We start from the raw sequence: 55,811 nt of genomic DNA on the forward strand, positions 1-55,811 counted from the left end.
TGTCACGGAGACCAAGCCCGGTTCCGCGCAGACGCCGCTGCCCGGAATCGCCGCGACCGTCGTCGACGACGAGGCGAACGAGGTGCCCGACGGCGGTGGCGGCTATCTGGTCCTGACCGAGCCGTGGCCGTCGATGCTGCGCACCATCTGGGGCGACGACCAGCGGTTCCTCGACACGTACTGGTCGCGGTTCGAGGGCAAGTACTTCGCCGGTGACGGGGCGAAGAAGGACGACGACGGGGACATCTGGCTCCTCGGGCGCGTCGACGACGTCATGCTCGTGTCGGGCCACAACATCTCCACCACGGAGGTCGAGTCCGCGCTGGTCTCCCACCCCTCCGTCGCCGAGGCGGCCGTCGTCGGCGCGGCCGACGAGACCACCGGACAGGCCATCGTCGCCTTCGTGATCCTGCGCGGGTCGGCGAACGCCGAGGACGAGGGCCTGGTGAACGAGCTGCGCAACCACGTAGGCACCACCCTCGGCCCGATCGCCAAGCCGAAGCGGATCCTGCCGGTGGCCGAGCTGCCGAAGACGCGCTCCGGCAAGATCATGCGTCGGCTGCTGCGGGACGTCGCCGAGAACCGCCAGCTCGGTGATGTCACCACGCTGACCGACTCGACCGTCATGGACCTCATCCAGGCGAAGCTCCCGGCGGCGCCGAGCGAGGACTGAGCACGACCGCGAAGGGCACCCGGCGTCAAGCGCGCCGGGTGCCCTTCGCGTACGTACGGTGGAACTCGACGGATGCACCCCGACGCACCCTTAGGTAAACTAACCAAAAAACAGCCTCACCCTCAGGTGCGCCGGGAAGTCTGGTCGGCATGTGTTCTGTCCTGCCCACCGACCGGAGGTCTTCCTCGTGGCCGCGTCCCGCACCACCGCTCCCGCCCGCAAGGTCTTCGCGCGGCTGTCCCTGCCCGAGCGGAATTTCGTCGCGGACGCGCTGCGCACGGAGACCGTCGGTGGTGTGCTCCTGCTCGTCGCCGCGATCGCCGCGCTGGTCTGGGCAAACATTCCCGCACTGCACGACAGCTACGAGACGGTCGGCCACTTCCACATCGGTCCCGAGGCCCTCGGGCTGAATCTGTCCATCGAGCACTGGGCCGCCGACGGACTCCTGGCGATCTTCTTCTTCGTCGCCGGTATCGAACTCAAGCGTGAGCTGGTCGCCGGCGATCTCCGGGACCCCAAGGCGGCCGTACTGCCGGTCGTCGCCGCGCTGTGCGGGATGGCGGTGCCCGCGCTGGTCTACACGCTCACCAATGTCAGCGGGGGCGGCTCGTCGGCGGGCTGGGCCGTCCCGACCGCCACGGACATCGCCTTCGCGCTGGCCGTGCTCGCCGTCATCGGCACCTCCCTGCCGAGCGCCCTACGCGCCTTCCTGCTCACCCTCGCCGTCGTCGACGACCTCTTCGCGATCCTGATCATCGCGATTTTCTTCACCGACCAGATCGACTTCGCCGCGCTGGGCGGCGCCGCCGTCGGACTGGGCGTGTTCTGGCTGCTGCTGAGGAAGGGCGTACGCGGGTGGTACGTGTACGTTCCGCTCGCCCTCGTCATCTGGGCGCTGATGTACAACAGCGGCGTCCACGCCACCATCGCGGGCGTGGCGATGGGCCTGATGCTGCGCTGCACCCGGCGCGAGGGCGAGGAGCACTCCCCCGGCGAGCACATCGAGCACCTTGTACGCCCCCTGTCGGCGGGCCTGGCCGTGCCGCTGTTCGCACTGTTCAGCGCCGGCGTGGCCGTCTCCGGCGGTGCGCTCGGCGATGTGTTCGTCCAGCCGGAGACGCTGGGCGTGATCCTGGGGCTCGTCGTCGGCAAGACGATCGGGATCTTCGGCGGCACATGGCTGACGGCACGTTTCACCAAGGCTTCGCTCAGCGACGACCTGGAGTGGGCGGACGTGTTCGCCGTGGCGACCCTCGCCGGCATCGGCTTCACCGTCTCGCTGCTCATCGGGGAGCTCGCCTTCGGGGGCGACGCCACACTGACCGACGAGGTCAAGGCGGCCGTGCTGATGGGCTCCCTCATCGCGGCGATTCTGGCGACGGTGCTGCTGAAGATCCGGAACGCCAAGTACCGCGCGATGGTCGAAGCCGAGGAGCGCGACGAGGACGAGAGCGGCATTCCGGACATCTACGAGGAGGACACTCCGGAGTACCACCTGCGGATGGCCGCCATCCACGACCGCAAGGCCGCCGAGCACCGTCGTATCGCCGAGGAGCAGGTCGCCGCACGCCACGCGCTTGCCGAAGTGGCGGGCGGGGCAGGCGAGGAGGAGCAGCGTCGGGCATGATCTGACGGGACGGCACAAAAGACGGAACCGCACCCAGTCAGGCAGAAGACGGAACCGTGACTACGAGGGAGACCCCGCGATGAGCGCACCCGACGGCAGCCCGGTCGGCACCGAACGCAGCATCGGCCAGCTGTTCGCCTCGGCGACGACCGAGATGTCGGCGCTGGTGCACGACGAGATCGCACTGGCGAAAGCGCAGCTCAAGCAGGACGTCAAGCGCGGCGCGACGAGCGGCGGCGCATTCACGGTGGCCGCCGCGGTGCTGGTGTTCTCGCTGCCGATGCTGAACTTCGCCCTCGCGTACGGCATTCGGACCTGGAGCGACTGGAACCTCGCGATCTGCTTCGTGCTGTCCTTCGCGGCGAACGTCCTCGTCGCCCTCATCCTCGCGCTGGTCGGGGTCGTGTTCGCGAAGAAGGCCAAGAAGAGCCAGGGTCCGCAGAAGGTCGCCGCCTCGGTGAAGGAGACGGCGGGCGTCCTTCAGAACGCCAAGCCGCATCCGCGTCCGGCACCGGCGACGGCACCGGAGCTGGAGGACCGGGCGCCCGCCGCCATCGAGGCTGTGGCACGCTCGTCGTCATGACGGATCCCGCCACCCCCTCGGCGCAACCTGCCTCGGTCGTACGACCCGATGGTCCCTGGACGCACAGGGACGTGGCCGCCAATGGTGCGCGCTTCCACATCGCCGAGATGGGCGACGGCCCGCTGGTGCTGCTCCTGCACGGCTTCCCGCAGTACTGGTGGACCTGGCGGCACCAACTCGTCGCCCTCGCCGATGCGGGCTTCCGGGCGGTGGCGATGGACCTCAGGGGCGTCGGCGGCAGCGACCGGACCCCGCGCGGTTACGACCCGGCCAACCTCGCCCTCGACATCACCGGCGTGGTCCGCTCGCTCGGTGAGCCCGACGCCGCGCTGGTCGGACACGACCTCGGCGGATACCTGGCGTGGACGGCGGCCGTGATGCGCCCCAAGCTCGTACGGCGGCTCGCGGTCGCCTCCATGCCACACCCGCGGCGCTGGCGCTCGGCGATGCTCTCGGACGTCAAGCAGACGAGTGCGAGTTCCTACATCTGGGGGTTTCAGCGGCCCTGGGTTCCCGAGCGGCAGCTGACCGCCGACGACGGGGCCCTCGTCGCGCGGCTGGTCCGGGACTGGTCGGGCCCGCGCCTGCCGGACGACGAGGCGGTGGAGACGTACCGCCGCGCGATCTGCATCCCGTCGACCGCGCACTGCTCCATCGAGCCGTACCGCTGGATGGTGCGCTCGCTGGCCCGCCCCGACGGCATCCAGTTCAACCGGCGCATGAAGCGCCCGGTGCGCGTCCCGACGCTGCATCTGCACGGCTCGCTCGACCCCGTGATGCGTACGCGCAGCGCGGCCGGCTCCGGCGAGTACGTCGAAGCACCGTACCGGTGGCGGCTGTTCGACGGGCTCGGGCACTTCCCGCACGAGGAAGACCCGGTCGCTTTTTCCACCGAACTGATCAACTGGCTGAAAGATCCCGAACCCGATCGGTGACCGCGCCGATGCGCCCGGTATCCGGATCTGAACAGGTGTACTACGAACAGCCAATTGCCTGGCGCATAGGCCAATTGGGGGCCCTGGGGGCGGTTATCGACCATGGGGCAGGGGCAGACGTCGGGGTATGGGCTGGACGCACGACTACAGTGACGCAGCACGCAATCGCCGCTCGGCCGGTGGGCTGAGCTCCCACCAGCGAGGTACCGCCCCGCAGATGCCGGGCTCGGACCTCCGGGTGGGCATTCCGCGCATTCTGCGCCGCCGGGCCCGCTGGGTCTCGGTGCGGCTGCGCCACCCGCGCACCTGACACCGGCGGCGCCCAGCAGCCCTTCGGCACCCGGGCCTACAGTGCGCAGCTGTCGCTGTCCACCTGCTGGTTGGCGGTACGCCCCTTGACGATGTCCTCCTGGATCTCGTCCGCGGTGAGCGCGTAACCGGTCTCGGCGTCGTCGAGGGACTTGGCGAACACCACGCCGTACACCTTGCCCTCGGGCGTGAGCAGCGGGCCGCCCGAGTTGCCCTGACGCACCGTCGCGTACAGCGAGTAGACGTCACGGCGCACGGTGCCGCGGTGGTAGATGTCCGGGCCGTTGGCCGGCAGGCGTCCGCGCACCCGCGCGGCACGCACGTCGTACGCCCCGTTCTCCGGGAAGCCCGCGATGATCGCGCTGTCGCCGCTCTCGGCGTCGGTGGCCGTGAACTGCAGTGCGGGCGCGGCCATGTCGGGCACGTCGAGTACGGCGATGTCGCGCTCCCAGTCATAGAGGACGACGGTCGCGTCGTACTTCCTGCCCTCGCCGCCTATCTGGACGGTGGGTTCGTCGACACCGCCGACTACATGCGCGTTGGTCATGACGCGGCGGTCGGCGAAGACGAAGCCGGTGCCCTCCAGCACCTTGCCGCAACTCGTGGCCGTGCCCATGACCTTGACGATGGAGCGCTGGGCGCGGGTGGCCACCGGGCTGCCCGCCAAGGCCGGGTCGGGCGGCTTGACCTCGTTGATCGGTTCGTTCGAGAACGGGCTGAAGACCTGCGGGAAGCCGTTCTGCGCGAGGACCGTGGAGAAGTCCGCGAACCAGGTGTCCGCCTGGTCGGGCAGAGCCTGTGAGACGCCGAGCAGCACCTTGGAGCTGCGGACCTCCTTGCCGAGCGTCGGCAGGGTGGTCCCGGCGAGGGCGGAGCCGATGAGCCAGGCCACCAGCAGCATCGCGACGACGTTGACGAGGGCGCCACCGGTCGCGTCCAGGGCGCGGGCCGGGGACCAGGTGATGTACCGGCGCAGCTTGTTGCCGAGGTGGGTGGTCAGGGCCTGGCCGACGGACGCGCAGACGATGACCACGACGACCGCGACGACGGCGGCGGTCGTACTCACCTCGGCGTTGTCGGTCAACGCGTCCCAGATGACCGGGAGGAGGTACACGGCCACGAGACCGCCGCCGAGGAAGCCGATCACCGACAGGATGCCGACGACGAAGCCCTGGCGGTAGCCCACGATCGCGAACCACACGGCGGCGACCAGCAACAGGATGTCCAGCACATTCACGGAGGCCACCCTGTCATGACCGCCAGTCGAGCGGGACCTGCTTGCTTCTGTCCCAGGGCTGCTCCCAGCCCGAGTAGTGCAGCAGACGGTCGATGATGCCGGCCGTGAAGCCCCAGACCAGGGCCGATTCGACCAGAAATGCCGGACCTCGGTGCCCGCTGGGGTGGACGGTCGTGGCGCGGTTGTCCGGGTCCGTGAGATCCGCCACGGGGACGGTGAAGACGCGGGCCGTCTCGTTCGGATCGACGACGTCGACCGGGCTCGGCTCGCGCCACCAGCCCAGCACGGGCGTCACGACGAAGCCGCTCACCGGGATGTACAGCTTGGGCAGCACACCGAAGAGCTGGACGCCGCCAGGATCGAGACCGGTCTCCTCCTCCGCCTCGCGCAGAGCAGCACGCAGCGGCCCGTCGGCCTGCGGGTCGCCGTCCTCGGGGTCGAGGGCGCCGCCCGGAAAGGAGGGCTGTCCGGCGTGGGAGCGCAGTGAGCTGGCGCGCTCCATCAGCAGCAGCTCGGGCCCGCGCTCGCCCTCGCCGAAGAGGATCAGTACGGCCGACTGGCGCCCCGCGCCGTCCTCCGGCGGCAGGAAGCGGCTCAGCTGCACCGGCTCGACCGTCTCCACCACCCGCACCACCGGGGCCAGCCAGGCCGGCAGCCCTTCGTTGCTGAGCACCACCGGCCCACCCTGTGTATCGCTCGCCCGCGTCATCGCCACCCCCCTCGTCCTGCCCAGTCCAACGCCCGACGGCACCTAGATCGTTCCGACCGACCCGCACACCCGCCCGCCGAACGGCGTCCCGTCCGCCCGGAGGTGGCCGTACGACCACACGCCCGCCGTCGCTCGAACGGTTCCGGGCGGCCCGTACGCATGGGTGCCGAGCGTCGGCCGGTCCGCTCCGAACCTGCGGTACGACCACCCGTCGACCACCGGCCGGACCGTCCCGCCCCCGCCGCCCGACCGCGCACCGCTACCCCGGCAGCGCCTCTGCTCGGCCGCGTCATCCGGCCCCCAGCGGCGGGGCCGGCTTGCCGCCCGCGTCGAGGTAGGACTGCGGGGGCTTGAGGCGCTGGCCGGGGAAGCCGCCCTTCTCGTACTTGAGGAGCTTCTTCGCCTTCTCCGGGTCGGTCTCGCCCTCGCCAAAGGCCGGGCAGAGCGGCGCGATGGGGCAGGCGCCGCACGCGGGCTTGCGGGCGTGGCAGATGCGGCGGCCGTGCCAGATGACGTGGTGCGAGAGGTCCGTCCAGTCGCCCTTGGGGAACAGCGCGGCGATCTCGGACTCGATCTTGTCGGGGTCCGTCTGCTCGGTCCACTGCCAGCGCCGCACCAGCCGCTGGAAGTGCGTGTCCACGGTGATACCGGGACGGCCGAAGGCGTTGCCGAGGACGACGAAGGCCGTCTTGCGGCCGACGCCGGGCAGCTTGACCAGGTCCTCGAGCCGGCCCGGGACCTCGCCGCCGTGGTTCTCCACCAGCGCCTTCGACAGGCCCATGACCGACTTGGTCTTCGCCCGGAAGAAACCGCACGGACGGAGGATCTCCTCGACCTCCTCCGGGTTGGCGGCCGACAGATCCTCCGGGGTCGGGTACTTGCCGAAGAGCGCGGGCGTCGTCTGGTTCACGCGCAGGTCGGTGGTCTGGGCGGACAGCACCGTGGCGACCAGGAGCTGGAACGAGTTGTCGAAGTCCAGTTCGGGGTGGGCGTACGGGTAGATGTCGGCGAGCTCACGGTCGATACGGCGGGCGCGACGGACGAGGGCGGTGCGGGACTCAGCCGTGGGGGGCTTCGGGGTGACGGTCTTGACGGCAGACGCGCCCTTCACCGAGGCGGTGGCCTTCTCGGGGACGATGGCCGGTTTCTTACTGATCGCCCTCTTCGTGCTCGCCCTCGCCGCGCTCGATTTCTTCGCGGGCGCCGTCTTCTTCGCGCTGGCCGTCTTCTTCGCAGGTGCCGTCTTCTTCGCGGGAGCGGCTTTCTTGGCCGGCGTGGCTTTATTGGCGGCGGTCGACTTCTTCGCGGCTGGGGCCTCCTTGATAGGCGCGGCCTTCTTGGCAGGCGCGGCCTTCTGCGCACCCGTCGGCGCCTCGGCGCCGCCCGACCGCTTCCCGCTCGCGCCCTTCTCAGCAGCGTTCGATTTCATCGCCGCTTTCTCGCCACGCGGCACCGTCTCACCCGGCGCCTTTTTCGCCGCTTTTGCCGTTTTCCTTCCACCACCAGGGTCCTGTTCGCCCACAGCGGAATCCCGACGTACAACCACCCGCCCAGCCCCCTTGGCCTGTGCTCTCACCGGCGATTTGGACACCCGGCCAGCCTAAAGCCCGACACTGACATCCGCCCCGGACCCTGAAGATCGGCCCCCAATTGGACCCCTGCCGCTTACCTCGGGACACCTGTGCGGCATCCTTGTGACAGATCACACTGTTTGGACCGTCCGGCAAAATGGGGAACACGGTCCCCTGGTACGTGGGGGAGCGATCCCCTGAGCAGGTCGACAAGGAGAGAACTCGTGGACGACCCTCTGCGGCGCAATCCGCTCTTCGCGGCTCTCGACGACGAGCAGTCCGCGGAACTGCGCGCCTCCATGAGTGAGGTGACCCTCGCGCGTGGCGACTCGCTGTTCCACGAGGGCGACCCGGGCGATCGGCTCTACGTCGTCACCGAGGGCAAGGTCAAGCTTCACCGGACGTCCCCCGACGGCCGCGAGAACATGCTGGCCGTCGTAGGCCCCGGAGAGCTCATCGGCGAGCTGTCCCTCTTCGACCCGGGCCCGCGCACGGCGACCGCCACCGCGCTGACCGAGGTAAAGCTGCTGGGCCTGGGCCACGGTGACCTCCAGCCCTGGCTGAACGCCCGCCCCGAGGTGGCCACCGCGCTGCTGCGCGCCGTCGCGCGCCGTCTGCGCCGCACCAACGACGCGATGTCCGACCTCGTCTTCTCGGACGTCCCCGGCCGCGTGGCCCGCGCGCTCCTGGACCTCTCCCGCCGTTTCGGCGTGCAGTCCGAGGAGGGCATCCACGTCGTGCACGACCTGACGCAGGAAGAGCTGGCCCAGTTGGTCGGCGCATCCCGCGAGACGGTCAACAAGGCGCTGGCCGACTTCGCAGGTCGCGGCTGGCTTCGCCTTGAGGCCCGCGCGGTGATCCTGCTGGACGTGGAGCGGCTGGCCAAGCGCTCGCGCTAGGCACACCGGGTCGGCGCCGCCAGGTGCACCGAGCCGTACGACGCCGGGGCCCCGTCTCTCCGTGAGGCGGGGCCCCGGCGCGTTCGGCTGCCCCCTGACCGGCCACCCCTCGAACATCTGCGCACCAGGAGATAGCCTCCGCCCATGGCAAACGGGCAGTGGTACCCACCGGAGTGGCCGGACCGAATCCGCGCGCTTGCGGAAGGACACCTCACCCCCGCCGCCCCGAAACGCGCGGCCACCGTCATGCTGCTCAGGGACGCTGACACCGGCCCGGCCGTGCACATGCTGCGCCGCCGAGCGTCCATGGCCTTCGCGGGCGGGGCGTACGCCTACCCGGGCGGCGGCGTCGACCCGCGCGACGAGCAGCAGATCCGCTGGGCGGGCCCCACGCGCGCGTGGTGGGCACAGCGCCTCGGCGTCGACGAGGCGGCGGCCCAGGCGATCGTCTGCGCGGCCGTACGGGAGACGTACGAGGAGGCAGGGGTCCTGCTCGCCGGCCCCACCCACGATTCCGTGGTCGGTGACACCACCGCCGAGGCCTGGGAGGCGGACCGTGCCGCCCTGGTGGCCCGGGACCTGTCGTTCGCCGAGTTCCTGGACCGCCGGGGACTGGTGCTGCGTTCGGATCTGCTGGGCGCCTGGACCCGCTGGATCACCCCGGAGTTCGAACCCCGCCGCTACGACACGTGGTTCTTCGTCGCCGCCCTCCCTGAGGGCCAGCGCACCCGCAACGCCTCCACGGAGGCCGACCGCACGGTGTGGATCCGTCCTGCGGAGGCCGCCGCCTCGTACGACAAGGGCGAGCTGCTGATGATGCCGCCCACCATCGCCACGCTGCGCCAGCTGACCCCGTACGACAGCGCCGCTGAGGCTCTCGCCGCCGCTCCCGGCCGCGACCTCACGCCCGTCCTGGCGCAGGCCCGCCTCGAAGACGGCGAGATCGTGCTGTCCTGGCCGGGCCACGACGAGTTCACCAAACACATCCCGACCGGCGGAGCCCCCGCATGACCTTGCCCGCAGTGTCCGCAGCGCCCGCGGTTCCCGACGCTCCCGCCGTGCCGACAGCTCTGGAAGGCCCCTTCGTATGACGGACGCAGCAGCCCTCCCCGGCCAGCCGCGAGGCGGGGTCCTCTCCGGGCCCGCCACCACCCGGGCCGTCAACATCCTCGCGCCCAACCCCTCCGCGATGACGCTGGACGGCACCAACACCTGGCTGCTGTCCGAGCCCGAGTCGGACCTGGCCGTCGTGGTCGACCCGGGCCCGCTGGACGAGGGACACCTGCGCAACGTCGTCGACACGGCCGAGAAGGCCGGCAAGCGCATCGCCCTGACGCTGCTCACCCACGGCCACCCGGACCACGCCGAGGGCGCCGTACGCTTCGCCGAACTGACCGCCACACACGTGCGTGCCCTCGACCCGGCGCTGCGGCTCGGCGACGAGGGGCTCGGCGCCGGGGACGTGGTCGACATCGGCGGCCTGGAGTTGCGGGTCGTCCCGACGCCCGGCCACACAGCCGACTCGCTCTCCTTCCACCTCCCGGCCGACCGGGCCGTCCTGACCGGCGACACGATCCTGGGGCGCGGCACCACGGTCGTGGCGCACCCTGACGGCCGTCTGGGCGACTACCTGGACACCCTGCGGCGGCTCCGGTCCCTCACGGTCGACGACGGAGTGCACACCGTCCTTCCGGGTCACGGCCCCGTGCTCGATGACGCCCAGGGCGCCGTCGAGTTCTACCTCGCCCACCGCGCGCACCGCCTAGCCCAGGTCGAGACCGCGGTCGAGGACGGCTACGGCACCCCCGCCGAGGTCGTCGCCCACGTGTACGCGGATGTGGACCGCTCCCTGTGGCCCGCTGCCGAGTTGTCGGTACGGGCGCAGCTGGACTACCTGGAGGAGCACGGGCTCATCTGACGGGCTCGTCCCGTCGAGCCGAGAGCTGCCTTCCGAGCGTCTTCAGTCGGGCCGGGGGGCTTTGACGCCGTGCACGCGCGCGTACTCCTGCGCAAGCCAAGGGCCGAGATCCTCGACGTACGACCGCAGGACGGCCGCGTCGCCGGTCGGTTCCCACCCGAGCAGGGCCGCGGCCCGCATCTGCTCGGCCCGCGCGGGATAGTACGAGCCGAATGCGTCCGCCATCTCCACCAGATCGCTGGTCCACCCGCCCCAGCGAGGCATGACGAGCGCGAACCCCGTCCGCACCAGTCGCCGCGACATGAACCGGACGAGCGGCCTTCGGGCGTCCTCGCTGTCGTCGGCGCCGGCGATCCGCGTCCGCCACCGCGGCAGCAGCAGGCCGAGATCGCCGTTCGTCTCGCGCGCGAGCAGCGAGTCGGGCCGGTAGCGCGGCAGGTACTCGGCGAGATCGTCCCCCAGAAGGGGCGTACACAGGCAGGCGACGAACCACCCGCCGTCGTACCGCTCCAGGTCGCTCAGCAGCTGCCTGCGGCTGCTGAGCAGCGTCCCCGCCCCGTCGATCTGCGCGAACTCCTTGTCGAGCGCCTCGTCGAGCCCGCGTGCGTCCGTGCGGTCCGCCTCGGTCGGCTCCTCGCGCAGGGCGACCAGCAGATCCAGGTCGCTGCGCCCCACGCGCGCGGTGCCGCGCGGAATCGACCCATAGAGGTAGGCACTGTGCAGCCGCGCCCCGAACACATCCAGCAGGCGGTCGCGCGCGGCAGCGACGACGGGCCGGAACGCATGGGGAACGCGTCCGAGCGCCCCCTCGCGCGCGATGTACCCCTGGGCGTCGAGCCCGCGTCGCAGGACGGTTTCGGCCATGGGCCCACTGTGCCCTGCCGGGAGGGTGGCGGGCAGCTCATTTACGGTGCCGTTCGGCGATGTTCAACCTGTCCGTACGGCCGGCACCCGGCGGCGGGCCGCCACGACAGCCGCACCGCCGAAGGCCTGCGCCAACGCCGTCGCCTACGCCCCGGTCAGCTCCACCTGAACCTCGACCTCGACCGGAGCGTCCAGCGGAAGCACGGCCACGCCGACCGCACTGCGCGCGTGGACGCCCTTGTCGCCCAGCACCTGGGCGAGCAGTTCGCTCGCGCCGTTGAGAACGCCGGGCTGGCCGGTGAAGTCCGGGGCGGAGGCAACGAAGCCCACGACCTTCACCGCGCGCGCGATGCGGTCCAGGTCGCCCGCCACCGACTTCACGGCCGCGAGGGCGTTGAGGGCGCACGTACGGGCGAGGTCCTTGGCCTCCTCGGCGGTGACCTCCGCGCCCACCTTGCCGGTGACCGGGAGTTTGCCCTCCACCATGGGCAGCTGGCCGGCGGTGTAGACGTACACGCCGGACTGGACGGCCGGCTGGTACGCGGCCAGCGGAGGCACGACCTCCGGCAGTGTCAGGCCCAGCTCGGCAAGCTTCTCCTCGACCGCGCTCATGCCTGCCTCTCCCGCTTCAGGTAGGCCACGAGCTGCTCGGGGTTGTTCGGCCCGGGCACGACCTGGACGAGCTCCCAGCCGTCCTCGCCCCAGGTGTCCAGAATCTGCTTCGTGGCGTGGACGAGCAGCGGCACGGTTGCGTATTCCCACTTGGTCATGTGGCCGACTTTATCCGCTGCCCGGCGAGGGTCATGCGGCCGACCGCGGTCACGTTGTCCACAGGCTGTCGCGTAGCTTGCGCACCGACTGGTTAGGCTCGAAGACGTGAGCAGGCTCCAGGTAGTCAGCGGCAAGGGCGGGACCGGCAAGACCACGGTCGCCGCCGCGCTCGCGCTCGCCCTCGCCACGGAGGGGAAGCGGACGCTTCTCGTCGAGGTCGAGGGCAGGCAGGGCATCGCGCAGCTCTTCGAAACAGAGGCGCTGCCCTACGAGGAGCGGAAGATCGCCGTCGCTCCAGGGGGCGGGGAGGTGTATGCCCTCGCCATAGACCCCGAACTGGCCCTTCTGGACTACCTCCAGATGTTCTACAAAATGGGCGGTGCGGGCCGGGCCCTGAAGAAGCTCGGCGCGATCGACTTCGCCACCACCGTCGCGCCGGGGCTGAGGGACGTACTCCTGACCGGCAAGGCGTGTGAGGCCGTGCGGCGCAAGGACAAGGCCGGGCGGTTCATCTACGACTGTGTCGTCATGGACGCGCCTCCCACCGGGCGCATCACCCGCTTCCTCAACGTCAACGACGAGGTGGCAGGGCTCGCCCGGATAGGGCCGATACACAATCAGGCTCAGGCCGTGATGCGGGTGCTGAAGTCGGCGGAGACGGCCGTGCACCTGGTGACGTTGCTGGAGGAGATGCCGGTCCAGGAGACCGCGGACGGGATCGCCGAGCTGCGGGCGGCACGGCTGCCGGTGGGGCGGATCATCGTGAACATGGTGCGGCCGGAGGTGTTGGACGCCACCGATCTGGAACTCGTACGCAGTGTGCCGCGCGCCGCCGTCGCCAAGTCGCTGTCCTCCGCCGGGCTCGGCGGGGCACGGCGCGGCGGGAACGCCGAGCGGCTGGTGGACCCGCTGCTGGGGCAGGCCGACGAGTACGCCGAGCGGTACGCGCTGGAGCAGGAGCAGCGGGCGGTCCTGGACGAGTTGGGGCTGCCGGTGCACGAACTGCCGCTGCTCGCCGAGGGCATGGACTTGGCGGGCCTGTACGAACTCGCGGGCGAGCTGCGGGAACAGGGCCTGTCATGAGTCCGTTCTCCAGACAGGACACGAGTCCGTTCAGCAGGCGGGACACGGGTCCGTTCAGCAGGCGGGAGCATCCCGCCGTACGGCGGGACCGGCACGTCGTATGTCAGGAGCGTCAGCGTCGGAAGCAGGGGATGTCATGAGCCGTCCGGAATCCGCCCAGGCGACCGACGCCGCGCGCACCTCTCACCTGTCCCCCACGCGCGTGCTCGACCTCGACCCGCTGCTCGACGACCCGAAGACCCGCATCGTGGTGTGCTGCGGCTCGGGCGGCGTCGGCAAGACCACGACCGCGGCGGCGCTGGGACTGCGGGCCGCCGAGCGCGGGCGCAAGGTGGTCGTCCTCACCATCGACCCGGCCCGCCGGCTCGCCCAGTCGATGGGCATCGACTCCCTGGACAACACCCCGCGCCGGGTGAAGGGCGTCGAGGGTGAGGGCGAGCTGCACGCGATGATGCTCGACATGAAGCGCACCTTCGACGAGATCGTCGAGGCGCACGCGGACCCCGAGCGGGCGGCCGCGATCCTGGGCAACCCCTTCTACCAGTCGCTCTCGGCGGGCTTCGCGGGCACGCAGGAGTACATGGCGATGGAGAAGCTCGGGCAGCTGCGCGCCCGGGACGAGTGGGACCTCATTGTTGTCGACACGCCGCCGTCCCGCTCGGCGCTGGACTTCCTTGACGCGCCCAAGCGGCTCGGCTCGTTCCTGGACGGCAAGCTGATCCGCGTCCTGCTGGCCCCGGCGAAGGTGGGCGGCCGTGCGGGGATGAAGTTCCTGAACGTCGGCATGTCGATGATGACGGGCGCGCTGGGCAAACTGCTCGGCGGCCAGCTGCTGAAGGACGTACAGACCTTCGTGGCCGCGATGGACTCCATGTTCGGCGGGTTCCGGACGCGCGCGGACGCGACGTACAAGCTGCTCCAGGCGCCCGGGACGGCGTTCCTGGTGGTGGCCGCGCCGGAGCGGGACGCGCTGCGCGAGGCCGCCTACTTCGTGGAGCGGCTGGCCGCCGAGGACATGCCGCTCGCCGGTCTGGTGCTCAACCGGGTCCACGGCAGCGGCGCCGCCCGGCTGTCGGCCGAGCGGGCACTCGCCGCCGCGGAAAATCTTGAAGAGCCCGGCATTGTGGATCAGGAGGGCGGGAAAGCTGGACTTCGTAACTCCCCCGACACGTACGAGAGTTCAGAATCGGCTCCCGAAGAAGGCTCCCCCGCCGCTCCTGAGGCAGGCTCCCCCGCCCCGGACACGGAGCGCACCGCAGCCATGGACGAGCCGCAGCCCGTCGCTCCACCATCCGCCACCGGGCATGTGGAGCGGTCCGTCGACCAACTCACCGCAGGTCTGCTGAGGCTGCACTCCGAGCGCATGCAGCTGCTCTCCCGTGAGCAGCGCACGCGTGACCGCTTCACCTCACTGCACCCCGAGGTGGCGGTGGCCGAAGTGGCCGCGCTGCCCGGTGATGTCCATGACCTCGCGGGACTGCGGGACATCGGAAACCGGCTCGCGGCCCATCGGCCGGAGCTGCCCGACCCCGCGGCCGGCACCTGAGGGAGTTCCGGAGGAGGCCTTCCTGGCCCCCTCAGCCCTGTCCCCCCTCAGCTCACCGCCGCGAAGTCCTCGTACACCTGGTCGTCGTCGAGCGGCAGGATGCCCGCGCCCCGCTCGTACTCCGTGCGCGCGGTCTCCAGCAGCCGCCGCCAGGAGGTCACGGTGGGCCGCCTGCGCAGCAGCGCACGGCGCTCCCGCTCGGTCATTCCTCCCCACACGCCGAACTCGACGCGGTTGTCCAGCGCGTCCGCCAGGCACTCCGTGCGCACCGGGCATCCGGTGCACACCGCCTTGGCCCTGTTCTGCGCTGCTCCCTGAACGAACAGTTCATCCGGATCGGTAGTGCGGCAGGCCGCCTGCGCACTCCAGTCGACTACCCAGCCCATACCGGCGCCGTCCTCTCCCGAATCGAGGCTCCCCCACGGCGGCAGCGGCATATTCACCGCCGCCAGTTGAGGACGTTACGGAAGGTGGGCACAGCGCAACACCCCCTTCGGGCCCAATCTTGAATGGCCCGAACGGACTATGCGTAAGCGGCAGATCACCCGGGGGAGTGAGCTGGCGACATGCGTGACTTTCCCGGCAAACCGGGACAGTTCTGTTGAGTCACAACGGACGCCGGATGACACACAAGGCGGATTCGGACACGTCCCCACCAAAAAAGTGAGGAACCTCCGGAACGATTCGGGGTCGCCGGACGTATTGATACGTGGCCGCACTGCTGTGACAGTTGAGAGCAGCTTAGGCCAACGCCTGCATGCCTGTCCGGCGAATGGGCTGCATCAGCGAGCGTGCTCTGCTCGCGCACGGTCGGCCCTCGGTTCGCTCATCTCTACGGTTTAGGCTGCCCCCATGCCAAAGAAGCGCTCGGGCGGTGGGCTGTCGCCAACGCAACAGGCCGCCAAGTTCCTCGGTGTCAGTGTGCTCGCGGGAGCCGTGCTGGCCGGTATCGCGTTGCCCGCCGTCGGCGCGCTGGGGCTCGCGGCCAAGGGTTCGGTCGAGAGTTTCGACGAGCTCCCGGTCAGTCTCAAGACGCCACCGCTGAGCCAGCGCACCACGATCCTGGACGCCAAGGGCGACCAGATCGCCTCGGTCTACTCGCGCGACCGTACGGTGGTCGACCTCAAGGACATCTCGCCCTTCATGCAGAAGGCGATCGTCGCGATCGAGGACGCCCGCTTCTACCAGCATGGCGCGGTCGACCTGAAGGGTGTCCTGCGCGCCCTCAACCGCAACGCGCAGAGCGGCGGCGTCACCGAGGGCGCGTCCACCCTCACCCAGCAGTACGTGAAGAACGTCTTCGTCGAGGAGGCCGGCGACGACGCGACGAAGGTCGCGCAGGCCACCCAGCAGACCCTCGGCCGCAAGATCAAGGAGCTGAAGTACGCGATCCAGGTCGAGGAGGAGCTCGGCAAGAAGAAGATCCTCGAGAACTACCTGAACATCACGTTCTTCGGCCAGCAGGCGTACGGTGTCGAGGCCGCGTCCCAGCGCTATTTCTCCAAGTCCGCCAAGGACCTGGAGCTCCAGGAAGCGGCCCTGCTCGCGGGCATCGTCCAGTCGCCGAGCCGCTACGACCCGGTCAACGACGAGGCCGAGGCCACCAAGCGGCGCAACATCGTCCTGCAGCGCATGGCCGACGTCGGCAACGTCTCCCAGGCGGATGCCGACAAGGCCAAGGAGGCGCCACTCGGCCTGAAGGTCAGCAAGCCCAACAACGGCTGCATCACCGCGGTCAAGGGCGCCGGCTTCTTCTGCCAGTACGTCGAGAGGGTCTTCCTCAGCGACCCGGTCTTCGGCAAGAACCGCGAGGCCCGCGCCAAGATCTGGAACCGCGGCGGCCTGACCATCACGACGACCCTCGACCCGCAGGCCCAGGAGTCGGTCCAGGCCTCGCTCAAGGACCACGTCAACCAGGACGACAAGGTCGCCGCCGCGACCACCCTCGTCGAGCCCGGCACCGGCAAGATCCTCGGCATGGGCCAGTCGAAGCCGTACGGCTACGGCAAGAACGAGACGGAGTACAACTACTCGGTCGACGCGGCCTACGGCGGCTCCAACTTCGGCTTCCCGACCGGTTCGACGTTCAAGCCGTTCGTCGCGGCGGCCGCGCTGGAGGAAGGGCGCCCGCCGACGCAGGAGTACTCGTCGCCGTACGAGATGGAGTACCCGAGCCCGGTCCAGACGTGCGACAGCAAGCCATGGACCAACCTGCGCGGCGAGAAGCTGGAGAACGAAGCCGAGTCGGAGCGCGGCCCCTACCGCCTGCGGAAGGCGATGGAGCTGTCGGTCAACACCTACTTCGTGCAGATGGTCGCCGACATCGGCCTGTGCCCGGTGGTCAACATCACCGACAAGCTGCAGGTCCGGCAGGGCAACGGCGACAAGCTACCGGAGACCCCCTCGGTCACCCTCGGCTCGATCGGCCTCTCCCCGCTGACGATGGCGAGCGCGTACGCCGCCTTCGCCTCCCGCGGCATGTACTGCACGCCGATCGCCATCGAATCGATCTCGCAGAAGGTCGGCGGGGAGCAGAAGTCGCTCGAGGTGCCCAAGTCGACGTGCTCGCGGGCGATGTCCGAGCAGACCGCCGACACCATCAACACCCTGCTCCAGGGCGTGGTCGACTCCGGCACCGGCAAGGAGGCCGGTCTCACCAACCGCCAGAGCGCCGGTAAGACGGGTACGACCGACGAGCGCCGCAACGCCTGGTTCGTCGGCTACACGCCGAACCTCTCGGGCGCCGTCTGGGTCGGCAGCGCCACCCAGAAGGTCAAGATGCGGAACATCTACATCGGCGGCCAGTACCACGACCTCGTCTACGGCGGCCGGGTCCCGGGCCCGATCTGGCGGGACGCCATGAACGGCGCCCTCGACGGCAAGCCCGACGAGAACTTCAACACCGTCGACATCCCGGAGGACAAGCCGGACCGCGGCCGCGGTGACGAGGACGAGGACGGCGACGAGAACGGCAACGACGACGGGAACAACGGCGACGAGTTCATCGGCGGCCTGATCGGCGGCGGGAACAACAACGGCGGCGGCAACAATGGCGGCGCGGACGGCGGTCCGTCCCCGGCGCCCTCCTTCTCGATCCCCGAGGGCTGGTGGCAGGGGCAGTCGAACGGCGGCGGCACAGGCGGGCGCGGCTGACGCGGCCTTTGGATAGGGGACGGCCCCTGTCCCTTCGTACGAAGGGACAGGGGCCGTCTGTCGTCAGAGGCGGAGCGGTTGTTGGCCCCACCGCCCGCCCGCCGTGCCGTAGGTGTCAGCCGGCGAGCAGCTTCTTGACCGCCGCGGCCACCCGGCCACCCTCCGCCAGGCCCGCCACCTTCGGGTTCACGATCTTCATGACGGCGCCCATGGCCCGCGGACCCTCGGCGCCGGCCGCCTTGGCCTCTTCGACGGCCTGGGCGACGATCTGGTTCAGCTCGTCGTCGCTGAGCTGCTTCGGCAGGTACGTGGCGAGGACCTCGCCCTCCGCCTTCTCCCGCTCGGCGGACTCGGCACGACCACCCTGCGCGAAGGCCTCGGCCGCCTCACGGCGCTTCTTCGCCTCGCGGGTGATCACCTTCTGCACCTCGTCGTCGGAGAGCTCGCGCTTCTCCTTGCCCGCGACCTCCTCCTTGGTGATCGCGGCGAGCGTCAGCCGGAGGGTCGAGGAGCGGAGCTCGTCGCGCTCCTTGATCGCGGCGTTGAGGTCTTCCTGCAGCTTCGACTTGAGCGTGGTCATGCCGTCGATTGTCGCAGGTGTGGGGCGCGGAACGCCCGTTGATTTCAAGGGGCCTGCGCGAGAACGCCGTACCGCGGGCGGCCCGGCACGGGGACTTCGCCGGTCTGACACGATGGTCGTATGCGCGCGCGATACGGAGTACCCCTGGGCATCACGGCGGTTGGCGCCGCCGGACTGTTGTATTCGGCGGGTTTCGAGGCCCGTTCCTTCCGGCTGCGACGGGTGACGGTCCCCGTTCTGCCCGCGGGCATGCGTCCGCTGCGTGTGCTCCAGGTCTCCGACATCCACATGGTCGGCGGCCAGCGCAAGAAGCAGCGCTGGCTGCGCTCGCTGGCAGGCCTCCGCCCGGACTTCGTGATCAACACCGGCGACAACCTCTCCGACCCGGAGGGCGTACCGGAGGTGCTGGACGCGCTGGGCCCCCTGATGCAGTTCCCGGGGGCGTACGTCTTCGGCTCGAACGACTACTACGGCCCGAAGCTGCGCAACCCCGCCCGCTATCTGCTGGAGAAGGCCCAGGGCCGCCACGGCCTGAACGGCAACGCGCCCGCCGTCGGCGCGATCCACAACCCCTGGGAGGACCTGCGCGACGGCTTCGACGCCGCGGGCTGGCTCAACCTCACGAACACGCGCGGGACGCTGAAGGTCGAGGGCGTGTCGGTGGAGCTCACCGGCCTCGACGACCCGCACATCAAGAGGGACCGCTACGAGCGGGTGGCCGGGGGCCCGTCGGGCGCCGCCGACCTCGCGCTCGGCGTGGTGCACGCGCCGTACCTGCGCGTCCTGGACTCCTACACGGCCGACGACTACCCCCTGATCCTGGCCGGCCACACCCACGGCGGCCAGCTCTGCATCCCCTTCTACGGCGCCCTGGTCACCAACTGCGACCTCGACACGGACCGCGTGAAGGGCCTGTCCACGCACACGGCTCAGGGCCGTACGTCCTACCTGCACGTCTCGGCAGGCTGCGGCGCGAACCGCTACACCCCGTTCCGTTTCGCTTGCCCGCCTGAGGCGACGTTGCTGACGCTGGTGGGACGGGAGTAGGTGCTGGTGCTGGTACTGGGGTGCTGTGATGCTGTTGATGCTGGTGGGCCGGGGTAAGAGGAGGGGGGCCTCGGGGCTTATACGGGTACCGGCGGCCGGGCACACCCGGCTTGACTGGGCCGGCGTGGCTTTGCGTGGCCTGACCCTGCCCGTCTGGCCGGCCCCGCCCCTGGCCTGGCCAGCCTTCCCGTAGGGCCGCTCGGCGTAACCCGCACGGACCACCCGTATCGCCCGTTTTGCCCACCCTGCTTAGCGTGAGGGCATGACAGCCCCGATACCCAGGGACATCCCGGACCTCCCCGCGATACCGGGCATCCCCGCGTTGCTGCCGTCCCACGTCCCCGCCACCGCGGTGGTGGCCCCCGCCCGCCGCCCCCTGGCAGCCGTGTACCGCCTGCTGGTCGCCCTGGTCGCGGTCGCGGCGGTCGCCATCGAACTGACCCTCGGCAGCCCTGTGCGCGCCCTGAGCCACTTCGCGATCCAGGCCAACATCCTGCTGGCCCTGGTCTTCATCCTGTCGGCCCGCCGCGCCTGGACCGCCCGCCGCCCTCTGCCCTCCGCACTGACGGGCGCCACGCTGCTCTACGCCCTGGTCACGGGCCTCGTCTACCACCTGCTGCTGGCCAACGAGTCGAGCCCCTACGCCCTCCCCGGCGTCCTCACGGGCGAGGCCGCGGACCCCACGGGCTGGCACGCGATCACCACTCAGGTCCTGCACACGGCGACGCCCATCGCAGCCCTGCTGGACTGGCTGCTCCTGACGGCCCCCGGTCAGCTGCACCTGCGCCCGGCGGCGACCTGGCTGCTCTATCCCCTCGCCTACCTGGCGTTCGCCTTGTCCCGAGGCGAGCTACTCGTGGCCGGCACGCCGGCCCGCTATCTCTACCCCTTCCTCGACGTGGCCCGGCACGGCTACAAGAGCGTCCTCGGCAACGCCCTCCTCATCGGCCTCGCCATCTACGCCCTGGCCATCGCCCTCGTGGCCCTCGACCACGCCCGCCCCAACCCCATCCGCCACCGGGTCCACCACCGCACGAAAACCGGATTTCGTCTCCAGCCACCCGTGGGCTAAAGTAAACGACGTCGCCGCGACAGCAGCGACATCGGGGTGTAGCGCAGCTTGGCAGCGCGCTTCGTTCGGGACGAAGAGGTCGTGGGTTCAAATCCCGCCACCCCGACAGAGAAACACCAGGCCAAGGGCCAGGTACGAAATTTCGTACCTGGCCCTTGGCGTTGTGCGGGTCTATCTGCGTGACTACCGCTCTAGATCGCGCTTGAAGATGCCATCCATGACCACAGCACCGGTCTGGATCACGGGGCGGATCTGCTTGCGGTAGACCTCCTCAGTCACGGCCGTACCGGAGTGGCCGACGAGCCGGGAGATCTCTTCCAGGGGGACACCGCGGTCGGAAAGCAGGGACACAAAGCTGTGCCGGAGCTCGCGAGGCGTCCATTCGTCCGCATTGATCCCCTCGGCGTCCTTGAGCGCCTGGCGGAAGGCGCGCCGGACGTTGGTCGCGTCGAGCGGCTTGCCCACGGCCGACGAGAAGACCAGCCCGTGTTCCTCCCACTGGTCGCCAGCAGCGAGCCGCTCCCACCCCTGGTCTTCGAATTGCTGCCAGAGGACCTCGACGCAACGTGCCGGCAGAGCGAGCGTGCGCCGGGACTTCCGGGTCTTGGTGTCTCCACCACGCCGGACCGACCGCCACACCGCGATGTGCGGAGGCTGCGGCGGGTCGGCGTCCGGCCTTCCCTTCAGGAAGACGTGGCCCCAGGTGAGCGCTCGCAGCTCCTCGGTGCGGGCACCGGTCAGAAGGGCCACGACGATGTACGCGTGCATCGAGGTCCCCTCGGCCGCCTTGAGGACTGCCTCAGCCTGGGTGAAGGTGAGCGCCTTGGACGGGCGCCCAGGCTGGCCCTGGGGAACCGAGCACAGCTCAACAACGTTGCGCTTCACCTTGTCCCGCGCCATGGCCCGCTTGACCGAGCGGTTCAGGCAGGAGTGGACCCCCTGCAGCGTCCGTGTGCTGAGGGTCTTGGCCTTGGTGGCCAGCCAGCGGTCGACGTCCTCGGCGCTGAGGTCGCGTAGCTTCCGGGCGCCCAGAGCTGGGATCACGTGGTTCTTGCTGAGGATGGTGCAGGCTTCGACGGTGCCCGGGTCGCGGCCAGCCAGGCCGTACGCAAGCCAGTCGTTCACAGCGTCAGCGACGGTGTAGCCGGTGGGCGCGATCGCCAGACCGTCTTCGTGGTCCCTCAGTACCTCCTTGAGCTTGTTCTTCGCCTCCGTCTTGGTCTTGCCACTCCCCCGCTTACGATGCGCTTGCCGCTCGGGTCAAAGCCGAGGTTCGCCGTGGCGATCCAGCGCTGTCTCTTCTCGTCCCAGTGCAGGCCACCGTCCCCACGGCTTCGACGCTTGGTCATCAGGCGGCCTCCGCCAGCTGACTCTGGATGAAGTCGCGCACAGCGTCGGCGGGTATGCGGCGAGCGCCATCGATCTTGAGAGAGGCCAGCCGGTGAGTGCGGATCAGGTCGTAGACCTTGGAGCGGCCGACCTTGAGCCGCGCCATAACTTCGGACACGGTCAGTAGCTCAGGGGCGGCGGTGGTCATGTTGCGGCTCCTTCCTCGGCGAGCTGGTCGCGTAGGGCTTCGCGGGCGGTTTCGCGGTTGAGCTGGAGGTCGCGGGCGATGGTGGCGGCGAGGGCGGATTCGCCGGGTGTGTGGCCGTGTCCGGCGTACTGCCAGTCAGCCAGGACCAGGACGGTGTCCGGCTCGATCTCGTCGAGGCCGAGGGCTTCGCGTTCCTTGGCAGCGCGGTAGTCGGCACGGGCCTGGCGGAGGGCGCCCAATGTGGTCGAGTAGCGGCGGGACTTGGAGGAGAAGTGGCCGCGGAAGCCGAGCATGTGGGCCCAGGCCCAGAGGCGGCGGTCGGGGTAGAGCGGGTCGAGCAGCTTGCATGCCTCGATCAGGCGGCGGGTGTGGTTGGGGACCTGGTGGCGGTCGAGTTCGGAGAGTTCGCCGATGCGGCGGTCCAGGGTGCCGGTGTTCTCGGCGGCCTTGGTGGCGTACTTGGCGACGTAGGAGGCGACGGCCTGTTCGGTGATGTCGGAGCCGCCGCCGAAGGCCTTGACCGGCCGGACGTCGAGCTGGGTGCCCCAGCGGAAGGTGCGGGTGGGCTGGTCCTCGGCAGCCGGGACTGAGACCGAGGTGTACGAGTGGCCGGCGGCGGCGCGGATTGCGTCGGCGAGCAGGTCGACGGTGGCCCAGGACGGGGGCGGGGTGTCGGGTCCCTCCGAGCCGTCGATCCGTACGACGGCATGGAAGTGCAGGGCGCCGCGCTTCTGGAACTCGGCGACCTTTCCGTACGAGAGGCGTGCGTGGTCGGCGAGTTCGCGGCGGGTGAGCCCGGCGCGGGCGGCGATCTCGCGGCGTAGGCGGGTGGTGAAGCGCTGCCACAGGTCGCTTGCGTGGTTGTTGAAGAGGACGGCGCCCGCGTAGTCGTACGTGGCCGGGTCGAGGGCTGTGCCGAGGGCGGGGTCATCCGGTGTGTGGCGGGTGCCGCAGCGGCAGGCGCCTTTGTCGGGGCGGTTGTGGACCGGGCCGAAGGACGGGGCTGTGAGGGTGGCGAAGACGCGGGGGTGATCGCGGACCGTGGCGGGGATGTCGCGGCGATCGTCTCCTGCCAGGCCCGCGCGGATGAGGTGGTAGGTGTCTCCGGCGTAGGTCCAGGCGCAGGCCGGGCAGCGGGAGGCGCGGCGGTTGCCGCAGGCGACCCGGAGTCGTCCGCCCGGCTCGCGCTCGGTGGAGTAGTGGTGCAGGGTCTCGCCGGTGGTCTTGTCCTTGTGGAGGGTCCAGCCGGTCAGGTGGATCGGGTCGGCGCAGCCGCCGGTACGGCGGACCTGGTCTTCCCAACGGGTGTAGTCGGAGGCCGAAGCCACCCTCAGCAGGTCGCCGAGGGTGGTCGGGTCGAGCAGCGTGTCAGGCGCGGGCGCCCTCCCGGGTGCGGCGGGTGCGGGTGACGCCGAGGCCCTGGCAGGCCGGGCAGTGCGCGGTGATGGTGCGCAGGTGGCCGTGCCCGTCGCGGCCGCCCAGGGTGATGGCGGCGGAGGCGAAGCCGTCGCAGTTCGGGCAGATCCGTGCGGTTGTGGCGGTGGCCGGGTTGGGGCCGGTCATCATGTAGGTTCCTTCCGGTTGAAAGATCGGGTAGGGACGGCTCCAGGGCGGCGGATGCTTGGCGGTATCGAGGCCGCCCGGGGGCCGGTCAGCGTCGCTTGGCCTCGGAGGCGAGCAGGGAGCGCAGGACGACGGCGCACACGGCGACCGAGACGCCAGTGATGGCGACCGCCAGCAGGAGCGAGACCAGGACGGCGCCGACGACCAGGACCACGGCCGTTCCGCCGCCGACAACGGCGATCAGGGCACCAGGGGTGAGCTGGACCGTGGGCCGGGACGGCGCCGGAGCCACCGGGGCGGGCGACGGAGTCTCGGAGCTCGGGACGACGGCGGTCGGCTCGACCACGGCGGGCGGGGTGACGTGGCCGGTCGGGGTGGGCATGGTCGGGATCTTCGGGCAGAGCATCGGCGGATCTCCCTTCCGGGGTGGGCTACTTGACGAAGGTGTTGATGGCGGGGGCCAGGACGCTGTCGGCGAGGAGGAAGCCGCCGAGCAGGAGCACCGCGATGAGCCAGGCGGGCGGGCGGATGAGCTTGACGCCGAGGTAGCCGACGACGATCAGGGCGAGCCAGAGCGGTACTTCCATGGCGGTCTCCTAGCGGACGCGGCAGCGGTGGGTGCGGGCGGCGAGCTGGGCGGCGGACTGGCTGGAGTAGTCGGCGGACCAGCCGCAGCGGTCGGCCGTGCACACGGCCGCGTGCTCGGTCTGGCCGTGGCGGTCGCGGTGGGTGCCGATCTGCACCGGGCCGATGCTCATCACGGAGTGGAAGTGGTTGCGGGCAGGCATGGCGGGTGGTTCTCCTTCCTGGTCAGGCGAGTTGGGCGGCGATCGCGTCGGCGAGGTGAGGCGGGACGCCAAGTCGCGTGCGCAGGGTGTCGGTGTCGATCGAGGTTCCGGTGCGTGCCTGGTGGTCGGCGGCGACCTTGCGGGCGTGGTCGACCAGGGCGGCCGGGACCGGTGGAGCCGGGGTAGCGGGGAGAGCCGCGGTTTCCTCAGCAGCTGCAACCGGCGCAGGCTCCGGTTCGGGGACCGGCACGGGTTCGGGCTCGATGTCGGGTGCGGGGGCCGGGGCTGCGGGCGCCGGCGGAACCGGGACCCGGTCCCCGACCGAGTGGGCGAGGAGCGTGCCGCCCATGAAGGCCAGCGCGGGCCACGCGGCGACGAGGATCCGCAGCCAGGCCGGGACGCCGTTCAGGTCGAGCAGTCCGGCGGTGGCGACGTTGGCGCCGAGCGAGGCGACGAGCGCTGTGACGAACCAGCACCAGGCGAGCCGGGACGGGCCATCAGTGCGGAGCCGTCGCCAGGCGGCGACCAGGAGCAGGTCGACGCTGACCGGGTAAGCCCAGGCCTTCCAGCCGTCCTGTCCGGCAGCGGCGGCGAGGTCGTGAAGGTGGGCGAAGGACAGGGCGCCCGCGATGACGGCCTGGACGAGGACGGCGTCCACGCGCAGGGCAGGGCGGGCCATCAGAACCCCTCCTCGCCGGGGTACTCCGGGCCCTCGGTGGGGTCGTAGTCGGCCGGGAACGTTCCGGGCGGCGGCTCCGGCAGGGACGCGGCCAGGCACGGACCCACGATCTCGATGAAGTCCTGGTCAGCGCCGGTGTTGTCCGCGTAGAGGGCGAGTTGGCCGAGCATCAGGATAGTGCGGGCGAAGTCCTCGCAGTGGGGGCACATGAGGTGCGATCACTTCTTCGGGCATGGCCCGGGTAGGGACTTGGCGCGATGCGGTCACGCCGACCGTGGGGTCTTGGCAGGCATCTGTACCTGCCTGAGCACGTCGTAGCCGGTCATCCGCACCTCGACCACCCCGGAACGCACCTCACGCGATGTGACGCCGTACATCGAGAAGGAGTGCCGAAGCCGGTCGGAGGCCGCCGCGATGTCGAATGCGTCCTGTCCCGGCTGCAGCTTGAGCCGCAGGACGAGCCCGGTACGGGTCGGCCGCACCCGCAGGATGCGCGGCGCCCGGGATTCCGGCATGGGCCGGTTGGTGATCCGGGCAAAGACGAGACGCCAGCGCGAAGGCGGGACGGTCAGCCCGCAGGCCTCCATGACCGAGGTGTAGCGGACCAGGACCCGGAGCGTGGCGAGGGTGACCCCGACGGTCAGCCAGTACCAGGCGGGGCGCCGCCACCGCAGGAGCCGCGCAGCGGCGACGACCAGCACGAGCGCGACCGTGAACCAGGTCATGGTCAGGCCGCCTTGGGCTTCGACGCAGCGGCGGTGAGCGAGGTGACGGCGACCGCGCGGAAGGCAATGCCGTGGCGCTTCTGCCCGTTGAACTCGTTCTCCCAGGGCGGGCGATCAGACCCGTCAGGGCGACCGGGGTGCCCATGGCCAGCTCGCCGGAGATGCCGGGCTCGGGGACAGTGATGGACAGGATCTCGACCTCGTCGTTCGCCGCGAACACCACGTCGACGGTCATCATCTTCGCGCCGGTCTCGGCGTCGGTGGCGATCTCGCCGGTACGGCGGTCTTTGACCTTGGGCTGGGGGGTCTTGGCGACCATCACGGTCGCGGCGGAGGTGTCGACGGGAATCTGACGCACAGCAGATCACTCCTCTATATGGGCTGGACTCCATCACTTATGTACATGAGTGACATGAAGAAGAGTGCCTGACTCCTATACATGAGTCAACCCGCCGCGATGAAGAACTCGCGACGGGCTGAGGGAAGTTGAGCGCGCGTCAGTCGACGGCGGGGATCCGATACTCGAAAAAGAACTGGTCAGCTGCCATGAGCGTGTCGCAGACCTCGACAACGAGACCCCCGGTCGTCCGCGCTTCACGGACCAGATGAACCACGGGCGCACCGGGGCTCAGCGCCAGCTCGGACGCCTCCGCCTTGGAGGCCGGACGCGCTTGCAGCGTCTCGACGAACTCGGCGAACTCGTGCCCATGGTCTTCGAGTCGGGCGTAGATGCCACCGCCGCCGGGGTTCTCGGCGAAGAGCTCGGGGATCTCCTTAACGACGTCCCACGGCAGGTACGAAGTCGCTGTCTCGACGGGCGTGCCGTTGCGGAAGTAGAGGCGCCGCCGGGCAAGCACCTGAGTGCCGGCGGGCACGCCCAATCGCTCGGCCGCATCCTCTGGGGCCTCCATCGGTCCGATGTAGAGGACCCTCACCTTGGCCGTGGCGCCGGACTGCGCCGACTCTGCAAGGTAGGCGGCCTTGCCGCCCCGGCGAAGCGAGCGCCGGAAGCGATCAGAGGAGCGGTGCCGTACTGGTGGCCGATCCTTCACGATCGAGCCCTTGCCGTGCCGCGTCTCAACGAGTCCGCTCGCGCGCACCTCCACCATGGCCTTACGGATCGTGCCGCCCGAGACGCCATAGCGCTCAACCAGGTCCGACTCACTCGGCACCATCTCACCAGGCTTGAGGACGCCCGCCCGGATCTGCTGCACGATCTCCTCGGCGATCTGGACGTACCGAGGTACGGACCTCTCACCTCCTGCCGCTGTTCCCATAGCCGCTCTTCCTCCTATGCTCCTGTACATGAGTAACAGTGCCCAGGAAGGCCAGTCAACGCCGCTGCACTCCGTGTCCGTGGCCGGAGTCGTGGTGCGCGAGGACGGGCGCCTCCTGGCTATCCGCCGCGCTGACAACGGCACTTGGGAGCTCCCCGGCGGAGTACTCGAGCTGGACGAGGCCCCCGAGACGGGCGTCGTCCGCGAAGTCCTGGAGGAGACGGGCATCCACGTCGAGGTGGACGAGCTCACCGGGGTCTACAAGAACACGACCCGAGGCATCGTGGCCCTGGTCTTCCGCTGCAAGCCCTCCGGCGGGACCGAGCGCACGTCGAGTGAGTCGACAGCCGTCTCGTGGCTCACGCCTGAAGAGGTCAGCGAGCGCATGGCGGAGGTCTTCGCGATCCGGCTCTTGGACGCCTTGGACGGCAACGGTCCCCACGTGCGGAGCCACGACGGCAAGCGCCTCATCCCAGCGGGATAGAACTTTCCCTACTTCATCAAGGCCCGCGCACGGCGCGGGTGCGCGCCGCCTCTGCGGCGCGCTCGGCGGCTGCGGGCATGAAGTGGGGAGAAACCCTCTGTGGCTGGGGCGGTCGGCTCCACGGCTTTAGGCAGCCACTTTGGGGCGAGCCTCTAAGATCATGGCCCCAACGTCGTGCTTTAACGGGCAGGTCCACAGCCTGCCCGACGCGCCGAAAGCTTACGGGGCCATGATCACTCGCGCCAAAGCAGCTCCCGCCCAAAGCCGCTCCGTAAGTTGTTTAGCGGTCCGGAAGAGTGGGGTGTGGCTCTAGAGTCGCTTGCCCCCGGTGGCTCCGGTGGAGTGGCCGCCCCGCTCTTCGGGACACCTGGCCGCTGATTGAGATCTGCGCATGGATCGCTGTTTACGGAGCTGACGGCGGGTGTTCCTCGGGCCGAACGGCATGCTGCCTGAACCGAGGAGACCCACATGGCCAAGCAGCTGACCCACCTCTGGGTCGGAATCGACGCCGGTAAAGCCCATGACCGGCTCGCCGCGGTCGACGAAACCGGGGCACCGATCTGGAGCAAGAAGGTCCCCAACGACGAGAGCGCGGTTCTGACCGCCCTCGGCGAAATCCTCGCCCTCTCCGACAACGTGCACTGGGCTGTTGACATCGCTGGTACCGCGTCCGCGCTGTTGCTGGCCTTACTCGGCGCCTGCGGCCAACAGGCCGTCTACGTTCCCGGCCGAACGGTCAACCGGATGTCCGGGTCCTACCGCGGTGAAGCCGAGACCGACGCCCGTGACGCCTACGTGATCGCAGACACCGCCCGGCTGCGGCGAGACTTCACCGCCATCGACGTCCCCGCCCAGCTGGCAGCCGATCTGTGTCTGCTGACCGCCCACCGCACCGACCTGATCGCCGACCGCGTCCGCCTGCTCAACCGGCTCCGCGACATGCTTACCGGGATCTTCCCCGCCCTGGAACGGGCCTTCGACTACGCCGACCACAAAGGCGCGCTCATCCTGCTCACCCGCCACCAGACCCCGGCAGCCATACGCCGCCACGGCCAAGTCCGCCTCACCGCCTGGCTCAAGGCACAAAACGTCCGCAACCCCGACGCGGTCGCCGCCAGCGCCCTCCAAGCCGCCAGGACTCAGCACGTCACGCTGCCGGGCCAAGACGTCGCCGCCGGCATCGTCGCGGACATCGCGACACAGATCCTCGCCTTGGACGACCGGCTCAAGCAGATCGACCAGCAGATCCGGCGAACCTTTCGCACCCACCCCCAGGCCCACATCATCGAGTCCCTGCCGGGCATGGGCCCCATCCTGGGAGCCGAGTTCATCGTCGCAGCCGGTGACCTGAGCACCTACGCCGACGCAGGCCACCTCGCCTCCGCCGCCGGCCTCGTGCCCGTTCCACGCGACTCCGGACGCCGCACCGGAAACCTCCACCGCCCCAAGCGCCACGACCGACGCCTCCGCCGCGTCTTCTACCTGTCCGCCCAGACCAGCATCATCCGCGAAGGCCCCAACCACGACTACTACTTGAGGAAGCGGACCGAGGGATGCAAACACGTCCAGGCCGTCATCGCCCTCGCCCGGCGACGTGTCGATGTCCTATGGGCTCTCCTGCGCGACGACAGACTCTTCACCTTCCACCCACCCGTCGCCCAAGCCGCTTGACGGGCCAGCGCACCCCGCCCACCTGGTGATAACCTGCGGGCCAAACCAGAAGGGTGGGTCCAGTGGGCTTCGACGCCGAACGATCAGCGCGCATCGCTGCCATGCAGGAAACTGCCCGACCCATCTGGGAGGCAACCGGCGACACGGACGCACTCCAACAGTTCCTCAAGGACAACGGGTGTCACGGAGTGGAAGCCGTGTTCGTGACCATGGGCCTGCTGAACTGCGATCTTGCCGAAGCCCAAAGAGCCTTCTTCAGCGCCCCGTGCCGCGACGCCGAACGCCGCTTCCACAACCATGCCCTAGACCTGCTTGAAGAGGCCGCCGACACCGACGACTGACAGCATCAGCGGCCCTTGACTCAGCCATTAAGACTCCACCGACCTATGTGGAAAATCTTCCACAGGATGGAGCTGCCCATTGCGTCATTACACGGTGGCGTATGTTGAGCGAATCGAAGTTTTGCCGCGCCGGTCAGGAACGGTGATCGCATCGTTCCCGCCACAGGGAAAACGCTGCATTCTCTGCCAGCGGGAAAGGCTACGCTAGCGGGTTGAGAAGACCACCCTCTATTTGGTCAAGCACAAAGATAGACAGCTTCCGCCTGGCGAATTTTACCAAAACCCAACAGGCGAAAGCCGTCTATCCCTTCAATTAACTTCCGTCGACGAGCGACCGAAAGTTGGCTAGTGTCCGCACTCGTAGACGCCTATGACGTCGTCAAAGACGCTCTTGCCGAACTTCTCGTGACTCTTCGCGCCGGGAGCGACCGTGACGCAGTTTGACGAGTGGTTCTGCTGGTTCTTGGTGTCGAAGAACTTCACATGGAACTTCACGCGGTGGTTGCAGTGGTTGTTGTAGTACACGGTGACGGAATTGTTCCCCGGCGCGTACGACGTGTTGAAGCGGTTCACCCTCGGGTTGTTGTCGCAGCCCCACGACTGCTTCACGATGCCGCTTGCCCGCGGAGTAGCAGAGGCCCCAGCCGCGGGCGCGGCGTAGGCAGTGCTACCGAGCATGGGCAGAGCCAGCACCGCAAGAGCCGTGACCTTGGCACCCATACGAACAGTATTCATTGCGAAATTTCCCCCTGGGAGAGACTAATTGCAGCTGCGCTTGTTGGTCGAGGTAAACTTTCGCACGTAAATCAGAACGCCGGCAACCCGCTTGAGCCAAACTTGAGGTGCCGATTTTCGCGCTTGATTACGTGCGAAATTGGCGTGATATAGCGCTCGACCTAGTCCGATGATGAAGCATCGATCTCCCAATCATCCCAGTTGCCCCTAGGTGTACTGCTCACTGGGTATTTGCGGTGCTTGGGCCGTGTCCTACGTGGTTAGGCGGTCGTTGACTCCGGTATGGGGCGGGGAACACGGAGTTGGGCACGTTGTGCCGCAGCGAGCGGCAGAAGCCGGGAGGTGGAAGAGTGCGGGGGCGCTCTAGAAATGCCTTCGACTCGAGCGGTTGCGCACTACCTGTCACGTCTGCCCTTGCGAAGCAGTACCCTCCTGGGCCGTCCGGGGCCGACCAGCGCTGGCAGTAGGCACCCACGAGTGACCACTCCCACCCCGCTGCGGCCTGGGCTCCCCGAGTTGGTCTGCCACATGCAAGAGTTATGCCTACACCCGGAGAACTGCGTTGCGCGCGCTGATACCGCGCCCCGGGAGCCGCACCAGTGAGTGTCTAACTGCGTAACAACGCCGACACACAGCGGCGGACGAGCGCGGACATCTGCGGACCATCGCAGCAGGTGAAAGGCGCACCAACCTATGGCAGAGCGCTACGGCAAGTTGCTTCGGGACGAAGAGGTCGTGGGTTCAAATCCCGCCACCCCGACACAGGTCAGAGGCCCATTCGCGTGATCGCGAATGGGCCTCTTTCATGCCCGGGGGCCAAACGGGGGGCCACACGCATTTGGTCAGACCACCGCGTCGCCCTCTTCCGAATCCTCAGTCTCCCCCTCTTCCTGATCTACGGCGAAGATGTCATCCAAGGCTTCGGCGCCCTGCGTGATCACGGGCCGAAGTTGCTTGCGGTAGACCGCTCCCGTGGTGACTTGGGGCTGCCGTGCCCGACCAAGAGCGCGATTTGCTCCAGGGGGATGCCGTGGTCAGAGAGAGGAGCAGCCCGGTTTCCTGCCGCGGTGACAGAGCATCTGCTTGGCGGGGTGGTCAACTGGCCCTCGGTGTGGCCTGGCCGATGAGTCCTGCGCGCCGTGCTGGTCTGTACGTCGAATACCGACTCACGGGAGGCTGACGCCATGCGGAAACTGACCTTCGCCATGAACATGAGCCTGGACGGCTACATCGCCGCGCCCGGCGACGACCTCGGCTGGAGCGTGCCGAGCGACGAGCTGTTCCAGTGGTGGTCCGACCGGGTGGACGCGACGGGCCTGGCGCTGTACGGGCGCAAGCTGTGGGAGACGATGAGCTCCCACTGGCCGACCGCCGACAAGGAGCCGGGTGCCACACCGGCGGCGATCGAGTACGCCGGCCGCTGGCGGGACATGCCGAAGGTGGTGTTCTCCTCTACGCCCCGCGCGGTCGACTGGAATACCCGTCTGGTCACCGGCGACGCGGTCACCGAGATCACCAGGCTCAAGGCCGGCGACGGCGGCCCCATGGACATCGCCGGTGCCACACTCGCCGCGGCCGCCATGCGGGCCGGGCTGATCGACGAGTACGCGATCGCCACCCATCCGGTCCTGGTGGGCGGCGGCACGCCGTTCTTCACAGCCCTGGACAACTGGGTGAACCTGAGCCTGGTGGAGACCCGGACGTTTCCCGACGGCGTGCTGCTGACCAGGTACGAGACCAAGCGCTGACCGCGTGACTGGCGTCCGGGGTTACGGCTCGTCGTCTGGTTCGACTGACCAAGTAGATGCAGGGAACGATGCTGGTGGGCCAGGATCAGCCGGTGACGCGATGGTTCCGCAGCTACTGGGACGAAGAAGACACGTGGTTCTACTTCGAGGTCGGCGACGACAGTTGGGTGACCCGGCAGGTCGAACTCGAAGGGCGGCCCCCGAAGCCTGACATCTCAGCCCACGACCTTCAGGTCGGCGGAGTCGCAGCTCGTCGTTCCGGCAGGGTGCGGCGGCGATCGTGCGCGTCACGCATTTCGGTCCGCGGGTCCCTCCACGGCCGGGCCAAGGCCGGTGGGAAGGTAGGACACCGCCAAGGCGACGGCTTCTCCGGCCGTGACTGTCTCGCCGAGAACCTCGGCCCGCAGGTGCTTCATCACGCGGTACGGACTGCCGTTGCGCAACGGGGCGATGCCCACCTCAACACGGAACGGAAATCCGGTGCAGGAGCTGAAGCCAAGCGTCCAGTGGCTCGAAAACACGTAGAGCTGCCGCAGCATCGGTTCAGCATGAGCCGCTTCCACGAGTGCGCCGAACTCAGGGAAATCCGGGGCCTCGGCCGCCTGCTCCCGAATCGTTCGCCACTGCAGCTCCACCACTTCCGCCGGCCCGCGTTCGTGAGCCTCCGCGCGTTCACTGGACTGCAAGAACGGCAGCCCAGCTCGCAGCTCCGCCAGTCGCCCGCCCTGTGCCCACGCCGCACCAGCTCTGACGACATCCGCCAGTTCCGTCGTGGCACCGGTGATGAGCTCGATCCCCTGGCCCCAACCCGAGACACTGAACCAGCGGCTGGCTGCCCCGATGTGGACGGACAGCGGTTTGCGCCCTGCCACCGGCGTAGCGATGCCTGCGGTGACGGGTGAGCCGCCTTCGATGGCAATCACCGTCAGATCGACACCGAGTTCGGACGCCAGCTGTTGCAGCGCTGCAGCAAGGCTGCCCGCAGCAGCCAGGTCGGGGTAAAGGTCAGAGTCCACCTCCACAGTCTGCCGTCGCAACGCCACCAAGAGCGCGGCGGTCGGGCATAGCGCAGGAGGCGGATGAACTGACATCACTCCGTGGACCGCCCTGAAATCAAGGGCCTGGGGCCGCCCGGAAAGGGGCCGTACGCGGACTCGGCCCGGGTCTGACCGCAATCTCCGGGTCCACTTCGACCCCTGGGTCAGGTGCATCCAGGCAGGTGCTCACCCGCCCACCCGCGTCTTCGCTACACCGGCTCTGACCTGGTGTTTTTCGGAGAATCACCTAGGCTGGGCAGCACTGCGGGAAACGGTCGGAGGGGGACTTCGTGAGTGAGAACGCCAACAGGTACGACGCCACCCACATCAAGGTGCTGCACGGGTCGGAGGCCATACGGAAGCGGCCCGGGATGTACGTGGGCTCGTCCAGCGAACGCGGCCTGCACCAGGCGGTGTTCGAGGTCGTGGGCCGGGCGGTCAACGAAGTCCTGGCCGGCCACGCCAATTCCGTCGACGTCACCCTTACCTCCGACGGCGGCGTAAAGGTCACCGACGACGGGCCCGGTGTCCCCGTCGAGGCCACCGGGGAGACGGATGGCTTCGGTGGCCTCGAAGCTCTACTGACCGGCATGTACGCCGGGGCGCTGCGCGTCGGCCGCAACACCGCGGCCGTGGGCCTGTTCGGCATCGGGCCCTGCGTCACCAACGCCCTCTCCAGCCGCCTGACGGCCGAGGTGCAGCGCGATGGCGCCCGCTGGGTTCAGGAGTACGTGCGAGGCGTCGCCGTCACCCCGCCCACCGCCGTGGGGCAGGCATCCGGCAGCGGGACGACCATCACCTTCTGGCCCGACTCCGGCATCTTCGAGACCGTGGAGTGCTCATTCGCGGTGCTGGCAGAACGCTTCAGGCAACTGGCCCTCCTGAACCGGGGCCTGGGCATCACCCTGACCGACGCACGTCCCCCGGGCGAGCCCCAGTCGGTACGGTTCCTGGGCGAGGCAAGAGACTTCATCACCTTTCCTCACGCCTCAGCAGGGATGCCCGTGCACCCGGATGTCATTGCATTCGAATGGGAGGACCCGCGGATGGAAGGGACGGCGGAGGTAGCCCTGCGGTGGCACGCCTCCCACGAGGAGCGTGTCCGCAGCTTCGCCAACAGCCGGCCCACCCCTGGCGGCGGCACACACCTGCTGGGCTTCCGCGACGGAGTGACGGCCGCGGTCAACGCCTACGCACGTGAGCGACGAGTGCTGTCGGCGCCGGACCTCGATGTCAGCGCCGATCGGATCGGCGAGGGCCTGGCGGCGGTCGTGTCCGTGAAGCTGGACCATCCCTCGTTCGAGGGCGCCACCCGCGGAGTACTGGGCAATCCCGCAGTACGCGCCTGCGTCGATGAGGCCGTCCGGGAGCACCTCGGAAACTGGCTGGAGGGACACCCGGAGCAGGCCGCGGCCGTCGTCGACCGGATCGTCGCAGACACCCGCAGAAGCTGAGCGGAAGCGGTCGACACGGCGCTCACCATGCTGCTGGACGCCCTGGAAGCGGCCGTGAAGCCCTGAGCTCGCCGGTACACCACTCAGCCGCGTCGTCCGGCACCGGTCCCTCCCCTCGTGGGGACCGGTGCCGAACGGCGAGGAGGTGTCGACCCGTGGGTGACGTGCCGTGTCGGCGGGTCAGCGCGGGTCGAGCTGGATTGGGGCGGCGTCGGGGGCTCGTCGTTCCTGCGAAAACGAATCGTGTCGAAGGTGTCCGAGAACATGCGGCGCCATGAGTGGTCTCTCCGGGCTCTGGGCTGGTGGCCTGCCTGGGCGTCGCGCGGGGGGTGCGCAATTGCGTCATGATCCTGCCAGTCGAGCGTGCCGGAGAGGAGCATCCGGTCTCCGGTCGCCGTCTTAGCCGCAGGTCAGCCATATAAAGTGAGTTTTCCGGTCCGGAAGACCAGGTGGGGCGGAGTAGCGGCGGAGTAAGGGAGTGGAGGCCTTGAGTTCCGACTCGGCGGCGCGCACAGCGTTCGCGGAACGGCTCGCGCTGCTCTACAAGGAGGCCGGCAACCCGCCGCTCAAGAGTGTGGCCGACGCGGTCGTACGGCTTCAGCGGGTCGACGAGCGGGGGCGTCCCGTACGGGTGTCCGCTCAGCGGATCAGTGACTGGCGTCGGGCCAAGAACGTGCCGGCCCAGTTCGCCGCGCTGTCAGCCGTACTGCATGTCCTGGTTCCGCAGGCGCGCCGCGCGCGGCCCGCGCCCGTGTCCGCCGGGCTGTACGACCTGGGGCAGTGGCAGCGGCTGTGGGAGCGGGCCACCTCCGGGGAAGAGGAGGACCTCCAGGCTTCGGTCGAGGCGCCCGCGGTGGCCGGTGGGGTGTGCCCCTATCGAGGGCTGGCCTCGTACCGGCAGCAGGACACCCGGTGGTTCTTCGGGCGGGAGCGCAGTACCGACGCGCTGGTCGCTCAGCTCCGCGCCGTGGAGAAGACCGGCGGTCTCGTCATGCTCGTCGGCGCCTCGGGGGCCGGCAAGTCCTCCCTGCTGAACGCCGGTCTGGTGACTGCCCTGCGCAACGGCGCCCTGGGCGGGGCGGGGAGCAGCGGTCCGGCGGGCGCTGTGGTGCAGCTCGTGCCGGGCGCCGATCCGCTTGCCGAACTGACCCGTCGGATACCGGAACTCGCCGATGTGGTCCGGTCGGCGGACGTGGCGGACGTGGCGGACGTGGCGGGCTCGGGCTGGCGGGCGAAGGACGGGGACGAAACCGGCGCCGACGGGCTCCGCGCCGACTTCGGGCGCCGCACGCGCGCCGCCGTCCGCGCCTGGGCCCGGCGCGAAGCCTCCGGCGCTGACGACGGCGCCCACGTCCACGCCGACGCCGATCCAGAGCGCTCCTCCGGCGCCGGCACTTCCACCGACTCCGTCGCCCCCGCCACCCCGCCCGTCCTCATCGTCGACCAGTTCGAAGAGACCTTCACCCTCTGCCCCGAAGAAGCAGACCACCGTACCTTCGTCCAGCTCCTCCACGCCGCCTGCACCCCCGTCGAACCCGGCGACCCGCCGCCCGTTCTCGTGGTTCTCGGCATACGTGCCGACTTCTACGAGCAGTGCCTCGCGCACCCGGAGCTGGCCGACGCGTTGCAGCACCGGCACATGGTGCTCGGGCCGCTCACGGCCTCGGAGTTGCGGGAGGCTGTGACCGGGCCGGCCAAGGCCGTGGGGCTGGAGTTGGAGCCGGGGCTGGCGGAGCTCATCGTGCGGGAGGTGAGTGCGGACGGGCCGCGGGGGACGCATGACGCGGGGGCGTTGCCGCTGCTGTCGCACGCACTGCTCGCCACCTGGCAGCGGCGCAAGGCCGGGCGGCTGACGCTGGCCGGGTATCGGGCGGCCGGCGGGATTCAGGGTGCCGTGGCGGCCACCGCCGAGCGGGCCTGGTCCGGCCTCGATCCGGCGGCGCGTACCGCAGCGCGGCTGCTGCTGCTCAGGCTGGTCCGGCTCGGCGAGGACACACAGACGACCCGGCGGCGCGGAACGCGGCGGCAGCTGGCGAAGGAGTCGACGGACCCGAACAAGACGGAGGAGTCGCTCGAGGCGCTGGTGCGGGCCCGGTTGGTCACGCTGGACGCGGAGACCGTGGAGATCACGCACGAGGCGCTCCTCCATGCCTGGCCGCGGCTGCGGGACTGGATCGACGAGGACCGGCAGGGCAATCTGCTGCGCCAGCGGCTGGAGGAGGACGGCCGGGCCTGGGAGGAGTCCGCACGGGACTCGTCGCTGCTGTACCGGGGCTCCCGGCTGGAGCAGGCCCACAGTTGGGCACGGTCCGCCGGGGACACGTTCCTCACCCGGGGCGCGGTGGAGTTCCTCGCCGCCTCGGTCAGGCTGCGCAGGCGTACGGTCTGGATCATGCGGAGCGCGGTCGCGGCGCTGCTCGCGCTGGTGATGGTGGCCGTCGGGGCCGCGGTGGTCGCCTGGCAGCAGCGGGACGACGCCGTGTACGCGCAGGTGCTCGCCGAGGCCGACCGCTTCCAGTACACCGACCCGTCGCTGTCCGCCCAGCTCGACCTGGTGGCGCACCGGCTGCGCCCGGACGACGAGGACACCAAGAGCCGGCTGATCTCGATCGTGAACGCCCCGCTGGCCACGCCCCTGCGCGGCCACACCGGCGCCGTCTACCTGACCACCTTCAGCCCGAACGGACGGCTCCTGGCCACCGCCAGCTACGACCAGACCGTACGGCTGTGGGACGTCTCCGACCAGGAGCGGCCCAAGCCCCTGGGCGAACCCTTGGCCGGGCACCGCAGTTGGGTGAGCAGCGCCGTCTTCAGCCCGGACGGCCGCACCCTCGCCAGCGCCTCGGACGACGGCACGGTCCGGCTGTGGGACGTACGGCAGCCGAACCGGCCGCGTCCGCTCGGGGCGCCCCTGACCGGGCACGACGCCACGATCTACCTGGTCGCCTTCAGCCCTGACGGCCGTACGCTCGCCTCCGTCAGCGAGGACCGGACCGTACGGCTGTGGGACGTCGGCGATCCGGAGCGGGCCGAGCCGCTGGGCGAGCCGCTGACCGGGGCCGGCGCCGCCGTGCGGTCGGTGGCGTTCAGCCCGGACGGCAGGACGCTGGCGGCGGGGGGCGACGACGACACCATCCGGCTGTGGGACGTGGCCGAACCGGACCGGCCGAAGGCGGTCTCCTCGCTGACCGGACACACCGACCTCGTGCACTCCGTCGCGTTCAGCCCGGACGGCCGCACCCTCGCCAGCGGCAGCGCGGACGACACGATCCGGCTGTGGGACGTCTCCGACCCCCGCCGTGGCCGGCAGCTCGGCGCACCGCTCACCGGGCACACCGGCCCCATCTGGTCGGTGGCCTTCAACCCCGACGGCGACATGCTCGCCGCCGCCAGTGCGGACAGCACGGCGAGCCTGTGGAACGTCAGCGACCGGGCGTATCCCTCGCAGGTCGGCGAGCCTCTCGCGGGTGCCAGTGGGGAGATGTACGCGCTCGGCTTCAGCCCCGACGGCCGTACGCTCGCCACCGGCAGCGGCGACAGCAAGGTCCGCCTGTGGTCGATACCGACATCGGACATGATCGGCCGCGGCGGGGCGTTCCGGCCGGACGGGCGAGTGCTGGCCACAGCCGCTCGCGACGGCAGTATCCGGCTGTGGAGCGTGGCGAAGCCGGCCCGGCCGGTGCTGCTGAACGACGCCTTCATGCCGGGCGACGGTGGCCAGCGGTCCCTGCTGTTCTCCCCCGACGGCCACACCCTTGCCGTGCTGACCGGGAACCGCGCCGTGCATCTGTGGGACGTCGGCGACCCGACCCGGCCGGTCTCGCTCGGGGCGCCCATCACCCTGCGCACCCGGTTCATGGGCCCCGACGCGCTGGCGTACAGCCCGGACGGCCGCACGCTGGCCACCGCCTACGACGACCGCACCATCCGGCTGTGGAACGTCAGCGACCCCGAGCACGTCGTTCCGCTCGGCGCGCCCGTCAAGGGGCACAACGGCTACATCAACTCCCTCGTCTTCAGCGCGGACGGCCGCACGCTCGCCAGCGGCAGCGCGGACAGCACGATCCGGCTGTGGAACGTGACCGACCCGCGCCGGCCCACCCTGCGCGGCGCACCGCTCACCGGGCACGCCGGGCCCGTCAACGCGCTCGCCTACAGCCCGGACGGCCATACGCTGGCCAGCGGCGGGGACGACGACACCGTACGGCTCTGGGACGTCACCGACCCGGGCCGGGCGACCCGTCACGGGGAGCCCCTGAGCGGCCACACCGAAGCCGTCGTCTCCCTGACGTTCAGCAAGGGCGGGCGCTATCTGGCCAGCGGCGGCAACGACAACACGGTCCGGCTGTGGAACGTCGCGAGCCCGTCCGACGCCTCGGCCATCGGTACGGCGATGAGCCCGAACGCCACGACGGGCAACTTCCTGTCGTTCAGCCCCACCAGCCACATGCTCGGCGTCTCCAGCGGCACCGACACGGTCCGGCTCTGGAACCTGGACGTCGACCAGGCGATCAACCGCGTCTGCGCGACCACGCAGGGCGTGCTGACGCGGGAGAAGTGGCACGAGTACCTGCCTCGGCTGTCGTACGAGCCACCGTGCGCGAACTAGGCCCGCCCGTGCGGGCATACGGCCCGCGGCTCCCGGCTCGCCCTCGCTCCGTGCGCTCAGTGACGGGGCGGGAACGCAAGTGGCATGACGGGGGTGCGGCGGACAGCGGTTTCCGTGATCCCGATCACAACGCGTCATCGCAGCGGATGAGGCGGCTCCCACGAGGCAGGCAGCCTTGTTACTGTTGGCCCCAGCCCGATCGCTGGTGCATCCCCCGTCGCCAGCGGTCGGGCCTTCGCATGTCTGAAAGGTGGTGAGGGCCGCCTTGTCCCGGCGCGTCATCGTCGTCACCGCTGTCCACGGCCCGTCGGCGGCGTTCCTGCCGCAGGCCCACCGGTCACTGTGCGCACAGGAGTTGCCGCCGGGGTGGGAGTGGCACTGGGTGATCCAGGAGGACGGACAGACCGACGAGGTCCGCCCGTACGTCCCTGACGACGCGCGGGTGACGTTCCGTCAGGGACGCCCCGGAGGCCCCGGAGTGGCCCGCACGGTCGCGCTGGCGCACACCGAGGGCGAGTACGCCAAGATCCTGGACGCCGACGACCAGCTCACCCCGGGGACGCTCGCCCGCGACCTGGCCGTGCTCGAGGCCGACCCAGCCGTCGGCTGGACGACCTCGCGGGTCCTGGACCTGCTGCCGGACGGCTCGACGGCCGGCTTCCCCGGCGACCCCGACGACGGGCCGATCGAGCAGGGCGCCGTACTCGACTTCTGGCGGGCGAACGACTTCCGCGCGCAGGTCCACCCCGCGACCCTGTGCATACGCCGGGACCTGCTGCTCGCCCTCGGCGGCTGGATGGCCCTCCCGGCGTCCGAGGACACGGGCCTGCTGCTCGCGCTCAACTCCGTGAGCCGGGGCTGGTTCTCGGCGGAGGCGGGGCTGCTCTACCGGAAGTGGGACGGCCAGGTGACGGGTCAGTCGGCGCACGTCGACCCGGCGGAGCGGCAGGCCCGGATGGCGGTGGTGGAGGCCAGGGCACGGGCGCTGGGCTCGTTCGGGTGGCAGTACCCGACCGGTCCGTGAACGCCGTCACCCGGTGAGGGAGATGGCCTGGGACGGGCACTTCTCGGCGGCCTCCCGCACCTGCGGGTCGTCGCCGCTGCCCTCCCGCCCCGGTCTGACCACGCCGTACTCGTCCACGAAGTCGAAGACCGACGGAGCCCTGTGCACGCACTCGGCTGAGCCGTAACAGAGGTTGGTGTCGATCGAGACCTTCATCCGTGCTCCCGTCGCGGACCGCCGTCGCCTACACGACTGAACTGCCCAGCCACCACGCCTCCTTAATCACTGACCCAGCCCTGACCCAGCCCTGACTCAGCCCTGACCCAGCCCTGACTCACCCTTGATCAATCACGACGCGTCACTGATCAAAGGGGAGTTCGAGCATCCGGATCGCGTTTCCGCGCAGCAGCTTGTAGGCCACCTCGTCGGAGAGCCCGCCGACATGCTCCGCGGCCACCCGCTTCGTCTCCGGCCAGGTCGAGTCGACGTGCGGGTAGTCCGTCTCGAAGGTCGCGTTGTCGACGCCGACCGTCTCGATCGCCTCGATGCCGTGCTTGTCGCGGAAGAAGCAGCAGAAGATCTGGCGGTAGTAGTACGTCGACGGCGGCTCCGGGATCAGGTCCTTCACACCGCCCCAGGCCCGGTGCTCCTCCCAGACGTCGTCCGCGCGCTCCAGGGCGTACGGGATCCAGCCCATCTGGCCCTCGCTGTAAGCGAGTTTCAGCCGGGGGAACTTCACCAGGACCCCGGAGAAGAGGAAGTCCATCATCGACGCCATGGCGTTGTTGAAGCTCAGCGAGGCCTGCACGGCGGGCGGGGCGTCGGGGGACGCGGCCGGCATCTGCGACGAGGACCCGATGTGCATGTTGACGACCGTGCCCGTCTCCTCACAGGCCGCGAAGAACGGGTCCCAGTAGCCGGAGTGGATGGACGGCAGCCCGAGATACGTCGGAATCTCGCTGAACGTCACCGCCCGCACCCCGCGCGCCGCGTTGCGATGGATCTCCGCGACCGCGAGGTCGATGTCCCACAGCGGGATCAGGCACAGCGGGATCAGCCGGCCGCCGCTGTCGCCGCACCACTCCTCGACCATCCAGTCGTTGTAGGCGCGCACGCACGCCAGCCCGACCTCCTTGTCCTTGGCCTCGGCGAAGGTCTGGCCGCAGAAGCGCGGGAAGGTGGGGAAGCAGAGCGAGGCCTCGACATGATTGATGTCCATGTCCGCCAGCCGGGCCTTCGGGTCCCAGCAGCCGCGCCGCATCTGCTCACGCGTGATGCCGTCGAGCGTCATCTCGTCCCGGGAGAAGCCGACGGCCGCGATGATGCGCTTGTACGGGAACAGGCCGCCCTCGTACTCCCACCAGTCGGTGATCTGGCCCGCCGGGTCCGTCGTGAAACGGTACTTCCCACCGACGTACTCGAGCTCCCCGATCCCCGCGGTGAGGGGCTTGGGGCCCCGGTCCCGGTACTTGGCCGGGAGCCAGGTCTCGAAGAGGTGCGCGGGCTCGATCACGTGATCGTCCACGCTGATGACTTTGGGCAGGTCCTTCGTGCCGCTCTCGGTACTGGCCACGCCATGCCTCCCGAATCTGACGACCCATCAGATTCAGCGTAGGGGGCGTGCCGGGGACCGGCAAGAGAGGGCACTCGTCAGCTGTTCCAGCTCTCGTCGTACGGGTCCGTCGGCGCCGCCACCGGCTTCGCCGCCGTGACCTCGATGAACGGGATCGGGCCGCCGTTGACGGGGTCCTCGGCACGGCGCGGGACGTAGGTGCCGGTGACCCGGAGCCAGGTGTCCGGCTGGAGGACCGGCGGGACCTGGCCGGTCAGGGCGACCTTGACCGGCTGGGCGTCGGCGGCACAGCAGTTGAGGGCCATCCGCACGAGGTAGGGGGTGCCGTCGCGGTCCAGGGCCAGGAAGCCGGTGAGCTGGACCTGGCGGTGGCGGAGGGTGCGGCCGTGGTCGTAGACGGCGCGGCCCGCATAGTCGACGAGGCTGAGGCTCAGGGGATCGGCGGCGGGGAGGGCGGGGTAGGCCAGGGGCTCCTGGAGGGCCGTACCGGTGCGGGTCGCGCTGTACGAGCCCAGGGCGGGCGGGGCCACCAGGATCAGGGCGAGGAGGGGGAGGACGAGGAGCCAGGAGATGCGGGGTTCGCGGTGACTGTGGTCCTCGTGGGCCTCGTGGCTGTCGCGGGCCTCCTGGCCGTCGTGGCCCTCATGGCCGTCGTGGCCCTCATGGCCGTCGTGGGCCTGACTCCCATGTGCCTGGTGGCTCTCGTGGCTCTCGTGGCCCTCCGCGTGGTCGGCAGTGTGCTGCTTCTGCCGCCGTGCCCGCTTCCGCTCGTACCAGACCGTCGCCACGGCCGCCGCGACCAGTACCGCGCCGGCCACCAGCACCAGCGGGCGCAGGCCCTGCTTGACGTACCGCAGGTAGAGGTCGGTGGTGGCCGCGTGCAGCAGGGACGCGCCGAGCAGGAAGAGGACCGCCGACTGGGCCTGACGGTTCACAGGATCACTGCCCCGACCAGCACCGACACGACCACGGCCAGCACGAACGTGGCCGGTGCGAAACGCAGGGCGAAGGCGCGGCCGAAGGTGCCCGCCTGCATCGCGAACAGCTTCAGGTCGATCATCGGGCCCACGACGAGGAAGGTGAGCCGGGCCGTGAGCGAGAACTGCGAAAGCGACGCCGCCACGAACGCGTCCGCCTCCGAGCAGATCGACAGCACCACGGCGAGGACCGCCAGGGCAAGGACCGACAGCACCGGGTTGTCCGCCGCCGTGCTCAGCCACGTCTCCGGGACCACCGCCTTGAGCGTCGCCGCCGCCATCGCGCCGACCACCAGGAAGCCGCCGGCGTGCATCACGTCGTGCCGGACGGAGCCCCAGAAGGCCTCGCCCTTGCTCTGGCCGTCGTAGGCCTGGCGGGACGGCGGTTTCAGCCAGTCCGTGCGGCCGAGGCGCAACCACAGCCAGCCCATCGCGCAGGCCACCAACAGGCTCGCGACCAGGCGGGCGAGGACCATCTCCGGGTTGCCGGGGAACGCGACCGCCGTCGCCGTCAGCACGATCGGATTGACCGCGGGCGCGGACAGCAGGAACGCGAGCGCCACGGCCGGGGTCACGCCGCGCCGGACCAGTGCCCCGGCCACCGGCACGGACGCGCACTCGCAGCCCGGCAGCACCGCGCCCGCTGCTGAGGCGACCGGGACGGCGAGGGCGGGACGGCGGGGCAGGGCACGGGCGAAGAAGGACGGCGGCACGAACACCGCGATCGCCGCCGACAGCAGCACGCCGAGCACCAGGAAGGGCAGCGCCTGGACCATGACCGCGACGAACACCGTCGTCCAGCTCTGCATGACCGGTGCGGAGAGCGCGCGGCGGATCGGGCTCTGGAGGAGCACCAGCCCGAGCATGAGCATGGTGAGCAGGAGCGGGGAGTTGAGGTGCCGGCCCTCCTCCCCGGCCCGCCCCCGCGGTGTGCGGCGGCCATCGCGGTCGTCGGTCCCGCCGTCCGTCTGCTGCGGGGCCGCTTTGGTGATCGCCACGGGCGAGGTACCTCCGGTGGTGCGGTAGGGCGCTGGCTTCCCTCCCCTCCAGTACGGCCCGGCGCGAGCGGGCGTTCAGACCCGAGGGGGGCCACTTCTGGAACCGCCCGTCACATTGAGGCACTCTTTTCCCTCGTGGCGAGCGTTCCGAATCAGGGCTTAGGGAGTGACACGGCCGCACACATGGTGGTGTGCGGCGACGACGGGCTGGCGCACCGGCTGGCCGCCGAGTTGCGTGGGGTGTACGGCGAGCAGGTGACGCTCCTCGTGCCACCCTCCGAGCGCACGGTACGACCACCGGTCGTGGGCCGTGCCCGGGCCGCGTCGGCGGCGTTGCTCGGGGCGGTCAGCGCGGCCGTCAACCGTGCGGGCGGCGGGGCCGGCGGCGGCAGCGAACCGGCCGGGAGCATCCGGGTGGTGGAGGCCCCCGAGGCCACGGAGGCCGCCCTCGCCGACGCTGGCGTGGAACGGGCCGACGCGCTCGCCCTCGTCTATGACGACGACGAGACCAACATCCGCGCCGCCCTCACCGCCCGCCGTCTCAACCCCCGCCTCCGGCTCGTCCTGCGGCTGTACAACCGGCGCTTGGGCCAGCACATCGAGGAACTCCTCGACCAGGCGGCCGCGTTGGCGACGGGCGCCGGGGACGCCGGACTCGACGCCTCCACGACCGTCCTGTCCGACGCCGATACGGCCGCCCCCGCGCTGGCCGCCACGGCCGTCGCCGGCACCACCAAGGTCGTACAGACCGACGGCCTGCTGCTGCGCGCGGTGGAGCGCCCGCCCCTGCGCCCGGGGCAGGCGGCCCCGGCCGGGCTTGCCACGCTGGCCCTGCTGTCCACGACCAGCAACGACCCGGCGGGGACGGACGGTTCGGAGAACGGCGACGAAGAGGGACCGCTGCTGCTGCCGGACGCGGCGGCCGTGCAGGAGGCCAGGGGCCGCGGGACGGTCGTCCTTGAGCAGGTGTCGTACGCGGGTCCCTCCCTGCCCTCGGGGCGAGGCGTCGTACCGTCGTTCGCCTCGCTCTTCTCACGGCGGCTCAGGTGGTCGCTGGCCGGGCTGGTCGGGTGTGTGGCCGCGCTTGCCGTCGCACTGACGGTCGTGACCGGGGAACACCCGCTGTACGCCACGTACATGACCCTCCTCGACCTCTTCGCGATCAACGAACCGGCCCTCCACCAGTCCCTGGCCCGGCAGATCCTCCAACTGCTGTCCGGGCTGATGGGTCTGCTGCTGCTTCCGGTCCTGCTGGCGGCGGTCCTGGAGGCCCTCGGCACCTTCCGCTCCGCGTCCGCCCTGCGCAAACCGCCGCGCGGGCTGGGCGGGCATGTCGTGCTGCTCGGCCTGGGCAAGATCGGCACCCGGGTGCTGACGCGGCTGCGGGAACTGCACATCCCCGTGGTGTGCGTGGAGGCCGACCCCGACGCGCGCGGGATGGCCACGGCGCGGCGGCTGCGGGTGCCTGTGGTGCTCGGGGACGTCACGCAGGAGGGGGTCCTGGAGGCCGCGAAGATCCATCGGGCTCATGCGCTGCTGGCGGTTACCAGCGCGGACACCACCAATCTGGAGGCCGCGCTGTACGCCCGCTCCGTGCGGCCGGACCTCCGCGTGGTCCTTCGTCTGTACGACGACGACTTCGCCACCGCCGTGTACCGGACCCTGCGGGCCGCGCACCCCCATGCGTCCACGCGCAGTCGCAGCGTGACGCATCTGGCCGCGCCCGCGTTCGCCGGGGCGATGATGGGGCGGCAGATCCTGGGGGCGATTCCTGTCGAGCGGCGGGTGTTGTTGTTCGCCGCGGTGGATGTGGGTGGTCATCCACAGCTTGAGGACAAGACCGTCGGTGAAACCTTCAGGGCCGGGGCGTGGCGGGTCCTGGCGCTGGATCGGACGCCGCGGGACGAGCGGCGCGATGAGCGGCGGGAGGAGCCTGCGGGGGAGGAGGCGTACGAGGAGCGCGGCGGGGTGGGTGGTGGTGTGTCGGGGTGGGTGTGGGATCTGCCCGACGCGTATGTCCTGCAGAAGGAGGACCGGGTGGTGCTGGCGGCTACTCGGCGGGGGTTGGCTGAGCTGTTGGGGAGGCGGTCGCGGGAGCGGGCGGGGGCTTAGGGGGTGTTTTTCGCCCCGCCGCCCCTACCCGTCCCGTCCTCCAGGGGCTCCGCCCCTGCGACCCCGGCCCCTGGGGGCTGCCGCCCCCAGACGGGCTGGAGTGCCTGGGCCGGCGCTGAGAAGTGCCGGCCTCAAGCAGCCGAACCCCTCAAGTGCCGCTCCGCGAAGTCCAGTTCCAGGCGTACCTGCTTGATTCGCTCGTCCACGACCAGGGAACCGTGGCCCGCGTCGTAGCGGTACACCTCGTGTACCGCCCCGCGGGCCTCCAGGCGCTTGACGTAGTTGTCGATCTGCCGGATCGGGCAGCGGGGGTCGTTCACGCCGGCCGCGATGTAGACCGGGGTCCTCACCTGGTCGACGTAGGTCAGGGGGGAGGAGGCCTCGAAGCGTTCCGGGACCTCTTCCGGGGTGCCGCCCAGGAGGGTGCGGTCCATGGCCTTCAGGGCTTCCATCTCGTCGTGGTACGCCGTGACGTAGTCGGCGACGGGGACGTTCGCGATGCCCAGCGTCCATGCGTCCGGCTGGGTGCCGAGGCCGAGGAGGGTGAGGTAGCCGCCCCAGGAGCCGCCGGTCAGGATGAGGCGGGCAGGGTCGGCCAGGCCGGAGGTCACCGCCCATTCGCGGACCGCAGCGATGTCCTCCAGCTCGATCAGGCCCACCCGGTGCTTGAGCGCGTCCGTCCAGGCACGCCCGTAGCCCGTGGAACCGCGGTAGTTGACCCGCACCACCGCGTACCCGTGGTCCACCCAGACCGCCGGGCCTGCCGCGAACGCGTCGCTGTCGTGCCAGGTGGGGCCGCCGTGGATGTCGAAGACGGTGGGGAGGGGGCCCTCGGCGCCCGCGGGACGCTGGACCAGGGCGTGGATGCGGCCGCCCGGCCCCTCCACCCACACGTCTTCCACGGGGACCGAGCCCGGGGACTTCAGGCCGGGCGGATCCAGCACCACCCGTCCCGTCGTCGACCGCACTGCCGACGGCTCCGCCGCCGACGACCACAGGTACTCCACGCTGCCGTCCGGACGGGCCGTCGCCCCGGACACCGAGCCCGCCGGGGTCGGGATCCGCTCCAGCTCACGCCGGGACAGGTCGTACCGGAACAGTTCGCTGCGGGCCTCGAAGCTGTGCGCGATCAGCAGGCCGGTCCCGTCCGGATACCACTCGGCGCTGACGTCACCGGGCAGCTCCAGCGCGAGGTCCGTCTCCTCCCCCGTCGCCACGTCCCACACCAGCGGCTCCCAGCGGCCACGCCGCTGGTGGCCGATGAGCAGGCGGGCGTCGCCGTCCACCGGGGCGAATCCCAGGACCTCCAGGCCCAGCTCCTGCGTGCCGCCCTTGGTGTCGTCGAGCTCGGCGACGGCCGAGCCGTCGGAGCGCAGGACGCGCAGCGCGGAGTGCATCGCGTCGCCGTGCTCGGTGTGCTCGACGGCGATCAGCGTGCCGTCGTGCGAGAGGTCTCCGACCCCGGCGGACTCGCGGTGGCGGTAGATCTCCACCGGGGGCTCGCCGGTGCGGGCCAGATGGACGGTCGTGCCGTCCTCGTCCGTCGAGCGGCCCACGATCGCCGTACGGCCGTCCCGGCCGAGGGCGAGGCCGGCCGGGTAGGACGGGTCCAGGCCCGGCGCCGCGAGTTCGTCCTCGCCGCCGGTGAACGGCTGGCGGCGCCAGACGCCGAACTCGTCGCCGTCCTTGTCGTCGAACCACCAGATCCACGCGCCGTCCGGGGTCAGCGCACCGTCCGTCGTGCCGTTCGGCCGGTCGGTCACCTGGCGCTGCTCTCCCGTCGCACGGTCCCAGGCGTACAGCTCGTACGTCCCTGTGGCGTTCGACACGAACAAGGAGCGGTCCGGGGCGTCCTCCGCCCAGTCGGGCAGCGACACCCGGGGGGCCCGGAAGCGCTTCTCCCAGTCCGGCATGCCCTTGCCCGGCGTGCCCTTGTCCTGCATGTGGTGATCCCGCGAATCGGACCCGTGGCTCTCAGTCATGGCCCCATAGTGCCTGGCCCGGCCCACAATTCGCTGCCGAGGCCCCCAGCCTGTGGATAACTTCGCGACCATGCGCTCCGCGATCCCCCGGAGTGGAACGAGGCCAACCGCACCATGTGGGACGAACGCGTCCCGCTGCACGCCGCCGGAGCCTTCCACGACCTCGCCGATTCGAGTCCTTCGAGGAGCGCGACGGCTGCTTCCGGTTCCCCATGACGGTTCCCCGCGGGCCGGCCGCGGGTTCCGCTGGTGTACTCGCTGCGGGCCCGCGAGGACTGACCGGCCCGACCGAAGGACTGATCGCTCGATAGCCGGGCGTTCACGCAGGTCAGGGCCATTGTCAGTGGCGGGGTGCAGACTCCGTTCCATGACCGATCTGCGCAGGACAGTCGAGAGGTTCTGGGCCACCGCCGCGGCCCGGGAGTGGGACGCGTTCGCCGAGACCCTCGCCGAGGACGTCGTGTACACGCTGCCGCAGACCCGCGAGCGCATCGGCGGGCGGGAGCGGTATGTGCAGTTCAACCGGGAGTACCCGGGGGACTGGCGGCTGCGCGTCGAGCGCGTCGTCGCCGAGCGGGAGCAGGTCGTGACCTGGATCCACTTCACGGTGGGACTGGAGGAGATGTACGGCATCTCGTTCTTCACGGGGGACGGCAGCGGTCGCATATCCACGGTCACGGACTTCTGGCCGGAGCCGTATGAGCCGCCGGCCGGCCGGGAGCACCTCGTCGAGCGGTACTGACCCCGCGGCCCGGCCCTTCGCCGGAGCCCCGTACCTTTGAGGGCGTGTACCGGTTTCTGCTGACGCCCCGTTGGTGGGGGATCAACGTCTTCGTGCTGCTCGCCATCCCCTTCTGCGTGTTCATGGGGTCCTGGCAGCTGAGCCGGTTCGAGACGCGGGTCGAGGACCACCGCAGCGCAGGGCAGCAGGCCGCGGAGAACAAGCAGGAGGCGGCGCGCCCGCTCGCCGAGCTGCTGCCCGTGGACAAGGCGACGGTGGGCAAGCAGGCCACCGCGAGCGGCCGGTACGGCAAGCAGCTGCTCGTGCCCGACCGCCGGCTGGACGGCAAGCAGGGCTATTACGTCCTGACGCTGCTGCACACCGACGACGGCAGGACCCTGCCGGTGGTACGGGGCTGGCGGCCGGGCGACGCCGATCGCGCCGCGATCCCCGCAGCACCGTCCGGCGAGGTCACGGTCACCGGCGCGCTCCAGGCGTCCGAGGTGCCCGGCGAGAACGGCGTGCCCGCGCAGGGCGGCCTGCCGTCCGGCCAGACCGGGGCGATCAGCGCGGCGTCGCTGGTGAACCTGGTGCCGGACGACGTCTACGACGCCTGGGTCACCCTCAACAAGGCCGACTCCGGTATGAAGCCGGTCCCGGTGGCCGCCCCCAACGACACCGGGCTCGACCTGAAGGCGTTCCAGAACCTCGGCTACACCGGCGAGTGGTTCGTCTTCGCGGGCTTCGTGGTCTTCATGTGGTTCCGTCTGCTGCGCCGCGAGGCGGAGTTCGCACGGGACGCGGAACTGGGCCTGATCCCGGACGGCGAGACCGACGGGGACGCGGGGACCGCCGTGGACGCAGGGAACCGGGCCGGTGCCGGGGAGCCGAACGAGGGCCCGGCGCAGGAGAAGGCGAACGCCTAGGCGCACGCCGGGCGCGACAAGGCCCGGTCGGCCGGGGACAGCGGCGCTGCCGCCCGTGCCCTACGCACCCGGCAGCAGGCCCGTCCAGTACACCGTGCCCGCGCAGGCGTTGGACACCGTGACCGTGGCGCTCGGGGCTCCGGCCTCCGGGGTGTTGGTGACCGCGACGCTGCCGTCGGCCGTGGTGTCCTCCGTCAGCAGCTGCGTGGAGGTGCCGGTGTCGCCGCCCGTGGACGTGCCCTCGGTCGTGCCGGGGGTGTCCTCGGTGGGGGTCGGGTCCGGCGAGGGGTCGGGACCGCCCGAGCCGCCGCCGTTGTTGTCGCCCGTCGTGGGGCAGGTCGCCGAGGGGAGCCAGGCGAACTTGACCTCGTAGGAGGCGCCCGCCTTGAGGACGAGGGAGGCGTACTCCGTCGACGGGTCGGGCAGGCCCACCGCGGCGTCACCGGCGATGTGCCGGGCCGAGGTGACCTTCGTCGGGTCCGCGGCTCCCTGCGGAACCACACCGACCGTGCCGGGGCCGCTCACCGTGCACTCGGTGCCGGAGACGTTGCTGAAGCGGAAGGTGCCGTACACCGTGCCGGACGAGTCGGGCAGGTCGGCGGAGGCACCGGACGCGCCGAGCTGGTCCGGGGTGCACACGGCTATGCCGGCCGTGCTGGTCGCCAGGGGGTCGTCGGGACTTCCGGAGCCCGTGCCGGGACCGGTGCCGGTGCCCTTGTCGTCTTCCTTCTCGCCGCCCTGGCCCTTGTCCTCGTCGGTGCGGCCCGAGGTGCCGCCGGAGGTGCCCGCGCCGCCTTCCGTCTGCTTGCCCTCCCCTGCTCCGCCCTGCGCCTGCTCGCCGTGGCCGGCGACGGACGGGTTGACGTCGGAGCCGGTGGAGTTGGAGACGTGCAGCAGAGCCGGGACTGCGGTGCCGATGAAGAGCACCGCGGCCGCCGCGCCGACGAGCGCCTGCCGCTTGCGCGCCCGCCGTGCGGGGACCGCCCGCCGCAGATGGTCCAGTGTGCCGTCGCGCGGCTCGATCTCGTCGACCGCGGTGTGCAGCATGCGGCGCAGTGCCAGCTCGTCCGAGTCGAACCCCTCGGGGCTCTGGTCGTCGGGGCCGTGGTTCACAGTTCCGTTCCCAGCGTGCGATTGCTTCGGCTGTTGCTTGTCCGGCCACCCTGCCGGGTCACGCCGGCCGTCATGGTCCTCGCTCATGCCGGCGCCTCCATGGCGACCCGCAGCGCCGCGATGCCGCGCGAGCCGTACGCCTTCACCGAGCCCAGCGAGATGCCGAGCGTATCGGCGACCTGGGCCTCGGTCATGTCCGCGAAGTACCGCAGGACCAGCACCTCGCGCTGCCGGCGCTGCAGGCCCTTCATCGCCTTGATGAGGGAGTCGCGTTCGAGCTGGTCGTACGCCCCCTCCTCCGCGCTCGCCATGTCCGGCATCGGCTTGGACAGCAGCTTCAGGCCGAGTATGCGGCGGCGCAGGGCGGATCGGGACAGGTTCACGACGGTCTGGCGCAGATACGCCAGCGTCTTCTCCGGGTCACGCACCCGCTTGCGCGCGGAGTGGACGCGGATGAAAGCCTCCTGGACGACGTCCTCGCAGGAGGCGGTGTCGTCGAGGAGGAGCGCCGCGAGACCCAGCAGCGAGCGGTAGTGCGCCCGGTAGGTCTCGGTGAGATGGTCGACGGTCGTGCCGGCCGCCGCGCTGTTCTCGGCGAGCTCGGCGCCGTCGCGCTGACCTGGGATGCGGGTGGGCCGCGCTGCGGGCATGGGCGCGATCACCGGCATGCCGCCGGGCGTACCCATGCGGGGTCGGACGGGACGGCGGGGCGGCCGTAGGGCCGTACCGCGGGTCGCCGCGCTGAAGTCGAGAACCTCTGCCACGCCAGTTGGACACGCGTCCCCCCGAGAGGGTTGTACGTGCCGGACGTCACTTTTGCGTCAGTCCCCGCAAGGGGCCCTCCGCACACGGCAGCCGAACCTCCGGACCCCGCAGCCGACCGTCTCGTGCCAGGCAGCACAACTGACCGTGCGTCAAACGCCCACATGCCTACCCGCTCTTCCCTTATGTCTATATATGAGCGGACGTCCCCACGCCTGCTCATTCGGCGTCCCCACGCCAGAAAAAACGCGTCTCCACACCCCATAAGGGCGACCGCAAAGACGCTCCCCGCCCTGCAAGCGGTTGCAAGAGCGGGGAGGAAAATCTTCAGCTGCCGCCGGGGCCCGGTTCAAGTGGTCCGGACCATCGATCAGCTCACACTTTTCACACAGATCCTACAAACGAATCGGCCCAGGCCCAGGGGTTTTCCGGTGCCACCGGGGCCCTCACGCAAACTCCGCCGCCACGAGCTCCGCGATCTGCGCGGTGTTGAGGGCCGCGCCCTTGCGCAGATTGTCTCCGCAGACGAAGAGTTCGAGCGCCGTCGGATCGTCGAGCGCGCGCCGCACCCGGCCGACCCAGGTCGGATCCGTGCCGACCACATCGGCGGGTGTCGGGAACTCGCCGGCATCCGGGTCGTCGTACAGCACGACCCCCGGTGCCGTCGCCAGGATCTCGCGCGCCTTCGCGACCGTGACCTCGCCCTCGAAGCGGGCGTGCAGGGTCAGCGAGTGCCCGGTCAGCACCGGCACCCGCACACAGGTCACCGCGACCGGCAGCTGCGGCAGCCCGAGGATCTTGCGGGACTCGTCCCGCACCTTCATCTCCTCCGACGACCAGCCGTCCTCGCGCAGCGACCCGGCCCACGGCACGACATTCAGCGCGACCGGCTCCGGGAACGGCCCGGTGTTGTCGCCGACGGCCCGCCGTACGTCACCGGGTGCGGTCCCCAGTTCCGTACCGGCGACCAGGGACAGCTGCTGCCTGAGCGTCTCCACACCGGCGCGCCCGGCACCGCTCACCGCCTGGTACGAGGACACCACCAGGGAGCGCAGCCCGAACTCCGCGTGCAGCGCGCCCAGCGCCACGATCATGGAGAGGGTCGTGCAGTTGGGGTTGGCGACGATCCCGCGCGGCCGCATCCGGACCGCGTGCGGATTGACCTCGGGGACGACGAGGGGCACCTCCCGGTCCATGCGGAAGGCGCCCGAGTTGTCCACCACCACCGCGCCCTTGGCGGCGGCGACCGGCGCCCAACGGGCGGCCACGTCGTCGGGGACGTCGAACATCGCGACGTCGACCCCGGCGAAGGCCTCCTCGGTGAGCGCCACCACCTCGACCTCCTCGCCGCGCACGGCCAGCTTGCGGCCGGCCGAGCGCGGCGAGGCGATCAGACGGATCTCACCCCAGATGTCCGCACGCTGGGACAGGATCTGGAGCATGACCGAGCCCACGGCCCCGGTCGCTCCCACGACCGCGAGCGTCGGTCGTCGGCTCATCGCCCGGTGCCCCCGTAGACCACGGCCTCGTCGCTGTCCGAGTCGAGCCCGAAGGCCGAGTGCACGGCGCGCACGGCCTCGTTGACGTCGTCGGCGCGGGTGACCACCGAGATACGGATCTCCGAGGTGGAGATCAGCTCGATGTTCACGCCGGCGTCTGACAGCGCCTTGAAGAAGTCGGCCGTGACACCGGGGTTGGTCTTCATGCCGGCGCCGACGAGGGAGATCTTGCCGATCTGGTCGTCGTAGCGCAGCGAGTCGAAGCCGATGCCGTGCTTGTTCTTCTCCAGGGCGTCGATGGCCTTGCGGCCCTCGGCCTTGGGGAGCGTGAAGGAGATGTCCGTCAGGCCCGTGGAGGCGGCGGACACGTTCTGCACGATCATGTCGATGTTGATCTCGGCGTCGGAGATCGTCCGGAAGATCGCGGCGGCCTCGCCCGGCTTGTCCGGCACACCGACGACCGTGACCTTGGCCTCGGAGGTGTCGTGCGCGACACCGGAGATGATGGCCTGCTCCACCTGCTTGTCCCCTTGCTCGATCGGCTCGCTGCTGACCCACGTGCCCTGAAGTCCGCTGAAGCTGGACCGGACGTGGATCGGGATGTTGTACCGGCGGGCGTACTCCACACAGCGGTGGAGCAGCACCTTCGAGCCGGACGCAGCCAGCTCCAGCATGTCCTCGAAGGAGATCCAGTCGATCTTCTTCGCCTTCTTGACCACGCGCGGGTCGGCGGTGAACACGCCGTCGACGTCGGTGTAGATCTCACACACCTCGGCGTCGAGCGCGGCTGCCAGCGCGACCGCGGTGGTGTCCGACCCGCCACGCCCGAGCGTGGTGATGTCCTTCTTGTCCTGGCTCACGCCCTGGAAACCGGCGACGATGGCGATGTTGCCCTCGTCCACCGAGGTGCGGATCCGGCCCGGTGTCACATCGATGATCCGGGCTTTGTTGTGGACCGAGTCGGTGATGACACCTGCCTGGCTGCCGGTGAACGACTGGGCCGAGTGGCCCAGGTTCTTGATCGCCATGGCCAGCAGGGCCATGGAGATCCGCTCTCCCGCGGTCAGCAGCATGTCGAGCTCGCGCCCGGCAGGGATCGGGGATACCTGCTCGGCGAGATCGATCAGCTCGTCCGTCGTGTCGCCCATCGCGGAAACCACGGCGACCACCTGGTGGCCGTTCTTCTTGGCTTCCACGATCCGCTTGGCGACGCGCTTGATGCCCTCGGCATCGGCTACGGAGGAGCCTCCGTACTTCTGCACGACAAGGCCCACGTGCGCTCCTCGCTCAGTCCGTGTGTGTCGGCTCAGTTTACCGAGCGTCCGAAAACGACCTTGGGGTTCCCAGATGGTGAGATTCGGACGCTCCGGGATGGTGTCTGCCCGGCCCCGGGCAGGGCACTCCGGAAAGTGGGGCAGGTCACTACCGGCGGGGCACCGACGTCAAGAGGGCATTGACGCTCTCCGTAGCCAAACGCTAACTTCGCGTCGTCGTCGCCACACCAGGAGCACACGGCTCCATCGGGACTTGCGACGCGAAGGACCCTCCTCCTTTGACGACTGCGACCGCTTCAGAGATCCAGCACGTCACTCCAGCCGCATCGGCACCCGCCACGGATCACCCGGCAACGGATTCCCCGGCCGCCCTTTTCAAGATCGAACCTTTCACACCCCACTGCGAAGTCATCCGCACCGCCGGCGACCACGCCGTCATCGGCGTCTCCCCCGGCAACAGCTATTTCTCCGCCGCCCGCGTCCACGACCTGGCCCGCTGGGGCCTCGCCCTCTTCGAGCGGGTGGACTTCGTCTACACCGACCTGTACGTGGCCGAGATGTACGCCGCCTCCGGCTATCCGCCCGAGGACGCCCGCCGCAAGGCGGTGAAGAACCTGCGCGGCGTGCGGGCCAAGGTCCTGGGCGCCGTCCAGGCCGTCGACCCCGGCGGCACCCGCCTGTACGCCCACGCCATGTCCGACTTCCGCGGCAACGCGGCGTACCGCGAGATCCACGACCGGCTCCAGGCCCGCCTCGCCACCGACGACGACTTCCGCACGACCTGCGAGAAGCTCATCGACACCTTCCTGGCCGGCAAGGCGGGACGCGCGAGCGACGCCCAGCGCGAGGTCTGCCTGGCCTACGTCTGCGCCGAGGCCCCCCTCTTCCTGGACACCCCCGCCATCCTCGGCGTCCCCTCCTCCCTCAACTGCTACCACCAGCTCCTGCCGATGGCCGAGCTGCTCTACTCCCGCGGCGCCGGCCTGCGCGCCTCCCGCAACCAGGGGCACGCCATCGTGACGCCCGCCGAGGGAACCGACCCGGAGGAGACCGGCACCGATGTCCGCTGAAACACTCACCGCGATCGACTTCCCGTTCTCCTGGCGCGGCGACCAACTCCCCGCCGAAGTCGAGGAGTTGCGCACCGGCACGCCCGTGCGGCGCGTCCGCACGATCGCCGGCGACGAGGCCTGGCTCGTGTCGTCGTACGACCTGTGCAGGCAGGTACTCGAAGACCCGCGGTTCAGCCTGAAGGACACCTCCGCCCCCGGCGTGCCCCGCCAGTACGCGCTGACGATCCCGCCCGAGGTCGTCAACAACATGGGGAACATCACCGGGGCCGGGCTGCGCAAGGCCGTACTGAAGGCGCTCAACCCGAAGAGCCCCGGCCTCGCCGAGTGGCTGCGGTCCTACGCCGCCGAGCTCGTCGACGGGCTGGTGCGCGAGGGCGCCCCGGCGGATCTGCGCGGCGCCTTCGCCGACCCGTACTCGGCGGGCATGCACTGCCGCATCCTCGGCATCCCGCAGCAGGACGCGCCCCGTCTGATGCGCAGTCTGGACATCGCGTTCATGAACTCGGCCTGCCCGGTCGCGGGGGCCCGGCTGAACTGGGACCGGGACATCGGGTACATGGCCGAGCGGCTCGA

General features: G+C 70.2%; 53 protein-coding genes, 1 tRNA gene and 4 pseudogenes (2 of these 58 cut by a window edge). 26 read left to right on the top strand and 32 right to left on the bottom strand.

Annotated elements, in window-relative coordinates:
• From acs to ACZ7L5_RS13835, 5 genes are all read left to right on the top strand, one after another.
• A protein-coding gene (gene acs / locus ACZ7L5_RS13815) for an acetate--CoA ligase (RefSeq protein ID WP_471516802.1) crosses the window boundary here: on the top strand, positions 1–673 show its end. 1,286 nt of this gene lie to the left of the window's left edge; only the last 673 of its 1,959 coding nucleotides appear in the window; its start codon lies beyond the left edge, outside the window; it ends in the stop codon at positions 671–673.
• A gap of 187 nt (positions 674–860) precedes the next feature.
• The gene (nhaA, locus tag ACZ7L5_RS13820; protein ID WP_471516803.1) at positions 861–2,300 is read left to right on the top strand and encodes a Na+/H+ antiporter NhaA; all 1,440 of its coding nucleotides are present in this window, start codon (positions 861–863) and stop codon (positions 2,298–2,300) included.
• Between the two features lie 79 nt (positions 2,301–2,379).
• Complete coding sequence (locus tag ACZ7L5_RS13825; protein ID WP_363033634.1) at positions 2,380–2,883, top strand: phage holin family protein; 504 nt, start codon at positions 2,380–2,382, stop codon at positions 2,881–2,883.
• A complete protein-coding gene (locus ACZ7L5_RS13830) occupies positions 2,880–3,818 on the top strand; it encodes an alpha/beta fold hydrolase (RefSeq protein WP_471516804.1) in 939 nt (312 codons plus the stop codon). Before ACZ7L5_RS13825 ends, ACZ7L5_RS13830 begins: the two co-directional genes overlap by 4 nt.
• Positions 3,819–3,945: 127 nt before the next feature.
• A complete protein-coding gene (locus ACZ7L5_RS13835) occupies positions 3,946–4,128 on the top strand; it encodes a hypothetical protein (protein ID WP_328425238.1) in 183 nt (60 codons plus the stop codon).
• Positions 4,129–4,164: 36 nt separating this feature from the next.
• On the opposite strand, the gene ACZ7L5_RS13840 is transcribed toward ACZ7L5_RS13835, so the two are convergent.
• The 3 genes from ACZ7L5_RS13840 to nth all read right to left on the bottom strand — a co-directional run bounded on the left by ACZ7L5_RS13840 (position 4,165) and on the right by nth (position 7,502).
• Positions 4,165–5,364 carry a MarP family serine protease gene (locus tag ACZ7L5_RS13840; protein ID WP_471516805.1) on the bottom strand — a complete coding sequence of 400 codons (1,200 nt, stop codon included), beginning with the start codon at positions 5,362–5,364 and terminating at the stop codon, positions 4,165–4,167.
• Between the two features lie 13 nt (positions 5,365–5,377).
• Positions 5,378–6,073: an NUDIX hydrolase gene (locus tag ACZ7L5_RS13845; RefSeq protein ID WP_362383866.1), complete on the bottom strand. Its 696-nt coding sequence runs from the start codon at positions 6,071–6,073 to the stop codon at positions 5,378–5,380.
• A 289-nt stretch (positions 6,074–6,362) separates the two neighbouring features.
• Positions 6,363–7,502 (bottom strand): endonuclease III, encoded by a 1,140-nt coding sequence (nth, locus tag ACZ7L5_RS13850; protein ID WP_471516806.1) that lies wholly within the window; start codon positions 7,500–7,502, stop codon positions 6,363–6,365.
• 366 nt (positions 7,503–7,868) lie between these two features.
• On the opposite strand from nth, the gene ACZ7L5_RS13855 reads away from it, so the two are divergent.
• From ACZ7L5_RS13855 to ACZ7L5_RS13865, 3 genes are all read left to right on the top strand, one after another.
• The gene (locus ACZ7L5_RS13855; protein ID WP_007492020.1) at positions 7,869–8,543 is read left to right on the top strand and encodes a Crp/Fnr family transcriptional regulator; all 675 of its coding nucleotides are present in this window, start codon (positions 7,869–7,871) and stop codon (positions 8,541–8,543) included.
• Positions 8,544–8,687: 144 nt separating this feature from the next.
• Positions 8,688–9,554: an NUDIX hydrolase gene (locus ACZ7L5_RS13860; protein ID WP_471516807.1), complete on the top strand. Its 867-nt coding sequence runs from the start codon at positions 8,688–8,690 to the stop codon at positions 9,552–9,554.
• A gap of 76 nt (positions 9,555–9,630) precedes the next feature.
• The gene (locus tag ACZ7L5_RS13865) at positions 9,631–10,461 is read left to right on the top strand and encodes an MBL fold metallo-hydrolase (RefSeq protein ID WP_471516808.1); all 831 of its coding nucleotides are present in this window, start codon (positions 9,631–9,633) and stop codon (positions 10,459–10,461) included.
• A gap of 42 nt (positions 10,462–10,503) precedes the next feature.
• Here ACZ7L5_RS13865 and ACZ7L5_RS13870 read toward each other — a convergent pair whose 3' ends face one another.
• The 3 genes from ACZ7L5_RS13870 to ACZ7L5_RS13880 form a co-directional block, all read right to left on the bottom strand.
• On the bottom strand, positions 10,504–11,325 hold the full coding sequence (locus ACZ7L5_RS13870) for a nucleotidyltransferase domain-containing protein (RefSeq protein WP_471516809.1): 822 nt from the start codon (positions 11,323–11,325) through the stop codon (positions 10,504–10,506).
• 144 nt (positions 11,326–11,469) lie between these two features.
• Positions 11,470–11,937, bottom strand: a complete 468-nt coding sequence (locus ACZ7L5_RS13875) for a RidA family protein (protein ID WP_471516810.1) — start codon at positions 11,935–11,937, stop codon at positions 11,470–11,472.
• The gene (locus tag ACZ7L5_RS13880; RefSeq protein WP_010986011.1) at positions 11,934–12,095 is read right to left on the bottom strand and encodes a DUF4177 domain-containing protein; all 162 of its coding nucleotides are present in this window, start codon (positions 12,093–12,095) and stop codon (positions 11,934–11,936) included. Before ACZ7L5_RS13880 ends, ACZ7L5_RS13875 begins: the two co-directional genes overlap by 4 nt.
• Before the next feature lie 106 nt (positions 12,096–12,201).
• Here ACZ7L5_RS13880 and bagA point away from each other — a divergent pair, with 106 nt between their 5' ends.
• Positions 12,202–13,179, top strand: coding sequence for an ATPase BagA (bagA, locus tag ACZ7L5_RS13885; protein WP_365062981.1), 978 nt, complete (start codon positions 12,202–12,204; stop codon positions 13,177–13,179).
• A gap of 136 nt (positions 13,180–13,315) precedes the next feature.
• Positions 13,316–14,725: an ATPase BagB gene (bagB, locus tag ACZ7L5_RS13890; protein WP_471017035.1), complete on the top strand. Its 1,410-nt coding sequence runs from the start codon at positions 13,316–13,318 to the stop codon at positions 14,723–14,725.
• A 47-nt stretch (positions 14,726–14,772) separates the two neighbouring features.
• Here bagB and wblA read toward each other — a convergent pair whose 3' ends face one another.
• Complete coding sequence (gene wblA / locus ACZ7L5_RS13895; RefSeq protein ID WP_328880237.1) at positions 14,773–15,111, bottom strand: transcriptional regulator WblA; 339 nt, start codon at positions 15,109–15,111, stop codon at positions 14,773–14,775.
• A 466-nt stretch (positions 15,112–15,577) separates the two neighbouring features.
• Between wblA and ACZ7L5_RS13900 the strand changes: the two genes are divergently transcribed.
• On the top strand, positions 15,578–17,878 hold the full coding sequence (locus tag ACZ7L5_RS13900) for a transglycosylase domain-containing protein (RefSeq protein ID WP_471516811.1): 2,301 nt from the start codon (positions 15,578–15,580) through the stop codon (positions 17,876–17,878).
• 115 nt (positions 17,879–17,993) lie between these two features.
• On the opposite strand, the gene ACZ7L5_RS13905 is transcribed toward ACZ7L5_RS13900, so the two are convergent.
• Entirely contained in the window at positions 17,994–18,458 is a 465-nt protein-coding gene (locus ACZ7L5_RS13905; protein WP_389441888.1) for a GatB/YqeY domain-containing protein, read from the bottom strand.
• Between the two features lie 120 nt (positions 18,459–18,578).
• On the opposite strand from ACZ7L5_RS13905, the gene ACZ7L5_RS13910 reads away from it, so the two are divergent.
• From ACZ7L5_RS13910 to ACZ7L5_RS13920, 3 genes are all read left to right on the top strand, one after another.
• Complete coding sequence (locus ACZ7L5_RS13910) at positions 18,579–19,505, top strand: metallophosphoesterase (RefSeq protein ID WP_328880240.1); 927 nt, start codon at positions 18,579–18,581, stop codon at positions 19,503–19,505.
• Between the two features lie 262 nt (positions 19,506–19,767).
• Positions 19,768–20,577, top strand: coding sequence for a Pr6Pr family membrane protein (locus ACZ7L5_RS13915; RefSeq protein ID WP_471516812.1), 810 nt, complete (start codon positions 19,768–19,770; stop codon positions 20,575–20,577).
• Positions 20,578–20,609: 32 nt separating this feature from the next.
• Positions 20,610–20,683, top strand: a tRNA-Pro gene (locus ACZ7L5_RS13920).
• Between the two features lie 77 nt (positions 20,684–20,760).
• On the opposite strand, the pseudogene ACZ7L5_RS13925 reads toward ACZ7L5_RS13920, so the two are convergent.
• From ACZ7L5_RS13925 to ACZ7L5_RS13980, 12 genes and pseudogenes are all read right to left on the bottom strand, one after another.
• Positions 20,761–21,926, bottom strand: a pseudogene (locus ACZ7L5_RS13925) (site-specific integrase).
• Positions 21,926–22,114 carry a helix-turn-helix domain-containing protein gene (locus ACZ7L5_RS13930; RefSeq protein WP_471516813.1) on the bottom strand — a complete coding sequence of 63 codons (189 nt, stop codon included), beginning with the start codon at positions 22,112–22,114 and terminating at the stop codon, positions 21,926–21,928. The pseudogene ACZ7L5_RS13925 and the gene ACZ7L5_RS13930 overlap by 1 nt, the downstream one beginning before the upstream one ends.
• A complete protein-coding gene (gene repSA, locus ACZ7L5_RS13935) occupies positions 22,111–23,478 on the bottom strand; it encodes a replication initiator protein RepSA (protein WP_471517336.1) in 1,368 nt (455 codons plus the stop codon). The genes ACZ7L5_RS13930 and repSA overlap by 4 nt, the downstream gene beginning before the upstream one ends.
• 4 nt (positions 23,479–23,482) lie before the next feature.
• Complete coding sequence (locus ACZ7L5_RS13940) at positions 23,483–23,680, bottom strand: hypothetical protein (protein ID WP_471516814.1); 198 nt, start codon at positions 23,678–23,680, stop codon at positions 23,483–23,485.
• Between the two features lie 85 nt (positions 23,681–23,765).
• Positions 23,766–24,083, bottom strand: coding sequence for a SpdD-like protein (locus ACZ7L5_RS13945; RefSeq protein WP_471516815.1), 318 nt, complete (start codon positions 24,081–24,083; stop codon positions 23,766–23,768).
• Positions 24,084–24,108: 25 nt separating this feature from the next.
• The gene (locus ACZ7L5_RS13950) at positions 24,109–24,264 is read right to left on the bottom strand and encodes a hypothetical protein (protein WP_384190457.1); all 156 of its coding nucleotides are present in this window, start codon (positions 24,262–24,264) and stop codon (positions 24,109–24,111) included.
• Between the two features lie 9 nt (positions 24,265–24,273).
• Positions 24,274–24,465, bottom strand: coding sequence for a mobile element transfer protein (locus ACZ7L5_RS13955; RefSeq protein ID WP_471516816.1), 192 nt, complete (start codon positions 24,463–24,465; stop codon positions 24,274–24,276).
• A gap of 22 nt (positions 24,466–24,487) precedes the next feature.
• Positions 24,488–25,144 carry a DUF2637 domain-containing protein gene (locus ACZ7L5_RS13960; protein ID WP_471516817.1) on the bottom strand — a complete coding sequence of 219 codons (657 nt, stop codon included), beginning with the start codon at positions 25,142–25,144 and terminating at the stop codon, positions 24,488–24,490.
• Positions 25,144–25,353 (bottom strand): hypothetical protein, encoded by a 210-nt coding sequence (locus tag ACZ7L5_RS13965; RefSeq protein ID WP_471516818.1) that lies wholly within the window; start codon positions 25,351–25,353, stop codon positions 25,144–25,146. Before ACZ7L5_RS13965 ends, ACZ7L5_RS13960 begins: the two co-directional genes overlap by 1 nt.
• A 69-nt stretch (positions 25,354–25,422) precedes the next feature.
• A pseudogene (locus tag ACZ7L5_RS13970) lies at positions 25,423–25,869 on the bottom strand (plasmid transfer protein); the annotation flags it as partial.
• A gap of 2 nt (positions 25,870–25,871) precedes the next feature.
• Positions 25,872–26,227, bottom strand: a pseudogene (locus ACZ7L5_RS13975) (SCO3933 family regulatory protein).
• 139 nt (positions 26,228–26,366) lie between these two features.
• Positions 26,367–27,146, bottom strand: a complete 780-nt coding sequence (locus ACZ7L5_RS13980) for a GntR family transcriptional regulator (protein ID WP_471516819.1) — start codon at positions 27,144–27,146, stop codon at positions 26,367–26,369.
• A 16-nt stretch (positions 27,147–27,162) separates the two neighbouring features.
• On the opposite strand from ACZ7L5_RS13980, the gene ACZ7L5_RS13985 reads away from it, so the two are divergent.
• From ACZ7L5_RS13985 to ACZ7L5_RS13995, 3 genes are all read left to right on the top strand, one after another.
• A complete protein-coding gene (locus tag ACZ7L5_RS13985; protein WP_471516820.1) occupies positions 27,163–27,630 on the top strand; it encodes an NUDIX hydrolase in 468 nt (155 codons plus the stop codon).
• Positions 27,631–28,098: 468 nt separating this feature from the next.
• The gene (locus tag ACZ7L5_RS13990) at positions 28,099–29,301 is read left to right on the top strand and encodes an IS110 family RNA-guided transposase (RefSeq protein WP_471516821.1); all 1,203 of its coding nucleotides are present in this window, start codon (positions 28,099–28,101) and stop codon (positions 29,299–29,301) included.
• Between the two features lie 62 nt (positions 29,302–29,363).
• Positions 29,364–29,642, top strand: a complete 279-nt coding sequence (locus ACZ7L5_RS13995; RefSeq protein WP_471516822.1) for a hypothetical protein — start codon at positions 29,364–29,366, stop codon at positions 29,640–29,642.
• 345 nt (positions 29,643–29,987) lie between these two features.
• Here the strand turns inward: ACZ7L5_RS13995 and ACZ7L5_RS14000 are convergent, their stop codons facing one another.
• Positions 29,988–30,377: a hypothetical protein gene (locus ACZ7L5_RS14000; protein ID WP_471516823.1), complete on the bottom strand. Its 390-nt coding sequence runs from the start codon at positions 30,375–30,377 to the stop codon at positions 29,988–29,990.
• Positions 30,378–31,219: 842 nt separating this feature from the next.
• Positions 31,220–31,419, bottom strand: a pseudogene (locus ACZ7L5_RS14005) (site-specific integrase); the annotation flags it as partial.
• 142 nt (positions 31,420–31,561) lie between these two features.
• On the opposite strand from ACZ7L5_RS14005, the gene ACZ7L5_RS14010 reads away from it, so the two are divergent.
• Positions 31,562–32,125 carry a dihydrofolate reductase family protein gene (locus ACZ7L5_RS14010; protein ID WP_471516824.1) on the top strand — a complete coding sequence of 188 codons (564 nt, stop codon included), beginning with the start codon at positions 31,562–31,564 and terminating at the stop codon, positions 32,123–32,125.
• A gap of 287 nt (positions 32,126–32,412) precedes the next feature.
• On the opposite strand, the gene ACZ7L5_RS14015 is transcribed toward ACZ7L5_RS14010, so the two are convergent.
• Complete coding sequence (locus ACZ7L5_RS14015; protein WP_471516825.1) at positions 32,413–33,141, bottom strand: DUF6193 family natural product biosynthesis protein; 729 nt, start codon at positions 33,139–33,141, stop codon at positions 32,413–32,415.
• A gap of 311 nt (positions 33,142–33,452) precedes the next feature.
• Between ACZ7L5_RS14015 and ACZ7L5_RS14020 the strand changes: the two genes are divergently transcribed.
• The 3 genes from ACZ7L5_RS14020 (at position 33,453) to ACZ7L5_RS14030 (ending at position 40,249) form a co-directional block, all read left to right on the top strand.
• On the top strand, positions 33,453–34,616 hold the full coding sequence (locus ACZ7L5_RS14020) for an ATP-binding protein (protein WP_471516826.1): 1,164 nt from the start codon (positions 33,453–33,455) through the stop codon (positions 34,614–34,616).
• A 478-nt stretch (positions 34,617–35,094) separates the two neighbouring features.
• On the top strand, positions 35,095–39,225 hold the full coding sequence (locus ACZ7L5_RS14025) for an nSTAND1 domain-containing NTPase (protein WP_471516827.1): 4,131 nt from the start codon (positions 35,095–35,097) through the stop codon (positions 39,223–39,225).
• Between the two features lie 265 nt (positions 39,226–39,490).
• Positions 39,491–40,249: a glycosyltransferase family 2 protein gene (locus tag ACZ7L5_RS14030; RefSeq protein WP_471516828.1), complete on the top strand. Its 759-nt coding sequence runs from the start codon at positions 39,491–39,493 to the stop codon at positions 40,247–40,249.
• Between the two features lie 6 nt (positions 40,250–40,255).
• Here ACZ7L5_RS14030 and ACZ7L5_RS14035 read toward each other — a convergent pair whose 3' ends face one another.
• The 4 genes from ACZ7L5_RS14035 to ACZ7L5_RS14050 all read right to left on the bottom strand — a co-directional run bounded on the left by ACZ7L5_RS14035 (position 40,256) and on the right by ACZ7L5_RS14050 (position 43,776).
• On the bottom strand, positions 40,256–40,444 hold the full coding sequence (locus tag ACZ7L5_RS14035; protein ID WP_363033762.1) for a ferredoxin: 189 nt from the start codon (positions 40,442–40,444) through the stop codon (positions 40,256–40,258).
• A 142-nt stretch (positions 40,445–40,586) separates the two neighbouring features.
• Positions 40,587–41,801: an amidohydrolase family protein gene (locus tag ACZ7L5_RS14040; protein WP_363033764.1), complete on the bottom strand. Its 1,215-nt coding sequence runs from the start codon at positions 41,799–41,801 to the stop codon at positions 40,587–40,589.
• A gap of 77 nt (positions 41,802–41,878) precedes the next feature.
• Positions 41,879–42,736 (bottom strand): TIGR03943 family putative permease subunit, encoded by an 858-nt coding sequence (locus tag ACZ7L5_RS14045; RefSeq protein ID WP_471516829.1) that lies wholly within the window; start codon positions 42,734–42,736, stop codon positions 41,879–41,881.
• Entirely contained in the window at positions 42,733–43,776 is a 1,044-nt protein-coding gene (locus ACZ7L5_RS14050) for a permease (RefSeq protein ID WP_471516830.1), read from the bottom strand. The genes ACZ7L5_RS14045 and ACZ7L5_RS14050 overlap by 4 nt, the downstream gene beginning before the upstream one ends.
• Before the next feature lie 183 nt (positions 43,777–43,959).
• On the opposite strand from ACZ7L5_RS14050, the gene ACZ7L5_RS14055 reads away from it, so the two are divergent.
• Entirely contained in the window at positions 43,960–45,888 is a 1,929-nt protein-coding gene (locus ACZ7L5_RS14055; protein ID WP_471516831.1) for an NAD-binding protein, read from the top strand.
• A gap of 131 nt (positions 45,889–46,019) precedes the next feature.
• Here the strand turns inward: ACZ7L5_RS14055 and ACZ7L5_RS14060 are convergent, their stop codons facing one another.
• Positions 46,020–47,870 carry a S9 family peptidase gene (locus tag ACZ7L5_RS14060; RefSeq protein ID WP_471516832.1) on the bottom strand — a complete coding sequence of 617 codons (1,851 nt, stop codon included), beginning with the start codon at positions 47,868–47,870 and terminating at the stop codon, positions 46,020–46,022.
• Between the two features lie 367 nt (positions 47,871–48,237).
• Between ACZ7L5_RS14060 and ACZ7L5_RS14065 the strand changes: the two genes are divergently transcribed.
• Complete coding sequence (locus tag ACZ7L5_RS14065; protein WP_471516833.1) at positions 48,238–48,612, top strand: nuclear transport factor 2 family protein; 375 nt, start codon at positions 48,238–48,240, stop codon at positions 48,610–48,612.
• Between the two features lie 44 nt (positions 48,613–48,656).
• Entirely contained in the window at positions 48,657–49,517 is an 861-nt protein-coding gene (locus tag ACZ7L5_RS14070) for an SURF1 family protein (protein WP_471516834.1), read from the top strand.
• A gap of 60 nt (positions 49,518–49,577) precedes the next feature.
• Here the strand turns inward: ACZ7L5_RS14070 and ACZ7L5_RS14075 are convergent, their stop codons facing one another.
• From ACZ7L5_RS14075 to ACZ7L5_RS14090, 4 genes are all read right to left on the bottom strand, one after another.
• Positions 49,578–50,717 (bottom strand): hypothetical protein, encoded by a 1,140-nt coding sequence (locus tag ACZ7L5_RS14075; protein WP_471516835.1) that lies wholly within the window; start codon positions 50,715–50,717, stop codon positions 49,578–49,580.
• Positions 50,714–51,394, bottom strand: coding sequence for a SigE family RNA polymerase sigma factor (locus ACZ7L5_RS14080; RefSeq protein ID WP_328880257.1), 681 nt, complete (start codon positions 51,392–51,394; stop codon positions 50,714–50,716). The genes ACZ7L5_RS14075 and ACZ7L5_RS14080 overlap by 4 nt, the downstream gene beginning before the upstream one ends.
• A 444-nt stretch (positions 51,395–51,838) precedes the next feature.
• Positions 51,839–52,891 carry an aspartate-semialdehyde dehydrogenase gene (locus ACZ7L5_RS14085; RefSeq protein WP_471516836.1) on the bottom strand — a complete coding sequence of 351 codons (1,053 nt, stop codon included), beginning with the start codon at positions 52,889–52,891 and terminating at the stop codon, positions 51,839–51,841.
• Positions 52,888–54,165, bottom strand: coding sequence for an aspartate kinase (locus ACZ7L5_RS14090; RefSeq protein WP_328880259.1), 1,278 nt, complete (start codon positions 54,163–54,165; stop codon positions 52,888–52,890). Before ACZ7L5_RS14090 ends, ACZ7L5_RS14085 begins: the two co-directional genes overlap by 4 nt.
• A gap of 278 nt (positions 54,166–54,443) precedes the next feature.
• On the opposite strand from ACZ7L5_RS14090, the gene ACZ7L5_RS14095 reads away from it, so the two are divergent.
• Entirely contained in the window at positions 54,444–55,235 is a 792-nt protein-coding gene (locus tag ACZ7L5_RS14095) for a cyclodityrosine synthase (protein WP_471516837.1), read from the top strand.
• Positions 55,225–55,811, top strand: the 5' end (the start) of a protein-coding gene (locus tag ACZ7L5_RS14100; protein ID WP_471516838.1) for a cytochrome P450. 607 nt of this gene lie beyond the right edge of the window; 587 of the gene's 1,194 nt are visible here — the first part of the coding sequence; its start codon is at positions 55,225–55,227; its stop codon lies off the right edge, out of view. Before ACZ7L5_RS14095 ends, ACZ7L5_RS14100 begins: the two co-directional genes overlap by 11 nt.

The organism is Streptomyces sp. NPDC107528 (assembly GCF_055639295.1).

Coding starts and splice junctions, on each gene's coding strand:
- ACZ7L5_RS14000 (WP_471516823.1), bottom strand. CDS start 30,377: ATGAATACTGTTCGTATGGGTGCCAAGGTCACGGCTCTTGCGGTGCTG.
- ACZ7L5_RS13950 (WP_384190457.1), bottom strand. CDS start 24,264: ATGGAAGTACCGCTCTGGCTCGCCCTGATCGTCGTCGGCTACCTCGGC.
- ACZ7L5_RS13985 (WP_471516820.1), top strand. CDS start 27,163: ATGCTCCTGTACATGAGTAACAGTGCCCAGGAAGGCCAGTCAACGCCG.
- ACZ7L5_RS14055 (WP_471516831.1), top strand. CDS start 43,960: ATGGTGGTGTGCGGCGACGACGGGCTGGCGCACCGGCTGGCCGCCGAG.
- bagB (WP_471017035.1), top strand. CDS start 13,316: ATGAGCCGTCCGGAATCCGCCCAGGCGACCGACGCCGCGCGCACCTCT.
- ACZ7L5_RS14075 (WP_471516835.1), bottom strand. CDS start 50,717: ATGAGCGAGGACCATGACGGCCGGCGTGACCCGGCAGGGTGGCCGGAC.
- ACZ7L5_RS14085 (WP_471516836.1), bottom strand. CDS start 52,891: ATGAGCCGACGACCGACGCTCGCGGTCGTGGGAGCGACCGGGGCCGTG.
- ACZ7L5_RS13835 (WP_328425238.1), top strand. CDS start 3,946: ATGGGCTGGACGCACGACTACAGTGACGCAGCACGCAATCGCCGCTCG.
- ACZ7L5_RS13870 (WP_471516809.1), bottom strand. CDS start 11,325: ATGGCCGAAACCGTCCTGCGACGCGGGCTCGACGCCCAGGGGTACATC.
- ACZ7L5_RS13865 (WP_471516808.1), top strand. CDS start 9,631: ATGACGGACGCAGCAGCCCTCCCCGGCCAGCCGCGAGGCGGGGTCCTC.
- ACZ7L5_RS13825 (WP_363033634.1), top strand. CDS start 2,380: ATGAGCGCACCCGACGGCAGCCCGGTCGGCACCGAACGCAGCATCGGC.
- ACZ7L5_RS13875 (WP_471516810.1), bottom strand. CDS start 11,937: ATGAGCGCGGTCGAGGAGAAGCTTGCCGAGCTGGGCCTGACACTGCCG.
- ACZ7L5_RS13910 (WP_328880240.1), top strand. CDS start 18,579: ATGCGCGCGCGATACGGAGTACCCCTGGGCATCACGGCGGTTGGCGCC.
- ACZ7L5_RS13860 (WP_471516807.1), top strand. CDS start 8,688: ATGGCAAACGGGCAGTGGTACCCACCGGAGTGGCCGGACCGAATCCGC.
- ACZ7L5_RS13980 (WP_471516819.1), bottom strand. CDS start 27,146: ATGGGAACAGCGGCAGGAGGTGAGAGGTCCGTACCTCGGTACGTCCAG.
- ACZ7L5_RS14035 (WP_363033762.1), bottom strand. CDS start 40,444: ATGAAGGTCTCGATCGACACCAACCTCTGTTACGGCTCAGCCGAGTGC.
- ACZ7L5_RS13965 (WP_471516818.1), bottom strand. CDS start 25,353: ATGTGCCCCCACTGCGAGGACTTCGCCCGCACTATCCTGATGCTCGGC.
- ACZ7L5_RS13845 (WP_362383866.1), bottom strand. CDS start 6,073: ATGACGCGGGCGAGCGATACACAGGGTGGGCCGGTGGTGCTCAGCAAC.
- ACZ7L5_RS13905 (WP_389441888.1), bottom strand. CDS start 18,458: ATGACCACGCTCAAGTCGAAGCTGCAGGAAGACCTCAACGCCGCGATC.
- ACZ7L5_RS13830 (WP_471516804.1), top strand. CDS start 2,880: ATGACGGATCCCGCCACCCCCTCGGCGCAACCTGCCTCGGTCGTACGA.
- ACZ7L5_RS13940 (WP_471516814.1), bottom strand. CDS start 23,680: ATGATGACCGGCCCCAACCCGGCCACCGCCACAACCGCACGGATCTGC.
- ACZ7L5_RS14060 (WP_471516832.1), bottom strand. CDS start 47,870: ATGACTGAGAGCCACGGGTCCGATTCGCGGGATCACCACATGCAGGAC.
- wblA (WP_328880237.1), bottom strand. CDS start 15,111: ATGGGCTGGGTAGTCGACTGGAGTGCGCAGGCGGCCTGCCGCACTACC.
- ACZ7L5_RS13915 (WP_471516812.1), top strand. CDS start 19,768: ATGACAGCCCCGATACCCAGGGACATCCCGGACCTCCCCGCGATACCG.
- nth (WP_471516806.1), bottom strand. CDS start 7,502: ATGAAATCGAACGCTGCTGAGAAGGGCGCGAGCGGGAAGCGGTCGGGC.
- ACZ7L5_RS13990 (WP_471516821.1), top strand. CDS start 28,099: ATGGCCAAGCAGCTGACCCACCTCTGGGTCGGAATCGACGCCGGTAAA.
- ACZ7L5_RS13960 (WP_471516817.1), bottom strand. CDS start 25,144: ATGGCCCGCCCTGCCCTGCGCGTGGACGCCGTCCTCGTCCAGGCCGTC.
- ACZ7L5_RS13930 (WP_471516813.1), bottom strand. CDS start 22,114: ATGACCACCGCCGCCCCTGAGCTACTGACCGTGTCCGAAGTTATGGCG.
- ACZ7L5_RS13880 (WP_010986011.1), bottom strand. CDS start 12,095: ATGACCAAGTGGGAATACGCAACCGTGCCGCTGCTCGTCCACGCCACG.
- ACZ7L5_RS13900 (WP_471516811.1), top strand. CDS start 15,578: ATGCCAAAGAAGCGCTCGGGCGGTGGGCTGTCGCCAACGCAACAGGCC.
- ACZ7L5_RS13945 (WP_471516815.1), bottom strand. CDS start 24,083: ATGCTCTGCCCGAAGATCCCGACCATGCCCACCCCGACCGGCCACGTC.
- ACZ7L5_RS13955 (WP_471516816.1), bottom strand. CDS start 24,465: ATGCCTGCCCGCAACCACTTCCACTCCGTGATGAGCATCGGCCCGGTG.
- ACZ7L5_RS14065 (WP_471516833.1), top strand. CDS start 48,238: ATGACCGATCTGCGCAGGACAGTCGAGAGGTTCTGGGCCACCGCCGCG.
- ACZ7L5_RS14010 (WP_471516824.1), top strand. CDS start 31,562: ATGCGGAAACTGACCTTCGCCATGAACATGAGCCTGGACGGCTACATC.